General features: G+C 62.6%; 50 protein-coding genes and 2 pseudogenes (1 of these 52 running past the window's edge). 36 read left to right on the top strand and 16 right to left on the bottom strand.

The genetic code is table 11. From position 1 onward, the window contains the following. Both LJ655_RS14650 and LJ655_RS14645 read right to left on the bottom strand, forming a co-directional pair. Positions 1-369 carry the 5' end (the start) of an ABC transporter permease gene (locus LJ655_RS14650; RefSeq protein WP_230562235.1) on the bottom strand. Its footprint begins 495 nt before the window's first position, so the window shows 369 of its 864 coding nt (coding positions 1-369); it begins with the start codon at positions 367-369; its stop codon lies beyond the left edge, outside the window. Between the two features lie 28 nt (positions 370-397). Then, positions 398-1,471: an aliphatic sulfonate ABC transporter substrate-binding protein gene (locus tag LJ655_RS14645; protein WP_230561971.1), complete on the bottom strand. Its 1,074-nt coding sequence runs from the start codon at positions 1,469-1,471 to the stop codon at positions 398-400. Positions 1,472-1,739: 268 nt separating this feature from the next. Between LJ655_RS14645 and LJ655_RS14640 the strand changes: the two genes are divergently transcribed. From LJ655_RS14640 to LJ655_RS14595, 10 genes are all read left to right on the top strand, one after another. Then, positions 1,740-2,558 carry an ABC transporter substrate-binding protein gene (locus LJ655_RS14640; RefSeq protein WP_230561970.1) on the top strand — a complete coding sequence of 273 codons (819 nt, stop codon included), beginning with the start codon at positions 1,740-1,742 and terminating at the stop codon, positions 2,556-2,558. A 90-nt stretch (positions 2,559-2,648) separates the two neighbouring features. Further along, a complete protein-coding gene (locus LJ655_RS14635; RefSeq protein WP_230561969.1) occupies positions 2,649-3,380 on the top strand; it encodes an amino acid ABC transporter permease in 732 nt (243 codons plus the stop codon). Beyond that, positions 3,377-4,114, top strand: a complete 738-nt coding sequence (locus LJ655_RS14630; protein ID WP_230561968.1) for an amino acid ABC transporter permease — start codon at positions 3,377-3,379, stop codon at positions 4,112-4,114. Before LJ655_RS14635 ends, LJ655_RS14630 begins: the two co-directional genes overlap by 4 nt. Positions 4,115-4,279: 165 nt before the next feature. Beyond that, positions 4,280-5,167 carry a TauD/TfdA dioxygenase family protein gene (locus LJ655_RS14625; RefSeq protein WP_230561967.1) on the top strand — a complete coding sequence of 296 codons (888 nt, stop codon included), beginning with the start codon at positions 4,280-4,282 and terminating at the stop codon, positions 5,165-5,167. 58 nt (positions 5,168-5,225) lie between these two features. Then, positions 5,226-6,278 carry an ABC transporter substrate-binding protein gene (locus LJ655_RS14620; RefSeq protein WP_230561966.1) on the top strand — a complete coding sequence of 351 codons (1,053 nt, stop codon included), beginning with the start codon at positions 5,226-5,228 and terminating at the stop codon, positions 6,276-6,278. 34 nt (positions 6,279-6,312) lie between these two features. Then, a complete protein-coding gene (locus LJ655_RS14615; RefSeq protein ID WP_230561965.1) occupies positions 6,313-7,143 on the top strand; it encodes an ABC transporter ATP-binding protein in 831 nt (276 codons plus the stop codon). Continuing rightward, complete coding sequence (locus LJ655_RS14610) at positions 7,140-8,018, top strand: ABC transporter permease (RefSeq protein WP_230561964.1); 879 nt, start codon at positions 7,140-7,142, stop codon at positions 8,016-8,018. The genes LJ655_RS14615 and LJ655_RS14610 overlap by 4 nt, the downstream gene beginning before the upstream one ends. Before the next feature lie 125 nt (positions 8,019-8,143). Further along, positions 8,144-9,550 (top strand): selenium-binding family protein, encoded by a 1,407-nt coding sequence (locus tag LJ655_RS14605; protein WP_230561963.1) that lies wholly within the window; start codon positions 8,144-8,146, stop codon positions 9,548-9,550. Further along, a complete protein-coding gene (locus LJ655_RS14600) occupies positions 9,547-10,230 on the top strand; it encodes a hypothetical protein (protein WP_230561962.1) in 684 nt (227 codons plus the stop codon). The genes LJ655_RS14605 and LJ655_RS14600 overlap by 4 nt, the downstream gene beginning before the upstream one ends. Before the next feature lie 73 nt (positions 10,231-10,303). After that, the gene (locus tag LJ655_RS14595; RefSeq protein WP_230561961.1) at positions 10,304-10,456 is read left to right on the top strand and encodes a DUF6496 domain-containing protein; all 153 of its coding nucleotides are present in this window, start codon (positions 10,304-10,306) and stop codon (positions 10,454-10,456) included. A 42-nt stretch (positions 10,457-10,498) separates the two neighbouring features. On the opposite strand, the gene LJ655_RS14590 is transcribed toward LJ655_RS14595, so the two are convergent. The 3 genes from LJ655_RS14590 to LJ655_RS14580 all read right to left on the bottom strand — a co-directional run bounded on the left by LJ655_RS14590 (position 10,499) and on the right by LJ655_RS14580 (position 12,259). Beyond that, a complete protein-coding gene (locus LJ655_RS14590) occupies positions 10,499-11,383 on the bottom strand; it encodes a DUF72 domain-containing protein (RefSeq protein WP_230561960.1) in 885 nt (294 codons plus the stop codon). Positions 11,384-11,405: 22 nt separating this feature from the next. Then, positions 11,406-11,639: a DUF2795 domain-containing protein gene (locus LJ655_RS14585; protein ID WP_230561959.1), complete on the bottom strand. Its 234-nt coding sequence runs from the start codon at positions 11,637-11,639 to the stop codon at positions 11,406-11,408. A 119-nt stretch (positions 11,640-11,758) separates the two neighbouring features. Further along, the gene (locus LJ655_RS14580) at positions 11,759-12,259 is read right to left on the bottom strand and encodes a MarR family winged helix-turn-helix transcriptional regulator (protein ID WP_230561958.1); all 501 of its coding nucleotides are present in this window, start codon (positions 12,257-12,259) and stop codon (positions 11,759-11,761) included. A 183-nt stretch (positions 12,260-12,442) separates the two neighbouring features. Between LJ655_RS14580 and LJ655_RS14575 the strand changes: the two genes are divergently transcribed. From LJ655_RS14575 to LJ655_RS14560, 4 genes are all read left to right on the top strand, one after another. Then, positions 12,443-13,558 carry an aromatic ring-hydroxylating oxygenase subunit alpha gene (locus tag LJ655_RS14575; protein WP_230561957.1) on the top strand — a complete coding sequence of 372 codons (1,116 nt, stop codon included), beginning with the start codon at positions 12,443-12,445 and terminating at the stop codon, positions 13,556-13,558. Beyond that, the gene (locus LJ655_RS14570) at positions 13,555-14,520 is read left to right on the top strand and encodes a PDR/VanB family oxidoreductase (RefSeq protein ID WP_230561956.1); all 966 of its coding nucleotides are present in this window, start codon (positions 13,555-13,557) and stop codon (positions 14,518-14,520) included. Before LJ655_RS14575 ends, LJ655_RS14570 begins: the two co-directional genes overlap by 4 nt. Positions 14,521-14,818: 298 nt before the next feature. Further along, the gene (locus LJ655_RS14565; RefSeq protein ID WP_230561955.1) at positions 14,819-16,519 is read left to right on the top strand and encodes a Na/Pi cotransporter family protein; all 1,701 of its coding nucleotides are present in this window, start codon (positions 14,819-14,821) and stop codon (positions 16,517-16,519) included. A 328-nt stretch (positions 16,520-16,847) separates the two neighbouring features. Beyond that, positions 16,848-17,120, top strand: coding sequence for a hypothetical protein (locus LJ655_RS14560; protein ID WP_230561954.1), 273 nt, complete (start codon positions 16,848-16,850; stop codon positions 17,118-17,120). Positions 17,121-17,354: 234 nt separating this feature from the next. Here the strand turns inward: LJ655_RS14560 and LJ655_RS14555 are convergent, their stop codons facing one another. Further along, positions 17,355-17,756, bottom strand: a complete 402-nt coding sequence (locus tag LJ655_RS14555) for a DUF3597 domain-containing protein (protein ID WP_230561953.1) — start codon at positions 17,754-17,756, stop codon at positions 17,355-17,357. A 934-nt stretch (positions 17,757-18,690) separates the two neighbouring features. On the opposite strand from LJ655_RS14555, the gene LJ655_RS14550 reads away from it, so the two are divergent. From LJ655_RS14550 to LJ655_RS14535, 4 genes are all read left to right on the top strand, one after another. Then, entirely contained in the window at positions 18,691-20,049 is a 1,359-nt protein-coding gene (locus tag LJ655_RS14550) for an MFS transporter (protein ID WP_230561952.1), read from the top strand. 71 nt (positions 20,050-20,120) lie between these two features. Next, complete coding sequence (locus LJ655_RS14545; protein WP_230561951.1) at positions 20,121-21,146, top strand: amidohydrolase family protein; 1,026 nt, start codon at positions 20,121-20,123, stop codon at positions 21,144-21,146. A gap of 2 nt (positions 21,147-21,148) precedes the next feature. Next, a complete protein-coding gene (gene ligK, locus LJ655_RS14540; RefSeq protein ID WP_230561950.1) occupies positions 21,149-21,832 on the top strand; it encodes a 4-carboxy-4-hydroxy-2-oxoadipate aldolase/oxaloacetate decarboxylase in 684 nt (227 codons plus the stop codon). A 5-nt stretch (positions 21,833-21,837) separates the two neighbouring features. Beyond that, entirely contained in the window at positions 21,838-22,554 is a 717-nt protein-coding gene (locus LJ655_RS14535) for a substrate-binding domain-containing protein (RefSeq protein WP_230561949.1), read from the top strand. A 38-nt stretch (positions 22,555-22,592) separates the two neighbouring features. Here LJ655_RS14535 and LJ655_RS14530 read toward each other — a convergent pair whose 3' ends face one another. Next, a complete protein-coding gene (locus LJ655_RS14530; protein WP_230561948.1) occupies positions 22,593-23,609 on the bottom strand; it encodes an ATP-grasp fold amidoligase family protein in 1,017 nt (338 codons plus the stop codon). Positions 23,610-23,666: 57 nt separating this feature from the next. Further along, complete coding sequence (locus tag LJ655_RS14525) at positions 23,667-24,599, bottom strand: helix-turn-helix domain-containing protein (RefSeq protein WP_230561947.1); 933 nt, start codon at positions 24,597-24,599, stop codon at positions 23,667-23,669. 807 nt (positions 24,600-25,406) lie between these two features. Between LJ655_RS14525 and LJ655_RS14520 the strand changes: the two genes are divergently transcribed. The 6 genes from LJ655_RS14520 to LJ655_RS14495 all read left to right on the top strand — a co-directional run bounded on the left by LJ655_RS14520 (position 25,407) and on the right by LJ655_RS14495 (position 34,039). Next, a complete protein-coding gene (locus LJ655_RS14520; RefSeq protein WP_230561946.1) occupies positions 25,407-27,731 on the top strand; it encodes a polysaccharide biosynthesis tyrosine autokinase in 2,325 nt (774 codons plus the stop codon). Positions 27,732-27,790: 59 nt separating this feature from the next. Further along, complete coding sequence (locus tag LJ655_RS14515; RefSeq protein WP_230561945.1) at positions 27,791-28,906, top strand: glycosyltransferase family 4 protein; 1,116 nt, start codon at positions 27,791-27,793, stop codon at positions 28,904-28,906. A gap of 18 nt (positions 28,907-28,924) precedes the next feature. Beyond that, positions 28,925-30,382, top strand: a complete 1,458-nt coding sequence (locus tag LJ655_RS14510; RefSeq protein ID WP_230562234.1) for a hypothetical protein — start codon at positions 28,925-28,927, stop codon at positions 30,380-30,382. A gap of 70 nt (positions 30,383-30,452) precedes the next feature. Beyond that, positions 30,453-31,463: a glycosyltransferase family 2 protein gene (locus LJ655_RS14505; RefSeq protein ID WP_230561944.1), complete on the top strand. Its 1,011-nt coding sequence runs from the start codon at positions 30,453-30,455 to the stop codon at positions 31,461-31,463. Positions 31,464-31,480: 17 nt separating this feature from the next. Continuing rightward, positions 31,481-32,797 (top strand): lipopolysaccharide biosynthesis protein, encoded by a 1,317-nt coding sequence (locus LJ655_RS14500; protein WP_230561943.1) that lies wholly within the window; start codon positions 31,481-31,483, stop codon positions 32,795-32,797. Between the two features lie 51 nt (positions 32,798-32,848). Continuing rightward, positions 32,849-34,039: a glycosyltransferase family 4 protein gene (locus LJ655_RS14495; protein WP_230561942.1), complete on the top strand. Its 1,191-nt coding sequence runs from the start codon at positions 32,849-32,851 to the stop codon at positions 34,037-34,039. Here LJ655_RS14495 and LJ655_RS14490 read toward each other — a convergent pair. Next, positions 34,015-35,328: an O-antigen ligase family protein gene (locus tag LJ655_RS14490; protein ID WP_230561941.1), complete on the bottom strand. Its 1,314-nt coding sequence runs from the start codon at positions 35,326-35,328 to the stop codon at positions 34,015-34,017. The genes LJ655_RS14495 and LJ655_RS14490 overlap by 25 nt on opposite strands. Positions 35,329-35,964: 636 nt before the next feature. Here LJ655_RS14490 and LJ655_RS14485 point away from each other — a divergent pair. The 4 genes from LJ655_RS14485 to LJ655_RS14470 are packed head-to-tail and all read left to right on the top strand — an operon-like array spanning position 35,965 to position 40,358. Continuing rightward, entirely contained in the window at positions 35,965-37,485 is a 1,521-nt protein-coding gene (locus tag LJ655_RS14485) for a mannose-1-phosphate guanylyltransferase/mannose-6-phosphate isomerase (protein WP_230561940.1), read from the top strand. A 41-nt stretch (positions 37,486-37,526) separates the two neighbouring features. Beyond that, complete coding sequence (locus tag LJ655_RS14480; RefSeq protein WP_230561939.1) at positions 37,527-38,909, top strand: undecaprenyl-phosphate glucose phosphotransferase; 1,383 nt, start codon at positions 37,527-37,529, stop codon at positions 38,907-38,909. Positions 38,910-38,911: 2 nt separating this feature from the next. Continuing rightward, a complete protein-coding gene (locus tag LJ655_RS14475) occupies positions 38,912-39,970 on the top strand; it encodes a sugar-transfer associated ATP-grasp domain-containing protein (RefSeq protein ID WP_230561938.1) in 1,059 nt (352 codons plus the stop codon). Positions 39,971-40,019: 49 nt separating this feature from the next. Further along, the gene (locus tag LJ655_RS14470; protein WP_230561937.1) at positions 40,020-40,358 is read left to right on the top strand and encodes a hypothetical protein; all 339 of its coding nucleotides are present in this window, start codon (positions 40,020-40,022) and stop codon (positions 40,356-40,358) included. 177 nt (positions 40,359-40,535) lie between these two features. Here the strand turns inward: LJ655_RS14470 and LJ655_RS14465 are convergent, their stop codons facing one another. Further along, entirely contained in the window at positions 40,536-41,552 is a 1,017-nt protein-coding gene (locus LJ655_RS14465; protein WP_230561936.1) for a LacI family DNA-binding transcriptional regulator, read from the bottom strand. A gap of 206 nt (positions 41,553-41,758) precedes the next feature. On the opposite strand from LJ655_RS14465, the pseudogene LJ655_RS14460 reads away from it, so the two are divergent. The 6 genes and pseudogenes from LJ655_RS14460 to LJ655_RS14435 all read left to right on the top strand — a co-directional run bounded on the left by LJ655_RS14460 (position 41,759) and on the right by LJ655_RS14435 (position 49,475). Then, positions 41,759-42,897, top strand: a pseudogene (locus tag LJ655_RS14460) (ABC transporter ATP-binding protein). Positions 42,898-42,987: 90 nt separating this feature from the next. Then, positions 42,988-44,241, top strand: coding sequence for an ABC transporter substrate-binding protein (locus LJ655_RS14455; protein ID WP_230561935.1), 1,254 nt, complete (start codon positions 42,988-42,990; stop codon positions 44,239-44,241). Between the two features lie 78 nt (positions 44,242-44,319). Beyond that, positions 44,320-45,225: a carbohydrate ABC transporter permease gene (locus tag LJ655_RS14450; RefSeq protein ID WP_230561934.1), complete on the top strand. Its 906-nt coding sequence runs from the start codon at positions 44,320-44,322 to the stop codon at positions 45,223-45,225. Between the two features lie 28 nt (positions 45,226-45,253). Next, a complete protein-coding gene (locus tag LJ655_RS14445) occupies positions 45,254-46,105 on the top strand; it encodes a carbohydrate ABC transporter permease (protein ID WP_230561933.1) in 852 nt (283 codons plus the stop codon). Positions 46,106-46,165: 60 nt separating this feature from the next. Further along, positions 46,166-48,130: a beta-galactosidase gene (locus LJ655_RS14440; protein ID WP_230561932.1), complete on the top strand. Its 1,965-nt coding sequence runs from the start codon at positions 46,166-46,168 to the stop codon at positions 48,128-48,130. Between the two features lie 154 nt (positions 48,131-48,284). Beyond that, entirely contained in the window at positions 48,285-49,475 is a 1,191-nt protein-coding gene (locus tag LJ655_RS14435) for a glycoside hydrolase family 53 protein (protein WP_230561931.1), read from the top strand. A 37-nt stretch (positions 49,476-49,512) separates the two neighbouring features. Here the strand turns inward: LJ655_RS14435 and LJ655_RS14430 are convergent, their stop codons facing one another. Both LJ655_RS14430 and LJ655_RS14425 read right to left on the bottom strand, forming a co-directional pair. After that, positions 49,513-49,845, bottom strand: a complete 333-nt coding sequence (locus LJ655_RS14430; RefSeq protein ID WP_230561930.1) for a hypothetical protein — start codon at positions 49,843-49,845, stop codon at positions 49,513-49,515. Positions 49,846-50,010: 165 nt separating this feature from the next. Further along, a complete protein-coding gene (locus LJ655_RS14425; RefSeq protein WP_230561929.1) occupies positions 50,011-50,463 on the bottom strand; it encodes an Lrp/AsnC family transcriptional regulator in 453 nt (150 codons plus the stop codon). A 107-nt stretch (positions 50,464-50,570) separates the two neighbouring features. Between LJ655_RS14425 and LJ655_RS14420 the strand changes: the two genes are divergently transcribed. Beyond that, positions 50,571-51,203: a LysE family translocator gene (locus LJ655_RS14420; RefSeq protein WP_230562233.1), complete on the top strand. Its 633-nt coding sequence runs from the start codon at positions 50,571-50,573 to the stop codon at positions 51,201-51,203. Between the two features lie 120 nt (positions 51,204-51,323). On the opposite strand, the gene LJ655_RS14415 is transcribed toward LJ655_RS14420, so the two are convergent. The 4 genes from LJ655_RS14415 to prpR form a co-directional block, all read right to left on the bottom strand. After that, positions 51,324-52,682, bottom strand: coding sequence for an MFS transporter (locus LJ655_RS14415; RefSeq protein WP_230561928.1), 1,359 nt, complete (start codon positions 52,680-52,682; stop codon positions 51,324-51,326). 366 nt (positions 52,683-53,048) lie between these two features. Beyond that, positions 53,049-54,035: a M14 family metallopeptidase gene (locus LJ655_RS14410; RefSeq protein ID WP_230561927.1), complete on the bottom strand. Its 987-nt coding sequence runs from the start codon at positions 54,033-54,035 to the stop codon at positions 53,049-53,051. Between the two features lie 121 nt (positions 54,036-54,156). Further along, complete coding sequence (locus LJ655_RS14405; protein ID WP_230561926.1) at positions 54,157-55,239, bottom strand: tartrate dehydrogenase; 1,083 nt, start codon at positions 55,237-55,239, stop codon at positions 54,157-54,159. A gap of 75 nt (positions 55,240-55,314) precedes the next feature. Next, positions 55,315-57,273 carry a propionate catabolism operon regulatory protein PrpR gene (gene prpR / locus LJ655_RS14400; RefSeq protein WP_230561925.1) on the bottom strand — a complete coding sequence of 653 codons (1,959 nt, stop codon included), beginning with the start codon at positions 57,271-57,273 and terminating at the stop codon, positions 55,315-55,317. A gap of 236 nt (positions 57,274-57,509) precedes the next feature. Here prpR and LJ655_RS14395 point away from each other — a divergent pair. Beyond that, positions 57,510-57,671: pseudogene (locus LJ655_RS14395) on the top strand (2-methylcitrate synthase); the annotation flags it as partial.

Here is a 57,671-nt window from a genome sequence, read left to right as displayed (position 1 = left end):
GGGATCGAGCAATGCTTCGACGCGCCGGCTGACGCCCATCGCCGCGCCGATCAGCAGCGCGAGTGCGGCACCGATCGCGAAACCGCCGTACACGCGGATCACGCTCGCGCCGATATGCCGCGCGAGCCGTTCGGCGCCGAGATCCCAGAGCGTCTGCGCGATAGCGCTCGGCGCGGGGACGAGATGCATCGGCAGTAACGACGTGCGTACCAGCACCTCGACGACGGCCAGAAACAGGACAGGCAGGGCAAGACCGGCATTGCGCCACAACCGCAACGGATCGTGCGGGCGCGGCTGCGCGAGTTCGCTGCACGACGGGCGCGGCGAACCGCGCCGAGCGAGCGTGAGTAGGGCTTTCGCGGTACTTATCGGCGGACTCGCGTCGATTGTGCGGGGTTCATTTGACGCCATTGCTCGCAGTCGCAATCACCGGTTGAGCGACGCTGGCGTCGACCAGCGCGTTGATGACCGCGTTCAGATCGGTGCCGTTCCTGACGAGCTGCTCGTCGACCAGAATCGGCGCGGCGGCCTTGAGCGCGGCAATCTGCCGGGCGCCCGGCTGCGGCTGGCTGAAATCGTTGCGGCTCAACTGCAGCTTCGCGACCGGTAGCGAAACTTTGGATTCTTCCGCGACGATTTTCGCGGTGTCGTCCGGATGGGCGGCGATCCAGACACGCGCTTTTTCATAGACCTTCAGCACGCGCGCGAGCGCGTCCGGATGGTCGCGGATGAAGTCTTCGCGTGCGTTCAGGAAGCCCCACGTATTGAAGTCGACGTTGCGATACAGCAGCCGCGCGCCGTCGTCGATCTGCGCGGCGGCCATGTGCGGATCGAGCCCGGCCCACGCGTCTACCTGGCCGTTGACAAGCGCGGTGCGGCCATCGGGATGCTGCAGGTTGACGATCTCGACGTCGTCGCGCGAGAGGCCCGCCGTATGGAGCGCGCGCAACGTGAAAAGGAACGGATCGGTGCCTTTGGTGGCTGCGATCTTTTTGCCCTTCAGATCGGCGAGTGTTTTAATCGGCGAATCCTTGCGCACGACGAGCGCGGTCCACTCCGGGCGCGAATAGATATACACCGCGCGAATCGGATTGCCGTTCGCCTTGCCGAGCACGGCGGCGAGTCCTGCCGTCGAGCCGATATCGATCGCGCCGCTGTTCAGGTACTCGAGCGCGCGATTGCTGCCGAGGCTCAGTACCCACTTCACCTGCGTGCGGTCGGCGGCGAATTCCCGTTCGAGCCAGCCATTGCGCTTGATCACGAGACTTTCGGGCGAATAGTACGCATAGTCGAGCTTGAGTTCGTCGAGCGGCGCGGCGTGGGCGGTGTGGGCCACGCTGAATGCGCCGAACAGGCCGAATGCGAGTGCGATCGTCTTCAGCCATGCGCGTCTGCCGCGCCTGGGTTCGCCGTCTGTCGGGATTGTGTTGGGCGCTGCCGCAGAGAATGAAAAGCCCCGGTGCGGTGTCATCGATTGTCCTTGAGGTCGCTTGTGGTGATCGTCCAATGTAACCAGAGCGCCGGCGCAAGCGAACCAACAAATGCTCAGATTCAAAGCAGATTTGGCGCTATGGCAGGCAGTAAGCCCGTACCACATATCTGATTCGACGCTTAGCTCGTGACGATTTGTTGGTTCGCCATTGCGGTGCGCATTGCTACAGTCTGCGCCACGCGGTTGTGATGCCGTCGTGAATCACGCCGCCCGTAAAACATAAAACATCCAAAACAAAGGCCTAACCATGCAGATCAAATTCGTTGGCGCTGCAGTCATGGGGTTGCTGCTTGCATGCTCCGGCGTCGCGCACGCAGATCGTCTCGACGACATCAAGAAGGCCGGCGTATTGCGCGTCGCCGCGTTCGACAGCAACGCGCCGTTCGGTTTCGTCGATGCGAAGACCAATCAGATCGTCGGCCTCGACGTCGACTATGCGCAGGCAGTTGCGAACAAGCTCGGCGTGAAGCTCGAAATCCAGCCGACCAATCCGGCAAACCGCATCGCGTTCCTGAAGTCGGGCAAGGTTGACCTCGTGTTCGCGAACTTCACGATCACCGACGAGCGCAAGAAAGAAGTCGATTTCAGCACTCCGTACTTCGCGTCGGGTACGCAGTTCATCGCGAAGAAGGGCGTGCTGAAGTCCCCGCAGCAACTGAACAGCCTGCGCGTGGGAGCCGACAAAGGCACGACAAACGAACAGCAGGTGCGCGCGCAATTCCCCAACGCGACGATCGTCGCCTACGACGACACCCCGTTCGCATTCGCCGCGCTGCGCGCCGGCAACGTGCAGGCGATCACCCAGGACGGCCCGAAGCTGGTCGCGCTGCTCGCGAACGTGCCCGACAAGGCGAACTACGAGATTTCGCCGTTCACGATCTCGAACGACTATGAGGGCGTCGGCGTGCCGAAGGGCGAGACGCGTTTGCTGAACGTCGTCGACGATACGCTGAAGGGCCTTGAAGCGGATGGCAGCGCCGCGAAGATCTACGACCACTGGTTCGGGCCGCAGAGCCGCGCGCCGTTGCCGCGTCTGTTCAAGATCGGCGATCCGCAGAAGAGTTGACGCTCAAATAGTCCGGAGAGCCGGCCTGCCGCGTGAAAGCGGCGGGCCGCTTTTCATTGGGCAACGAAAGCGCTTGAGCAGAAAGGCAGAATGAACGGCTGGCTGGAACCGAAGTACCTCGGATGGATCGCGCATGGCTTTCTGATGACGCTGGTGTTGTCGGCCTGCGCGGGCGCGGCGGCGACGCTTGCCGGCTTCGGGCTCGCACTCGCTCGCAATTCACGCACGGCCATGCTCGCGCGTGCGGCCGCGCTATACGTGCTGGCGTTTCGTAACTCGCCGTTGCTCGTGCAACTGCTGTTCTGGTATTTCGGCGCGGCGGCGCTATTGCCTCAGGCGTGGATGGAATGGCTCAATGCATCGCATACGGTTTCGTTGGGAGGTTGGACACTCGCCTGGCCGTCGTTCGAATTCGTCGCGGGCTGGATCGGGCTTACGTGCTATACGACCGCTTTTATCGGCGAGGAATTTCGCGCGGGCATGCGCGGCGTGAAGGACGCGCAACGCCAGGCCGCCGCGGCGCTGGGGCTGACGCCGCTTGCCGCATTCCGTTATGTGATTTTGCCGCAGGCGATTCGTATTGCGACGCCGCCGCTTGCGGGGCAGTACATGAACCTCGTGAAGAACTCGTCGCTGGCGATGACGATTGGGCTCGCGGAACTGTCGTACGTATCGCGTCAGGTCGATACCGAAACGTTCAAGACGTTTCAGGCGTTCGGTGCGGCGACCGTGCTGTATATCGCGATCATCGCGTTCATCGAAGCGGCATTGCTGGTGTGGAGGCGCAGCGGCGCTCGGGCGTGGGAAGGAGGGCATGGATGAGTGCCGTCGAATGGCTGCCGTCGTTGCGCTATCTGCTGCTCGGCACGTTTCCAGATGGTCCGCTCGACGGCGCTGCGCTGACCGTGGTGATGTCCGTCGTATCCGCGTTGCTATCGGCTGTCGTTGGTCTCGCGGGCGGGATTGCACTGTCGCTGACGCGCGGCGTCGTGCATCTCGCGCTAACCGCGGTGGTCGGCTTCTTTCGCGCGATCCCAGTGCTGATGCTGATCTTCTGGACCTTCTTCCTGATGCCGATGCTGTTGCACATCGACGTGCCGGGCCTCGCAACCGTGATCTGCGCGCTCGCGCTGATCGGCGGCGCGTATCTGTCGCATTCGGTGCAAGCGGGCATTGCGGCCGTCGGGGCGGGGCAGGCGCAAGCGGCGGCGTCGCTCAGCATGAGCCGCTGGCAGGCGCTGCGCTATGTGCTATTGCCGCAGGCGATCCGGATCATGATGCCGTCGTTCGTCAACCAGTGGGTCACGCTGATCAAGGACACTTCGCTGGCTTATATCGTCGGCGTCCCCGAGTTCACGTTTCTCGCGAATCAGGTCAATAATCGGCTGATGGTGTACCCGGCGCAGATTTTCCTGTTCGTCGGCGTGGTCTATCTGTTGTTGTGTTCGACGCTGCAGTATGGCGCGACCCGGCTGCTGAAGCGCCGCTTTCGTGCCAGCCATTGCGCGACGGGGGGCGGCGCGAAGATCAAGCGGCAGTTCCCGTTCGGCGTTTAGCGGCAATGGCGCGCTGCCCGCGACACGTTGCAGCGTCGGGTTTATCACTCCAGCAGATAACCGTATCGGATTTGCTTCGTTGGCATCGCGCGCGCGGGCCGGTACATTCGTCGCACTGACCGCGCCGTTAGGCGCCCGCCGAATGGTTTCGACGACGAGACGCCTGTGACCACTACCGCTGCTGCATTTGCCCCATCTCATCGATCATTCGAGATCCGCGCGTTCGACGCGCCGCTCGGCGCCGAAGTGCTCGGCCTCGATCTAGGCCAGCCACTCAGCGACGACGATTTCGCGCGAATTCACCGCGCGCATCTGGACCACCATGTCCTCGTCTTTCGCGATCAGCGCATCACGCCGGACCAGCAAATCGCGTTCAGCCGCCGCTTCGGCCCGCTGCAGATTCACGTGCTGCATCAGTTTGGCTTGCCGGGTTATCCCGAGGTGCTGGTGGTCTCGAACATCATCGAAAACGGCAAGCCTATCGGCCTCGGTGACGCCGGTCACTACTGGCACTCCGATCTCTCGTACAAGGACAAGCCGAGCCTCGGCTCCCTGCTGCACGCCCGGGAGCTGCCTGCCGAGGGCGGCGATACGCTGTTCGCGAACATGCATCTGGCGTGGGATACCTTGCCCGCGCACTTGCGCAGCGCAGTGGAAGGACGCAGCGCAGAACACACGTACCTGGCCAAATACGCGGAGTTGCAGAAGCGCAGCCCGTGGCGGCCGAATCTGTCGGCCGAGCAGATCGCGCAGGTGAAGCCGGTCGTGCATCCGATCGTGCGCACGCATCCGGAGACGGGACGCAAGGCGCTGTTCGTCAGCGAGCATTTCACCACGCGCGTGATCGGTTTGCCGGAAGACGAGAGCCAGGCCTTACTCGACGAACTGTTCGCGCACAGCGTGCGGCCCGAGCATCTGTACCGGCATCGATGGGCCGCGCACGACATGGTGTTCTGGGACAACCGCTCGTTGATGCATCTCGCCGCCGGCACGCCCGATTATCTGCGCCGCAAGCTGTATCGCACGACGATCGAGGGCGACGCGCCGTTCTGAGCGCGACGTTTTCAACCACCCCGACACCCATTACATCCGCACGCTGACTGGAGTTTCAATGCTGAGCCGATTTCGTCCGACCGCCCCACAGGCGTTGTTCGTCCGCCGTTTCGCGGCATTACTGCTGAGTCTGTCGATGGGCGCCGCGGGCCTCGGCGTCTCCACTGCCGCCCATGCAGAGGGCCAGATTCGCGTCGCCGAGCAGTTCGGTATCGTGTATCTGCTGCTGAACGTGGCGCGCGATCAGCACTTCATCGAAAGCGAGGGGCGCAAAGAGGGGCTCGACATCAAGGTCGATTGGGTCAAGCTGTCGGGCGGCGCGGCGGTCAACGATGCGTTGCTGTCGGGCGCCGTCGATATCGCCGGCGCGGGTGTCGGCCCGCTGCTGACGATCTGGGATCGCACCCACGGCAAGCAGAACGTCAAGGGCGTCGCGTCGCTCGGCAATCTGCCGTACTACCTCGTCAGCAACAACCCCGACGTGAAGACGATCGCGGACTTCACGCCGAAAGACCGCATCGCGCTGCCGGCGGTCAACGTGTCGGTGCAGTCGCGCGTGTTGCAATACGCGGCGGCGAAGCGCTGGGGCGACAAGGAATACGACCGGCTCGACAAGCTCACGCAGGCGTTGCCGCATCCGGACGCGGCCGCGGCGATCATCGCGGGGCACACTGAAATCACCGGGCATTTCGGCAATCCGCCGTTCCAGGAGCAGGAACTGGCCGGCAATCCGAAAGCGCATATCGTGCTCAACTCGTACGACGTGCTCGGCGGACCAAGTTCTGCGACGGTCCTCTATGCGACGGAAAAATTCCGTCACGACAACCCGAAGACGTATCGCGCGTTCGTCGATGCGCTCGCCGATGCAGCGAAATTCATCAATGCGAATCCGCAGGGCGCGGCCGACATCTACATCCGCACCAATCAGTCGAAGATCGATCGCGACCTGCTCCTGAAGATCATCACGAACCCGCAGGTGCAGTTCAAGATCGTGCCGCAGAACACGTTCGGGCTCGCGCAGTTCATGTATCGCGTCGGTGCGATCAGGAACGAACCGTCGTCGTGGAAGGACTACTTCTTCGACGATCCGGCAACGGCGGCGGGGAGCTGAACATGACGCAAGCCGACTCACAGGGAGCGCTTTGATGGTGGCCAATCCCACGCTTCTGTTTCCGCATGACGCCGCACGAACCGCCCCGGCAACCAGCGGCAAACTGCTCGCGGTCGAAAACGTGAACCTCGAATACCACACGCGCGAGCGGATCGTGCGCGCGACCCACGACGTGAGCTTCGACGTCTACGGCGGCGACCGCTTCGTGTTGCTCGGGCCGTCCGGATGCGGCAAGTCGACGCTGCTCAAAGCGGTGGCTGGCTTCATCGAGCCGAGTGCGGGCAGCATTTCGCTCGACGGCCAGCGCGTGCGCGGACCCGGCGCCGACCGCATCGTCGTGTTTCAGGAGTTCGATCAGTTGCCGCCGTGGAAGACGGTCGTGCAGAACGTGGCGTTTCCGCTGCGCGTCGCGAAGAAGCTTTCGAAGTCGCAAGCTCACGAACGTGCGCTGCATTACCTCGAGAAGGTCGGGCTCACGGCGTTCGCGAATGCGTATCCTCACGCGCTGTCGGGCGGCATGAAGCAGCGCGTGGCGATTGCTCGCGCGCTCGCGATGCAGCCGCGCGTGCTGCTGATGGACGAACCGTTTGCGGCGCTCGACGCGCTGACGCGCCGCAAGATGCAGGAAGAGCTGCTGCGGCTGTGGGAAGAAGTGAAGTTCACGCTGCTGTTCGTCACGCATTCGATCGAGGAGGCGCTCGTGGTCGGCAACCGGATTCTGCTGCTTTCACCGCATCCGGGCCGCGTGCGCGCGGAGCTGAACAGTCATCAATATTCGCTGGACAGTTTGGGGCGGGCCGACTTTCAGCGCAGCGTCGCGCGGATTCATCGCCTGCTGTTCGAAGAAAAGGAGGCCGCGCAATGAGTGCCCCCGCCACGTTGCTGCCGCCGGTTCGCGACGAATACGAACGTCCGCTCGAAGCTCCCGGCGAACTCGCGAGCGCGGCCCCGTTGCCGACGGCGAGGCGCATCTTCGCGCACAGCTGGGTGAGCAAGACGCTGATCGCTTTCGCACTGATCGCCGCGTGGGAAATCGCCGCGCGCCTGATCAGCAACGATCTGCTGCTGCCGACCTTCGGCGCGACATTGAGCGCCTTCGTGCAAGGCGTGTGGTCCGGCGAATTGCTCGCGAAGACGGCGGTATCGATGTCCGTGCTGCTGCGCGGCTATCTGCTCGGCGCCGCGTTTGCGTTCGTGCTGACATCGCTCGCGGTGTCGACGCGTGTGGGCCGCGATCTGCTGTCGATGCTGACCGCTATGTTCAACCCGCTGCCGTCCATCGCCTTGCTGCCGCTCGCGTTGCTGTGGTTCGGGCTCGGCACCGGCAGCCTGTTGTTCGTGCTCGTGCATGCGGTGCTGTGGCCGCTCGCGCTCAATACCTATTCGGGTTTTCAGTCGGTGCCCGCGACGCTGAAAATGACCGGACGCAACTATGGTCTGAGCGGCCTGCGTCATGTGTTGTTGATCCTCGTGCCGGCGGCATTGCCGTCGATACTGGCCGGGCTGCGTGTGGGCTGGGCGTTTGCGTGGCGCACGCTGATCGCCGCGGAGCTCGTGTTCGGCGCGAGCTCGGGCAGCGGCGGACTCGGCTGGTACATCTTCCAGAACCGCAACGAGCTGTATACGGACCGCGTGTTCGCGGGGCTCGCCGCCGTGATCGTGATCGGTCTGCTGGTCGAGCATCTCGTGTTCGATACGCTCGAACGGGTCACGGTGCGGCGCTGGGGCGTGCAGCAGTAAGGGGCAAATCTCCGGTTGCTTCCGTCGCTGCCATAAACTACAAATTTAAGGTTAAGCCTCGGCTCGATCGTTGGCGGGCCGGGCTTCCATCTAGAACCGTTCAGAACGACACGGAGACTGCCGTCATGGGAATGCGCCCCGATCCTACCTTTCACGCATCGCCGAAACTCGCGATGGATGCGCCGGCGGAGGAATACGCGTACACGGTGCTGCTGAGTCCGGATTTCTCGCAGCCCGACGCGCTTGCCGTGATCGACGTGAAGCCCGGTTCGCCGACCTATAGCCAGGTGGTCCACACGGTGCCGGTGCCGAACAAGGGCGACGAATTCCATCATTTCGGCTGGAACGCGTGTTCGTCCGCGCTATCGCCGTTGACGGGCCATGCGTTTCTGGAGCGGCGCTATCTGATCATTCCCGGCATGCGGTCCTCGCGTATCTACATCGTCGATACGAAGCCGCATCCCACCCAGGCGAAGATTCACAAGATCATCGAGCCGGAGGAAATCTTCCGCAAGACCGGCTATTCGCGTCCGCACACCGTGCATTGCGGACCGGAAGGCATCTACGTGAGCACGCTCGGCGGCGGAGGCAAGGACGGCACCGATGGGCCTCCCGGCATTTTCATCATCGACTGCGAGACATTCGAGGTGCTGGGCCGCTGGGAGATCGAACGCGGCGCGCAGGAAAAGCATTACGACTTCTGGTGGAATCTGCCGCGCGATTACATGGTGTCGACAGAATGGGCGCTGCCGCCGCAATTCGAAAACGGCATTGTGCCCGAAGACCTGCTCGCGAACAAATATGGCCACCGCGTGCACTTCTGGGATCTGCGCGCAAGACGCAATGTGCAGACGCTCGACCTCGGCGCCAATCATCAGATGGCGCTCGAAGTGCGGCCGGCGCACGATCCGAGCCGGGAATACGGCTTTATCGGCGTGGTGGTCGATACGACCAATCTGGAAGGGTCGATCTGGACATGGTGGCGCGAAGACGGGCGGTTCCACATCGAAAAGACCGCGACCATCCCGCCGGAACCAGCGCCCGCCGACGAATTGCCGCCCCTGCTGCAAGGTTTCGGCGCAGTGCCGCCGCTCGTCACCGACATCGATCTGTCGATCGACGATAAATTCCTCTACGTCTCCTGCTGGGGCACCGGCGAGATGCGCCAGTACGACGTGACAGAGCCGCGCAAGCCGAAGCTGACGGGCTCGGTGCGTATCGGTGGTATCGAACGGTGCACGCCGCATCCAAACGGCAAGGCTTTCACCGGCGGTCCGCAGATGGTCGAGATCAGCCGCGACGGCAAGCGTGTCTACTGGACCAACTCGCTCTATTCGACGTGGGACGACCAGTTCTACCCGGATGGTGTGCCCGGCGTGCAAGTCATGGCGTACGCCGATCCGAACGGCGGCCTCAAGCTCGCCGAAGACTACTTCGTCGAGTTTCCCGCGGGCTATCGCGCGCACCAGATCCGCCTCGAGGGCGGCGACTGCTCGACCGATTCGTTCTGCTATCCCTCGGCGGGCGTTTGAGCGGCGCGGTGTCGCCGCAAGCGGTACTGTGGCTGGCCGTTCTCGCGAGCGGTGTGTATCACGGGCTCAATCCGGCAATGGGTTGGCCGCTCGCGGTGTCGAACGCGCTGATGCAGCGACGCGCGCAAGCGCTGCTCGTGGCGCTTCTGTATCTCGCGGCCGGGCACGCGCTCGCCATCCTGCTGATGATGCTGCCGTTCGCGATGCTCACGAGCGTGCTCGCATGGCAGCGTCAAATCCAGATCAGCGCGAGCCTGCTCGTGATCGGCTTCGGCCTGATGTTGCTGATGCGCCGGCGTCATCCGCGCGTGCTCGCGAGAATTCCGCCGTCGCGGCTCGCACTGTGGTCGTTTGCGGTGGCGATCGCGCACGGCGCCGGCCTGATGCTGGTGCCGATCTACCTCGGCCTGTGCCGCGCCGGCGCAGTGGACAGCGCCCACAAAGCCGCACAAACGCTGATCGAAACCAGTCTGCGCATGGCGCTATCGGTCTCCGCGGTGCACGCGGCTGCGATGACGATGGCCGGAGGCGTGCTCGCGTGGCTCGTTTATCGCTACCTGGGGCTCAGGTTCGTGTCGCGCAGCTGGTTCAATCTCGATACGGTATGGGCGTCGAGTCTGATTCTGGTGGGGGGCGTGTCGCTGGCCTTGAATGCGGCGGCAGCGGGTATTTCCGGGTGAGGCCGACAGGAGTGAAGATTGGCGGGCACGCCGTGTGCTGTCCATCTTCGGCACAGTAAACCAGGAGAAGATCATGCCGCTGAAGAAAGGTACCTCGCGCGAGACCGTGTCGCACAACATCAAGACCGAATCGAAGCATGGCAAGCCGCACAAGCAGGCCGTAGCTATCGCTCTGAATCGGGCGCGCAAGTCAGGCGCGAAGATTCCGAAGAAGAGCGAGAAATAGCGGTAAGCACTCAGGACAACGCCGCGCCGGCGCGTGGGGCACTCAAAGGTTGAGGTCTTTCATCAGTCTCTGCGCGTCGAAGGGCGCCCGCGCTTTCACATCGTTGTCGAAGTAACAGTAGACGTCTCGCGCGCCTCGTCGAGACGGGGCGAGTAGCGGCGCGATCAATCGCGCGTCGTCCGGCTGCGAGCCGTGGCGCCACGCATCGATTCGCTCGGCCCATCGCCGCAACGCCTCGTCCGGATACGAACCGGAATATTTGGCTTCGCTGCCGTGCAGGCGGATATAGACGAAGTCGGCCGTCAGATCTTCGGCGACGGGCCACGGCTCGGTGGAATCGGACACGACGAGCGCGACGCCGTATTGACGAAGCAAGCTCACGAACGCGGGATCGACAAAGCTCGCGTGGCGCACTTCGACCGCGTGCCGCAACTGCCGCTTACGATCGATCTCGACGTAAGGCGTCCTGACTCGCTCATCGTGTTGCTTCGCGAGCGCCAATGCGTCCGCAGTGTCGCGCGGCAACAGCTTCAGAAAACGCTCCATCGCCGTGGGCTCGAAGCGGAACGACGGCGGAAATTGCCACAGGATCGGACCGAGCTTTTCATTGAGGCCAAGGAGCCCTTGCGCGAAAAAGTTCGCGATGCCGACGCGCGCGCTTGCGTCGCGAAACCGCAGCATATGGGTCAGATAACGCGCGCCTTTGATGCCGAACACGAAGCCGTCAGGCGTTTGCGCGTGCCAACCGCGCCAGCTATCGAGGGATTGAAGGCTGTAATGCGTACCGTTGATTTCGATCGTGTCGAACAGCGCCGACGCGTACTGTAGTTCCGCCGCATGTTTGAGATCCGCGGGGTAAAAGTTGCCACGCCATCCTTGATAGCGCCAACCGGAAATGCCGATCAGTACGTTGCCGCTTTGTTTCATTCGCGCGTCGAGTCCCGCAGCGTCACTGAATACGCGCGACTTCCTTCGCGACCGCGGCCGGGCTGTCGAAATTGCGGTCCGGCAGACGGTCGACCAGATCGACGATGTCGGTGTTCGCGTGGTTCTTGCGCGCCTGCTCGACGAGCTTTTCGCGCGTGGTCGGGTAATTCACGCCACTGAGGGCTTTTTCGATGTCGGCAGGATTCGGTTGACCGGGGTGGCGATGATCCTGCGAATGGGCGGGATGCTGTGACATGGTTCCTCCTGGAATGAGGGCGTCAAGAGTGCGCGCCTACTGTCCGTGCCGCATATGTCGTGCCGCGGCCGGCGCAAATCCGGTCGACCTGAAGGGCGCGCTCGGACCGTCACGCCGCGCTAGTCCGGTTTCGCATCGTCGCTCGCACTGCGCAGCGGCGCGCGGCTCTGGTCGTTATTCAGATGAACGAACTTTCTTAGCAGCCTCAGTAGCTCGTGCGCATCTTCTTCTCCCATGCCGTCGAGCAGGCCGTGATTGAGCGCGTTGACGCCGGGGATCAATTCATCGAGCAACTGTTCTCCGGCCGGCGTCAGCAATAAACGACGCTGACGGCGCGGCAGAACTTCGCGCACGATCCAGCCTTTCGCTTCGAGCCGCACCGCGATATCGGCGGTGGTCGAAGTGTCGAGGCCGACCCGCTGCGCAAGCGTGACCTGGTCGAGGCCGGGCAATTCCTGCAGCATTCTGAGCACCGCATATTGCACCGGCGTCACCTCGCGTCCGACCAGATCATGAAACATGGATACGGAAATCTGATGCGCGCGTCGGATCAGATGACCAGGCTGGTCGTACAGATCGATGCCGATCGCGGAAATGCTGGTATCGGTTGAAGTGGCCATATATGTTCTGAAAGCAGCGCGCTTTTTCGCTGCGAATGGAAACGACGAAACGGCTTTCCTGTTATCTGATTGAAAGTAAGGCTAGGGGAAAACCTTCATTTAATCATTAAAGGCACATTGAGTACACTGAATCTCAATGAGTGCACGGAATGAAAAGCCCGAATAACAAGGAGTGAGACTGACATGTTCCCAAAGAATGCGTGGTACGTCGCATGTATGCCGGATGAAGTCGCGGACAAGCCGCTCGGCCGGCAGATCTGCGGCGAGCCGATGGTTTTCTATCGCAACGCGCAAGGCGCCGTGGTGGCGCTCGAAGACTTCTGCCCGCATCGCGGCGCGCCGTTGTCTCTCGGTTTCGTGCGCGACGGCACGCTCGTGTGCGGCTATCACGGCCTCGAAATGGGCTGTCAGGGCAAGGCGACCGGCATGCCGGGCCAACGCGTCAACGGCTTTCCGTCGATTCGCAGCTACCCGGTCATCGAGCGCTACGGTTTCGTCTGGGTGTGGCCCGGCGATGCGGCGCAGGCCGATGCCGCCAAACTGCATCATCTGGAGTGGGCGGAGAGTGCCGAGTGGGCTTATGGCGGGGGGCTTTATCACATCCGCTGCGATTACCGGCTGATGATCGACAACCTGATGGATCTGACGCACGAGACCTACGTGCACGCGAACAGCATCGGGCAAAAGGAAATCGACGAAGCTGCGCCGAAAACCGTGAGCGAGGGCGATACCGTGCGCACGAGCCGTTTCATGGAAAATGTCGCCGCGCCACCGTTCTGGAAAATGGCCTTGGGCGGTAATGGCCTCGCCGACGACGTGCCCGTCGACCGTTGGCAGATCTGTCACTTCACGCCGCCGAGTCATGTGCTGATCGAGGTCGGCGTCGCGCATGCCGGGCACGGCGGTTATCACGCGCCGGCGGACAGGAAGGCGTCGTCGATCGTGGTGGACTTCATCACGCCGGAAACGGAAACGTCGATCTGGTATTTCTGGGGCATGGCACGCAATTTCCGTCCCGACGATGCCGCGCTGACCGCCAGCATCCGCGAAGGACAGGGCAAGATCTTCAGCGAAGATCTGGAGATGCTCGAACGTCAGCAGCAGAACCTGTTGCGCTGGCCCGAGCGCAATCTGCTGAAGCTCAATATTGATGCGGGTGGGGTGATGTCGCGTCGCGTGATCGATCGGCTCGTCGCGCAGGAACGCGCGCAGACCGGTGCGCCCGGGGCTGACGCGCCCCGGGCTGACGCGCCCCGGGCGGAAGTGACGCGCGTCATTCCTGTGCGGACGGCGCCATGAATCATCGCGTGCTGAATGTGGTGGTTGCGCGCCGGCGCGACGAAGCGCTGGGTATCGCGAGCCTCGAGCTCGCAAGCGAAAACGGTCAACCGTTGCCCGCCTTCGATGCCGGTTCGCATGTCGAGGTGCACTTGCCCAATGGGCTCGTGCGGCAGTACTCCTTGTGCAATGATCCGCGCGAAACGCATCGCTATCTGATCGCGGTGCTGCGCGAGGAAGCGGGACGCGGCGGATCGAAAGCGGTGCATGATCTGGTCCGCGAAGGCGACCGTCTGCAGATCAGCGCGCCGCGCAATCATTTCGCGCTCGCTGAAGATGCAGCACATCATCTGCTGCTTGCTGGCGGTATCGGCGTTACGCCGATTCTTTGCATGGCCGAGCGGCTTGCCGCCACGGGCGCGTCGTTCGACATGCACTATTGCACGCGTTCGAAGGAACGCACGGCGTTCGTCGAGCGTCTTGCGCAGGCTGGTTTTGCGAAGTCGGTCCAGCTTCATCACGATGACGATTCGGGCGCCTCGACGTTCGATATCGAGCAGGCGCTGAGCCAGGCGCCGGCCGGTACGCATCTCTATGTATGCGGTCCGCGCGGCTTCATGGACTTCGTGCTCGGAACCGCCCGCGCGAGGGGCTGGCCCGAAGACAGGCTGCACTACGAGTTCTTCGGCGCCCCCGCGAATCAGGCGGCGACGGGCGGCAGCTTCCAGGTGCGCATCGCGACGAGCGGCGCAACGATCGACGTGCCGCCGGAATGCACTGTCGTACAGGCGCTGGCCGCGCATGGCGTCGAGGTCATCACGTCGTGCGAGCAGGGCGTGTGCGGCACCTGTCTGACGCGGGTGCTGTCCGGCGAGCCGGATCACCGGGATTCGTATCTGACCGAGGAGGAGCGCGCGGCGAACGATCAGTTCCTCCCGTGCTGCTCGCGCGCGAAATCGCCGCTCCTGGTGCTCGATCTGTAATTTTGTGTGGTACGACGGGCGCGCGGCGCATCGATCGCGATGCCGGCGTTGACCGCAATCAACTCCTGCACCGGTGCCGCCGCGAGTTGCTGATCGCCGGGGCGAAGCGCACCCGCTGCGGCCGTCCGATTCACCCCCAGTCCCTTGCCTGAGAGTCATCTTCCTCTTACCCTAGCGTTAGCTTCAGGTATCTGTCCAGGACGCAGTGCAACCGGCTGCCGGTCCCGTCATCGATCCGGGGCGCGGGGACGTCCTTAGTTCCTGCGTCCGTTTGCGCGATCATCAAAGGCACATCAAGATGACTGATTATCTGGCTGACGCCGATTCCGTGCGGTTGAACCTCGTGGGGATCTTCGCACTGTTGATCGGCGGCCTCGCGCTGTTTCTTCTCGGGCTGGAGTTCTTGACCGGCGGCCTGAAGGCGATCGCGGGATCGAGACTTCAGTCACTGATCGGCGTCCTGACCGCGAACCGGTTTCGCGGCGTGATGGCGGGTGCCGTCGTGACCGCGCTCCTCAACTCGTCGACCATCACGACTGTGCTGATGGTCGGCTTCGTGTCCGCCGGCCTGATGACGCTGACCCAGGCGGTGCCGATGGTCATGGGCGCGAACATCGGCTCGACGATCACCGCACAGATCATCGCGTTCGACGTGTCGCGTCTGACGCCATACATGCTGGCCGTCGGCTTCGTGCTGCACGCCTTCGGCCCGCGCGAGCGGCTGCAACAGATCGGCCGCGTCGTGTTGGGGCTCGGGCTGCTGTTCATGGGCATCCAGCTGATGGGCGAGTCCACGCATCCGCTGCGCACGTACCGGCCGTTCATCGACGCGATGCAGGACATGCGCAATCCGTTCTTCGGCATCATCGTTGGGGCCGTCTTCACCGCGATCGTGCAAAGCTCGGCGGCGACGCTCGCGGTCGTGATCGCGTTGAGCGGACAGGGCTTGATGCCGCTCGAAGCCGCCATCACGCTGATTCTCGGTGCGAATGTCGGCACCGTCGGCACGGCATTGCTTGCCTCGATCGGCAAGACACCGGAGGCCGTGCAGGTCGGCGTCGTGCATCTGATATTCAATGTGCTCGGCGTCGCGATTGCGCTCTTCCTCATTCCGCAGATGGCGCAGTTCGTGCGCTGGATATCGCCGTCGCATCCGGAACTCGAAGGCCTCGCGCGGCTCGCGGCCGAGGCGCCGCGCCAGGTCGCGAATGTGCATACGCTCTTCAGCGTCGCGAACACGCTCTTGCTGATCTGGTTTACCGGTCCAATCGCGCGACTCGCGCAACTGGTCGTGCCAAAGCGCGCGAAGGCCGCCAAACCCGCGGGCGATCCGCGGTATCTCGACGAGTCGTCGTTGACGGTGCCCTCGCTTGCGCTGCAACGCGTGCGCATCGAGCTGACCCGGCTCGGCGCACAGGTGCTGCACGTCGTGCAACGCGGCTCGCAGATAATGGCGACCGGCACCATGGAAGAGATCAATCACCTGCTCGATCAGGACAAGGAAACCGACCGCCTCGCCTTCGAGATTCTTCAATATATCGGTCGCTTGTCGCTCGTGGAGCACTCGGCCGACGAAGGTCGGCAGATGGTCGGCTACACGCAGGTCACGAGCCATCTGGAGAGCATCAGCGGCATTGTCGGCACGACATTGATGATGGTCGGGCAGCAGCGAATGACGCAGCCGATCAATTTGCTGCGCCTGCGCGATGTGGCGACCACGGAGTTTTCGGAGGCCGTGATCCGCAATCTCGAGCAGGCAATCCGTACGATCGAGGCGCCCGATCCGGGAATGGTCGCGAAGGTCGTCGACGCGAAACCCAGCATCGACAGGCTCGCCGCGACCACGCGTCAGGTCGTGCTTGCGAAGCTTCAGCTCGCGGACAAGACTGACGTAGTCACATTCCGGATCGCCATGGATCTGATCGAGCAGGGGCGGCAGATCGCTCACTTTGCGCGAGCCATTGCGAAAATCGGGGCAGCGCTTCAAGAAGGTCAATAGCGCGCGACCGCCGATTGCCGGTCGATCTATTCGCGCGGAACTGAGCGCCAGCACACGGACGTTCATATCCCACGAGCGATAAGCTTCTCATGTGTCATCGTCATGACACGCTTACGAAGAGTGGGATTTGCCCGCTTTTGCTGCGCGGGCTTTTTTCGTTTCGCGCGAGTTGTGGTATCAGTAACAAAGCAGTCGTGGAAAGTTGATCGTGTGGTGCCCCACAGTGGCTTGCACAACAAGTAACGCCGGAGACGTTTTCACACACGTCGTGTCCGGAATTTGATAGCCTGTGTCGTAGCAGAGCCTTGAACTCAAGGAGGGCTTCACCATGATGAGGTGGCTTGCCAACTGGGCTTCACAACATGCTCCCACCCCCGAGAAACAGGCCGAGCGTGCGCTGAACAACTTGCGCATGGAACTGTTTCAGGCCGAACAACTCGTGCTCGACGCACAGTCGCGTGCCGACTACTACCGGGCTCGCCTGACCTTTCTCGAAGAAGTCACGAGAAAAGGAATCGAACAGGTATCGGACGAGCGCAAGGATCCGCAAGGGTCTCCCCAGCCGCTTCGGCCGGGACTCAAGCTCACCGCGGCGCAATAGCCGCGCTACTCCCTTGCAATGTGTGCCGTTACCCGCATTCGATATGCGGGTTGGCTTCGATCGTCCTGGCGTGCCCGCGTGCAATGCGCGTTCTTGCCGGTCGATTGCGCGTGCAATGTTTGCCGCGCGTAGAACGTGGAAGGTTCGGGGCGCCCGGTTGGTCGTACCGACCGGGCAACCGCGTCCGGATCACGGACTCTTATCGCGTATTGCGAAATGCGTAATTCGTGCTGCTTAACTTGCCAGATCGGGCGGCAGCTTGCCGCCGTTCGCCGCGAGCGCCTGCATGACCTGCTTGTGCAGCCAGACGTTCATGCTCGCGGAGTCGTTCATGTCCCCGCTGTATTTCAATTCCTGCGCAAGTTGCTTGCGGTGTTCGAGACTGCTGTCGACGCCGAGCGCTTTCATCGTGTCGACGATCGACGTGCGCCAGTTCAGCTTCTGTCCGCTTTCGCTGACGAGTTGATCCATCACGGCGGCAACGTCGACGTCGGTCAGCGGTGCGGGCGCGGCGGGAGCGTTAGGTGTCGCGGCTTGGGCGGCGGCCGGGTCAGGGGTCGGTTCCGCCGTGGGGGGAGGTTGGTCCGGCTTCGCTTTGCCGAACAGCTTGTGCACGATGTCACCGAAAATACTCATTTGCAAAATCTCCGCGGTTCAATGACGAATGCGAGCAGGGCGCTCGCAGGACTTGCCTTCGTTATGCTACCCGTCTGACGCGGTGAAAACGTAATAATTTGTCAGCGCGTGGTCATTCGGGGTGCTCACGGTCGAATGACACACTGTGACTTGCCGAATCAGAAGTGGGTCTGCAATCCGATCCAAAACGATTGCGGGTAGCGTCGGGTTCACGCCACGACATTGCAGCGGCCGCGATTGACGTCCCTTTCTTCTCCATGCAAGGCAGCGAACGGATGGCGCAATTCTCTGTGCAATGGGAATAGAAGCAGTACTTTGCGCAGGTTCTCCTCAACATCACTTCACGACGTGGTCCAGGAATCGTCATTACCTCACGGTGCATTTCAATCTCTTTCTCTTCGCATCCAAATAATTTATCGCGTCCTTGTGGGAAAAAGACACGCGTCACTCAACGTGGCCGCGTAATGCACACCACAAGCGCACGCACGGGTCGCCCAATCGAGCGCGAAACCGAAGTCATTCCGCTTTTTCGTTTGGCCCCTTCATTCGCGGGAGAAATAGCAAAGGTAGCGCGGTGCATCCCCGCCGATCGGCAAAAGCGGAGGGCCTCTCGGCCGTTCTATGCGACTTCGTTCCCGAGACATCTGTTTCGTTTATGACGGTGTACAAAAGGCAGCATTCTGGAAGCCCGGTTTCAGAGGCGACAGGCGGGGGCCGAGTACTTATCCGGCAAGGCTTTGGGCGAAACGCCCGACTTCGCCGGCGCTATGCGGGAACGGCGAAAACCCAGATACGCGCGACGACCCTATGGTTAACCCGCGCTTTGGCGCGCGAATCGCAAAACGTACCGTCACGCCAGTTGTTTGAGGCAGGCGTGTGGGGGCATCGCCATGATGCGCGCGATGAGACCAGTGAAGGAGACAGGAGAGTTTTGATGACGGGCACGACCAGCGGTAACAGGATTGATATCAAGGCGTTCATCGACGAACGGCCGATTTCGCTCTACCAGTGGTTACTGGTAGCGCTATGTTTTCTGATCGTGACGGCCGACGGCATGGACGTCGCGATCATGGGTTTCGTCGCGCCGTCGATCATTCACGATTGGGCGATCTCGCGTCCCGCTTTCGGCCTCGTGATGAGCGCGGCGCCGATCGGCCTCGTGATCGGTGCATTGTTCGCGGGCCCGGCGTCGGACCGCATCGGCCGCAAGTGGGTGCTGATTACGTCGGTGTTTCTGTTCGGCGTGTTCACGATCGCGACCGCGTTCACGCAATCCCCGATGCAGATGGCAACGCTGCGTCTGCTGACCGGTATCGGCCTTGGCGCCGCGATGCCGAACACGACGACGCTGCTCTCCGAGTACGCACCGCAACGCAAGCGCGCATTGCTGATTACGGTGATGTTCACCGGCTTCAATCTCGGCTCGGCATTGATCGGCTTCGCGGCTGGCTGGCTGATTCCGGTTCATGGCTGGCGCGCCGTGCTGATTTTCGGCGGCGCGCTGCCGCTCGTGCTGATCCCGTTCCAGATCTGGCTGCTGCCTGAGTCGGCCCGCCTGCTCGCGGTGCGTGGCGCGCCGTCGCAGCGTATCGGCAAGGTCCTTGGCCGGGCGTGCGGCGCGCGCTTTGCGGGCAATGAAACGTTCGTGTCGAACGAACCGCCGCTGCCGACCCGCAAGCCGATCGGCGTACTGTTCTCGCAAGGTTATGGCTCGATGACGATTGCGCTGTGGGTCACGTATTTCATGGGCCTGCTCGTGATCTATCTGCTGACCGGCTGGCTGCCGACGCTGATGAAGGATGCCGGTCTGTCGGTCTCGACCGCGGCCAACGTCACGGCAATGTTCCAGATCGGCGGCACGATCGGCGCGATCCTGGTCGGCTGGATCATGGACAAGTCGCGGCCCGCGCCGGTCATCAGCGCCGCATATGTCGGTGGCGCGCTGTGCGTGCTCGCGCTCGGCTATATCGGGGCGCTGTCGTCGTCGCTCGCCTTGCTCGTGTTTGCCGCCGGCTTCTGCATGAGCGGTGCGCAAACCGGTCTGAACGCATTTGCACCCGGTCGTTACCCGACCGTTGCGCGTGCGACCGGTGTGAGCTGGATGCTCGGCATGGGGCGCTTCGGCAGCATCTTCGGCTCGGCGATCGGCGGCGCGCTGCTGGGTCTCGGCTGGCAATTCGGCGCGATCCTGGCGATGCTCGCGATCCCCGCTACCTTGGCGGCGATCGCCATCCTGGCGAGCCAACGCGTCGGCGGCGGCGAACCGGCAGCGCAGCCGAATACCGCGCATTGACACTTGCGGGAGTGCGGCACGCGAGCATTGCGCCCGCGCCGCTGGTCAAATTCATCTACTGAGGAATCACGGTGATCATCGACATTCACGGCCACTACACCACCGCCCCCAAAGCGTTGGAGACGTGGCGCAACCGCCAGATCGCGGGCATCACGAATCCGACCGGGATGCCGAAGGTGTCGGAATTGCAGATCAGCGACGACGAGTTGCGCGAGTCGATCGAAAGCAACCAGTTGCGACTGATGCGCGAGCGCGGCCTCGATCTGACGATCTTCAGCCCGCGCGCGAGTTTTATGGCGCACCACATCGGCGACTTCGAAATCTCGAGCACGTGGGCCGCGATCTGCAACGAACTGTGCTTTCGCGTGAGCCGGCTCTTTCCCGAGAACTTCGTGCCGGCCGCGATGCTGCCGCAAAGCCCGGGTGTCGATACGGCCACCTGTATTCCTGAACTCGTCAAATGCGTCGAGCAGTACGGTAACGTCGCGATCAACCTGAATCCCGATCCGTCGGGCGGCTACTGGACCAGCCCGCCACTGTCCGACCGCTACTGGTACCCGATCTACGAGAAGATGGTCGAGTACGACATTCCCGCAATGATTCACGTGAGCACGAGCTGCAATGCGTGCTTTCACACCACCGGTTCGCACTACCTGAACGCGGACACCACCGCGTTCATGCAATGCCTGACCTCGGACCTGTTCCGCGATTTCCCGACGCTGCGGTTCGTGATCCCGCACGGCGGCGGCGCGGTGCCGTATCACTGGGGACGCTTCCGCGGTCTCGCGCAGGAGCTGAAAAAGCCCTTGCTGAAGGACCATCTGCTGAACAACGTGTTCTTCGACACCTGTGTCTATCATCAGCCGGGTATCGATCTGCTCACGCGCGTGATTCCCGTGGATAACATCCTGTTCGCGAGCGAGATGATCGGCGCGGTGCGCGGCATCGATCCGGAGACCGGGCACTATTTCGACGACACGAAGCGCTATGTCGAGGCGGCGCACGTCGACGCAGACGAGCGTCACAAGATCTATGAAGGCAACGCGCGGCGCGTTTATCCGCGTCTCGATGCGTTGCTGAAAGCGAAGGGGCTGTAATCATGTATGAAATTGGAGTGGTCTACCGCAACATCCAGCGCGCGGATGCGGACGTGGCCGCCAAACTCGGCGCGTTCGGCTCGGCCACCGCGCATGAGGCCATGGGCCGCACAGGGCTGCTGCAACCTTATATGCGCCCGATCTACACCGGTGCGCGCGCGAGCGGCACGGCCGTCACGGTGCTGCTGCAGCCGGGCGACAACTGGATGCTGCACGTCGCGGCCGAACAGATCCGGCCCGGCGATGTCGTCGTCGCGGGCGTCACCGCGCCGAGCACCGACGGTTATTTCGGCGATCTGCTGGCCACCAGCTTCAAGGCGCGCGGCGCGCATGCGTTGATCATCGACGCGGGCGTGCGCGACGTCAGCGTGCTGACCGAAATGAACTTCCCTGTCTGGAGCAAGGCGATTTCCGCGAAGGGCTGTGTCAAGGCGACGCTCGGCTCGGTGAACATTCCGGTCGTGTGCGCGGGCGCGCTGGTCACGCCGGGCGACGTCGTGGTCGCCGATGACGATGGCGTGGTCGTCGTGCCGGCGGCCGCCGCGCAAGCGATCCTCGACAAGGCCGCGGCGCGCGAGGCCCACGAAGCCGAGAAGCGCGCGAAACTCGCCTCCGGCGTGCTCGGTCTCGACATGTACAACATGCGCGGGCCGCTCGAGCAGGCCGGCCTGCGTTACAAGGACTGACCCGCGTGACCGCAATGATCAACGGTCAAACCACGCGTGCGCCAATCGCCGGCATTTCCTCGATGGCCACGCGCCAGGTGCTGGCCGAACTCGCCGCATCGTTCGAGCGCCGCACAGGACAGTCGGTCGCGATCGAATCGGTCGGCGGCGTCGATGCGGCCCGCCGGGTCGAGGATGGCGAAGTATTCGATACCGTCATCCTCGCCGCCGACGCGATCGAGCGGCTCGTGGCGGCAGGCTGCGCCGATGCGGCGAGCCGCGTCGCGCTGGCGCGCTCGGGCATCGCGGTTGCGGTCGCGGCCGGAGCAACTCACCCTGACATCGCAACCGAAGCGGCGCTGCGCAACGCAGTACTCGGCGCGCGCAGCATCGGTTACTCGACGGGACCGAGCGGCACGTATCTGCTGAAGCTGTTCGAACGCTGGGGCATTGCCGGTCAGATCGCTTCGCGTATCGTGAAGGCGCCGCCAGGTGTGCCGGTTGGCACGCTCGTTGCACGTGGAGAAGTCGCGCTGGGTTTCCAGCAGATGAGTGAGTTGATTCATGTGCCGGGTATCGACCTGCTCGGCGAGCTTCCGGGCCCCGTCCAATTCACCACGACTTTCACTGCTGCGATCTGTACGCTGGCGCGCCAGCGCGAAGCGGCGCAGGCGTGGCTGGCATTTCTGGCCTCGCGCGAGGCCGACGGCGCAAAGCTGCAAAACGGCATGTCGCCGGCCTGAAGGCCGGCCGCATCCAACCGCCAGGAACGCGAGCGCGTTCAAGCCATGAGCTTGCCCCACTCGAAATCGATACTGTCCGGCGTGAAGGGCAGCACGCCCGCGCCGGGCGTAAATGTCAGTTCGCCGAAATAAACGAGATTGTCTGGCGCATACAGGTCGACCCGCACGTAGTCAAAGTCTTCGCATAGCCGGGCCGCGACATCCAGCACGGCCTGCAGATGCCGCGGGCGCGGAGCAGGCGCTGGGCTGCGCTTGTAGTCGCCGATCTCGATGTCGAGGTGATTCCAGTCGATGTCGTACACGTCACCGTGCGTCGCGTCACCGAACCGATCCGAGATCACGAGGATGTAGATGATCGGCCGCCCGGGCCGGCCGCCGAAGCAGTGCAGCTTGAAATCCGCCGGAATCCGGCCGCGTTGGTCCAACAGTAGTTGCTCGAAAAAAATGCGCGGCTCGATCATCTCATAGTGCCGCTCGCGGGCAACGCAATAGAAGTCGGTGTGCAGCCATCGGTCGGCGAGCTTCTTGAGCTTTTCGAACGAGGTTTCCGACTTGTTCGTCACCACTTCGACGAAGCTGCTGCCATGATTGGCTTTCATCACGAAAGCATCGGGCAATGCATCGAACACATCGGGCGTGAACGAATCGGGCGCTGCGATCAGCGGTATCAAATGCTTGTCGCCGATTTTCCGCGCGATATATTCGCGCACCAGCAGCTTGTCGCTCAGGCGGATATAGCGAGGATCGGGGTGAAGATTGCGTTGCAGGATCTTCTCGTTGAACGTCACAGGATGAATCAGACGCGGATAGCGGCCAATGCATTTGTGATGTAACAGGCTTAGGAAAAGGGCGTCAGGCAATAGCGTCTTCGCCGCTTCCTTGATCTTTCTTACGGTAGTCGGCGATTGCGCGGGCGACGAATGTGCGCCCGTGTGAAGCGCGGGCCGCTCCGCGAGCGAAGCCACCGCGGTGTCGCCGGTATGTACGGAAGTCTCGCTTTCCGGGGCGAGAGCCGCGTTCCGCGCATTCATTCCGGCGGATTTGATGATCGGCATGTTCTGATCCCGTGACGGTCGAGTCGATAGTCGTCTTCCGAGTAAGGGGAATCGGAATCAAAGCGACAGCGGCGCCTGCCGCAACATCTCCGTCGCGGCGCTCCAGCTTTCCTCCGGTGTCAGCCAGCGTTCATCCACGTCCGCGTGCTGTTGCGCGCGGAATTGCGTCGGGGACATCCCATAGCGTTCCTTGAATAGCCGCCCAAGCCGGTTGCCGTCGCCCATTCCGCAGCGGCGCGCAATCTTGTCGACCGGTAAATCGGTGTTCTTCAGCATCGAACGGACGATCTCGAAGCGCGTGCGCAGCAGATATTCGAGCGGCGTCATGCCGAACTCGCACTTGAAGCGGCGCTGGAAATTGCGCTTGCTCATGGCCACCGATTCGGCGGCCTGCGCAACCGAAATGGCCTTGCTGTAGTTTTCCTTGATCCAGCGCGCCGATTCTCGAATCTTCTCGGTCGTCGTCGTGATGTTGACGTCATCGAGCTCCGAGTGCTTTTTCTCGGCGTAGCCGGTCTGCAGTATGCGGCCGATCTTGCGGGCCGTGTCGGTATTGATATCGCGCTCGATCTGCGCGAGCGCGAGATCAATGGGCGTCACGTTGCTGTGCGTACGCGCGGCATCGCCGCTGTCATCGAACAGGAACATCGGCACGATCGATTGCAGCGGGTCGTTGCAGACGACGGCGAGGTTCGCCCCCTGCTGCATGCCGAACGACGCGATCGATCCTTGCAGCGAGATCCACGACAGGAAATGGTCATTCGATTCCGCTACTTCGGTGACGTCGCGGCAGGCAACGAAGAACGCGTGGAAATCGGCGAGACAGTATCGTTCGAGGCCTTGGGTCCAGATCGATATGCCGGAGGAGCTGGTCACGAGACCACCGCCGTCGGATACGACGGTAAACCGGTATTGCGCCTCCTCGCCAGCCGCTCTCTTGAACTCATTGGCAAGCCGGAACGCGTCGCCTATCGCGCCGGTGCTTGCCATCGAACAATCCTGAAAAACGAATAGACCAATGTGCTTCATCACGCGAGTTTCTCCAGACGGGAAAATCCACGAATTGAGATTAGCGCATCGAATTGGGAGAGACGAGCTTGGCTGGCATGCGCGGGTGTTTTGGCGTAATTATCCGGATCGCAGAAATTCTTACCGTGCTATTCGTTAGGATGCCTGTTATTAATTAATCTTCCACGGAATTTTTTTCCCGCTCAATTAGCGCGATTCTTGCAAGCGAATCGTCGGACGATCTGCAGGATGCGCCGCGCGGTGCGGCCGCGGCGCGATATGAGGAATAACCATGGCATTCTTCGCACGTAAACCATGCAATTCCGGTTCTGTCGCGATGTACCGCGCCCGCCGTATAGTTCTGTTACAGCAATTGCAGATGGCAACAAGCCTTTCCAGCGTGTGTTTCATTTGTAAAAGGCTCCACATTATCGGCCAATAGCACGCTACTTTGGGCCGTGCGCGAATGCCTCGATCCTTTGCGGACTATGCTTCAGCGCAACATCGAGAGAGAAATTGTCAATCGCGGATTCGTGAATGGCGGGCTACGCATTCCCTGATTCGTGAGAAGAACAATCGGCATTGCCGCGGCGGATAAGCAATAAGTTTGTAACCTCCCGTAGTTCGGGAGGTCCCGAAAACGGCTCCCCGACCTAACCCGACACAGCACGTCGCTTCGCCGTGCTGCCAGCCAATTCAGGGCTCATCCGGCCGGCGGCATTGATGACGATATGGCGACGCAAAGCGATCTTCGATCGTTTTGTTCATCAACCTGCAAGGATCAGACCGGTGGACCACTATCCGCAAAACTCGCTCTATCCCGCTATTGATTCCGAGCGCAGACAGCTTAGCGCCAGCGGGATGCTGACGCTGATGCGTGACCACATCTGGGAGATCGTGGTGACGACGGTCGTCGTCCTCACGCTGGCTGTCGCGTATCTGTTGATCGCCACCCCGATCTATTCCGCCGACGTAGTCGTTCGCGTGGATCCGCCCGAGCCGAATGCGCTCGGCCTCGCGTTGCAGAACCAGGAACTGATGTCGCCGCCAGCGCCGTCGCCGGTCACCGAAATGGCGGTCATGGAGAGCCGTGCGGTCTTGCAGCCGGTCATCGATCAATTCCGTTTCGACATATCGGTCAAGCCGCACAAGCTTCCCGTGCTCGGCGACATCGCCGAAAAATTCGCGACGCCGGGTGAGCCCGCCGCGCCGTGGCTGGGGCTGAAATCGTTTGCATGGGGTGGCGAGCGTCTGCAGATCGCCGCGCTCGACGTGCCGCGCGAACTCGAGGAGGAGAAGCTGACGTTGACCGCGCTCGAGAACGGCGCCTACGAATTGCACGGTCCGTCCGGCGAGTTGCTCGTGAGTGGCGTGGTGGGCACGCCGGTCAATCAGAACGGGGTAGCGATGCTCGTCAAGGAACTCGATGCGCGGCCGGGCACGAAATTCGAGGTGATTCGCTGGAACGAGCTGGATGCGATCAAGCGCTTCTCCGGTCTCGTCAAGATCGGCGACAAGGTGAAGGACTCCGGGCTCCTGCAAATCCAGTATCGCGACAAGAGCCCGGATAAAGCCGCAGCCGTCGCCAACGCATTGGGGCAGCAATACCTCGCATCGGCGGTGGCAAGCCGGCAAGCGAACGATACGCAGACGCTCGCATTCATCAACGGCGAGCTGCCGCGCCTACTCGCCGATCTGCGAAAAGCCGAGGAAGCGCTGAAGAATTTCCGTTCGAACTCGCAGTCGATGCAGCCGACCAACGAGGCGCAAGCCTATTTGCAGGGCGGCCTCGATCTCGACAAGCAGATCGCGACGCTGCAATTGCAGCGCACGCAGTTGCTCGAGCGCTATACCGAACAGAGCCGCTGGGTGCAGAACGTCGACGAGCAACTGACACAGTTGAAAGAAGCGAAGGCGAAATTCTCGGACCATTTCGGCGATATGCCCGCGTCGGAGCGCGCGAGCGTCGATCTGATCCGCGCTCAAAAGGTAGCGGAAACGGTCTATCTCGGCATGGTGCAGAAGGCCGAGCAATTGCAGGTGCGCCGTGCCAGCACAACTGGCGGAGCGCACATTCTCGATAAGGCAATCAGACCGCACACGCCGGTCGCGCCCAAGCCGATTCTCGTGCTCGGAGGCGGATTGGTACTCGGTATCGTATCCGGAGTCGTGTTGGTATTCATGCGCCGCCACGTGATGACCGGCGTGACGGACCCACGCTACGTCGAGCGTCAGATGAGCGTGCCGGTGTTCGGCGAGGTTCTGTTCAGCCATCAGCAACTGCTGCTTGATCGCGATGCGATCAGCGCGGGGCGCAAGTCGCTGCCGGCAGTGGCGGGGCGTGCCCATCCCCCGATGCAAAAGAGCCTGCACGACATTCAATTCGAGCGCCGCGACCAGAACAGGATTCTCGCCGCGCGCTTTCCGCACGACACCTCGGTTGAAGCGCTGCGCAGCGTGCGGACCGCCGTCACGCGCGATCTCGCGCATGCGCGCAACAACATCGTGATGATCATCGGGCCCACGCCGTCCGCCGGCAAGAGCTTCGTCGCCGCGAATCTGGCGATCCTGCACGCGGAGATCGGTTCGCGCGTGGTACTGATCGATGCCGACATGCGGCGCGGTCATCTCGCGTCGCTATTCAACGAGAGCAATCGCGGCGGTCTTTCGGAAGTACTGTCGGAACGGTTGCCGCTGCGCAATGCCTTGCGCTCGACCGGTATCGAAGGATTGACTTTCCTGTCGTGCGGCGTGCGCCCCGAGAACCCCGCAGCGCTACTCATGAAGCCGCGCCTCAAAGAGGTGCTCGATCGGCTATCGGACCAGTTCGATCTGGTGATCATCGATACGCCGCCGTTCCTCGCCGTCACCGACGCGTCGATCATCGCGAACGAGGCGGGGGCGTCCCTGCTCGTATTGCGCTCGGGCATGCAAAGCGAGGATGAAATCGCCGACGCGATCAGAAAGATGGAGCGGGCGGAAGGGCGCATCGCAGGTGCGGTGTTCAACGGCATTCCGCTGCGCCGAAGCACGAAGAATTACGGCTACGAAACGAACTATGCGAGCGACTTCGGCGAGACCGACGTTGCGCCGCGCGCGCCGCATGGTGCCTGAGCGCGCAGATATTTCGACGGGGTGACGCATGGTCGCGATGGCGTAAAACGGAGAACCAGATGGCCTTTGCAATCAACGGAAAGTTCACTTCGCAGCCCATCACGGGGGTCCAGCGCGTCGCCTACGAACTGACGAGGGCCATGCAGATGCGCGCCGTGCCGGGCGATGAACCCGAAGTGTTCGTGCCGCCAAACGTGGTCGAACCCGGCTCGCTGCTCAAACGGCAGCGCCGCTTTCGCTGGCTGCGCGGCACATTGTGGGAGCAGATCACGCTGCCGATCGCCGCGCGCGGCGTCACCTTGCTGAATCTGTGCAACACGAATCCGCTGTTCAAGCACGGTCAGATCGTCATGGTTCACGACATGGCCGTCTATGACGTGCCGCAAGGCTTCTCGAGAAGATTCCGCCTCTGGTATCGCGTCTGTTTCACGCTATTGCCGCGCACGCATCCCATTGTTCTGACGGTGTCGACGTTCTCGAAGACGCGCATCTGCCATCACCTGAAGATCGACGAATCGCGGGTGAAAGTGGTCGCACCCGGTGCGGATCATCTCGACCGGATCGTCGCCGACCCTTCGGTGCTGCAACGGCTCGAATTGCGAAAGGACGCCTATTGCGTGATCGTCGGTAGTCTCGACCCGCGCAAGAATCTGCAAGGCGTGCTCGATGCGATCGAGCGGCTCGGGCATCTGAGTGAGGTCAAGTTCGTCATCGTGGGCAGGAAGAATCCGCGCATTTTCAGTAGCGCGGAGCCGGAACATCCGGTGCATTCGCGCCAGGTCGTGTGGGCCGGTTTCGTGTCGGACGAGGAATTGAAGGCGCTGTATCAGAGCGCCGGCTGTCTCGTGTTTCCGTCGCTATACGAAGGATTCGGCTTGCCGCCCCTCGAAGCGATGTATTGCGGCTGCCCGGTGATCGCGTCGGCTTGCGCGTCGATACCGGAAGCTTGTGGCGACGCCGCGATGTATTGCGATCCGACCTCGGCGGACGATATCGCCGCGAAGGTCACGCAGATGATGAGCGACGCCGTTCTGCGCCAACGTTACCGAATCGCGGGCCTGCTGCATGCGCGCGAGTTTCGCTGGGAGCGTGCGGCGCAAAAAGTGCTCGAAATTCTCTATATCCAGACCGGTGAACGGCTGGCCGAACTGACGCCGCGCGCGTCGGCGAGCTAGCGACGAGTGGGCATGAACATGGATCGCGTGAAGACCCGTGCTGACAGAAGACGTGCATTGCGGAAACTTGCCGCGCTGGCGGCGGGAGCGGCCGCGCCGTTGTCATCCATCAGGCCTGCTGTTGCTCTGATACCGGATTCAGCGCCCGCGAGCGCGCGCGCCCGCAGGATTACCGATCTGATCGGCACGAACGGCTGGGCGGGTTCGGCGGCCGATATCCAGATGTGGCGGGCGATGGGTATCAGTTGGGGGCGCGGCGAGGTCGGCCCGGGCCAGCCTGACAGGCCCGGCGAGATGATGCGCATCGACAAGACCGGCCCGGCGTTTAATAGCGATTTGCAGCCGGTACTGATGCGAAACGAGCGCAATGGCATCGGTTCGTTGTTGCTGCTCGGCTATACGCCGGGATGGAATGCGACTGTGCCGGGCGACAGCAAGTCGGCGCCCGTCGATGTGCAAGCGTGGCAGCAGTATGTGAGCGCCGTGGTTCGCAAGTACTCGGCGCCACCTTATAACCTGCGCTATTTCCAGATCTGGAACGAGGCCGCGGGCAAATTGTCCGGGGGATCGCCGCAGGCCACGTTCTGGCACGGGCCGGACTTCAGCACGGATCAAAAGCGCGCGAAGCCCTATGAGCGCGCGATGCAGGACTATGTCGAGCGGATTCACATTCCGGCCGCACGCATCATTCGCAGCCATCACGCGTACGTAGTTTATGGAGGCTGGCCGGACCAGGGTGGACTGGAGAACTTCCAGCGCTGGCTCGAATACCGAAGCCCGGTATTGAATGAGCGCATGCTCGATTGGGTGGACTACATCGACACGCATTATTTGCCGGTGGCGGATCTCGAATCGCTGTATCAGCTATACGTGAGGAACGGTCCCGCGCGCGGCATCTGGCAAACGGAGATCGGCAACGAGTACATGAGGGATCCGCACTATCTCCCGCGTTATTACTTCGATTTCGCGGTGTGGGCGCTGCGCAGGAACTGGGACGATCCGGACAAGTACCTTTCGATGATCTATCACTGGGACGGCTATGAACCGTTTCGTCTCACGCATCGTGGTCCCCCTGAACGAACCTACAACGTTTCTGGTCGAGCCTTGATCGTGCTGCGTCGAACCGCGGGAGGGCATCTGGCGAGTTTTTCAAAACCGCTGCAAGGCAGTCCTGGCGTTGCTGCAAACGCTCTGCTTTCGGGCAACGACCTCGTGATCCAGGTGAGCAGCAGCGCGGGCTGGCGGAGCGTCGCCATCGGCGGGCTACAGGCGCTGCGCTCTCGCACGGTCAAGGCCGATTTCATCGATGCGCTCAGTGGCGAGGTGAGCGCGCCAGACAATGTCGCATTGAGCTGGGAGAGCGATCAGATGCAGGTGCGGTTCAAGGTACCCGACCAGGTGAACGGCGCTGGCAATAATCCGCCCAGGCATCTGGCTTATCTCGTGGTGCGCCGCGTGACGCAGGGAGCGACATAGCGATATTTCGTGAGCCTGGCGGTCGCCGGGAGCCCGGCGGAACGAACCTGACGGATAGCGTTGACACATCATGAAACAGCTCACCATTGCGATTTGCAACTACAACTACGAGCGCTATCTGACCGCGGCGATCGACTCCGCGCTCGCGCAGGACTATCCAGCTACCAAGGTGATGGTCGTCGACGATGGTTCGACCGACGGTTCGCGCGAGATCATTGAAGGCTATGGTAAGCGGGTGCTGTTTCTCGGCAAGCGAAATGGCGGGCAGGTGTCCGCCTACAATCATGCGATCGCGTCGCTCGACACCGAATATGTGATTTTTCTCGATTCCGACGACGTGCTGTATCCATCCGCGGTCTCCGAAGTCATGCGTTTTTTCGAGCACGGCACGTGGGCCAAGGTGCAATTCCGGCTCGACGTGATGGACAACGAAGGTGTGTTGACTGGCGCCTACGTGCCGCATAGCGAGCCGCCCCAGGAATGCGGAGAGCTGCTGCGCAGCGGTTGGCTCTATCCGTCGCCACCCGCGTCGGGCAACGCATACCGGGTGAGTGCGCTCAAACAGATCTTTCCGGTTCCAGAAGAGGGCGTGAATCGCTATGGTGCCGACTTTTACGCAATCTACGGCGTCGCGCTCACAGGCCCCATCGCGACCGTGCCGAAGTCGCTGGGCGGTTATCGCGTGCATAACGCGGGCAGTGGAACGGTATCGTTCGCGAACTCGGAACAGCTGACCAAAGCGCCACGCGCATTCAGCATGCGCTGGGCCATCCTGCGCAATATTGTTAAAGTCCGGCTCGGCATAGAACTGCCGGGGACCTTTCTCGACTTTTCTCACGAGAAAGCGACGTTCTGTTCTTCCATTTATCGCGCGACGCTTTTCAGGCGCTGGCACTGGATGCTGCTCGATTCGGGCAACTATCTGCATACGATTGTCGCGAATCCATTCTGGAGCCTGAAGAAAAAGCTCGGCACGCTCGTATTGTCGAGTCTGTGTCTCGTACCTTACTCGCCGTTATCGGATTTCGCGGTGCGTTACATCGCGAACCCGCTCGCGCGCCGTCGCGTCTCGCGACGGTGAGAGAAAAGGAGTAAGGCATGGATAGACGAGCGAGCGCCAATGTAATCGCCTTTGTATACGGCGGCTATTTGATGAGGTACGTGTACCTCGTCATCGTGGTGCCGTTCTATGGAAGAGTGCTGGGTGTGGCCGAGTACGGCCGGGTACTTGCGTCGATGTCGCTGATGAACGTGATATGGATGCTCGTTACTTTTGGGCTCACGTTCGTCGGCATGCGTGAGGTGTCGAAAGCGCAGTCGGTGGACGAATGCAATGCGATCTACTCGCTGCAAGTCAGCGCGCGGCTGGTGCTCGCCTTGATCGGGGCGGGCATCGGCGTCGTTGCGACCTTGAGCTCGCCGGTATTGTCGGAGCGGCCTCTCATTGGCCTGCTCGCGACCTTGCTCGGCATCGTGTCCGCACTGAATCTCGGCTGGCTGTTTCAGGGGCGGCATTACTTTCGCACGCCGATCATGATCGAAGTGTTCGGCTTCGCGTTGAGTCTCGTGCTGGTGCTGACCCTCGTCAAAGGACCGGAAGACGCAGTGTGGGTGCTGGCGAGTCTGCTGATTGCGGGCATCGCGTCGTCGATCATTTCGTACGGGTTGACGACATGGCAGATCGGGCTGCCGCGTCTTACGTTTTCCGGCGTCGTGCCGCTCGTGCGCAGTTCGGCGATGCTGTTCTGCTATTCGTCCGGCTCCGTCGTGCTCACGGCGTCGTCGACGTATTTGCTCACCTTGTTGTCGACGCCCGCACAGGTCGGCTATTTCGGTGCGGCGGAGCGTTTCGCGACGATCGGAATCAGCCTGATGGGCCCCGCGGGGCAGGTCTTTATTCCGACGATAACGCGACAACTCGCACAGGGGGACAAGGAAGGCGCGCATGTCACGACGCGGCGCGGCGCCGTCCTGCTGCTCGGCTACAGTGTACTGCTGCTGTGCGGTGCATTGACGCTTTCGCCTTTCCTTTTGCCTCTGATTCTCGGGGCAGCGTTCGAGCCGAGTGCGCATGTGCTGCAGGTCTTTGCATGGATGTTTCCATTTGTCGCTTTCAACGAATTCGTCGCGTTCTACGTATTCGTGCCACGCAGAAGGGACAGGATGCTCGCGATTGCCGGCGTAGTTTCAGGCCTGGTCAATCTCGCGATTGCGCTCGTTCTCGCGCCGCGCTTCGGCGCGATGGGCATGGCGTGTGCTCGGGTGATCGGCGAGGCGACGCTGTCGGCGACGCTGCTCGGCGTGATGATTCGCCACGAGCTGGTTAGCCTGTTGCCTGGCGCCGGGCGGGCGCTCGAGCGGGTGCGGGTGGTGTGCGGGCTTCGTGCGCAGACGGGTGGCGCAAAGGACGACTGAAGGGGTAGGTGAGTGAACGGGGGTTTGGTTGGATCGTCACAGGAGGTCGAAGTGAAAGTCGCTATTGTTCACGATTGGCTGGTGGTGTCCGGCGGCGCCGAGAAAGTATTGAAGAACATCATCGAGTGCTTCCCGGATGCGGACGTCTTTTCGATTGTCGATTTTCTCGAAGACCGCGAATGCGTGAAAGGGAAGTCGGTCAACACGTCGTTCATCCAGAAGATGCCATTCGCGCGAAGACGTTACCGCGCCTATCTACCGTTGATGCCGATTGCGATCGAACAGGTCGATCTATCCGGCTACGATCTCGTCATTTCGAGCTCGCACGCGGTCGCGAAAGGCGTATTGACCGGGCCCAACCAGGTGCACATCAGCTACGTTCATTCGCCGATCCGCTATGCGTGGGATCTGCAACATCAGTACCTGCGCGAATCTCATCTGGACACGGGACTGCGTTCGGCGTTGGCGCGCGTGCTGCTTCATTACATTCGCGGCTGGGATTCGCGTTCCGCGAACGGCGTCGATCATCTGGTCGCGAATTCGCAGTTCATTGCACGGCGCATCAGAAAGGCCTATCAGCGAGAATCGACGGTGATCTATCCGCCGGTCGATATGGCGAATATGTCCATTGGCACAGAGAAAGAGGATTTCTACGTGACGGCGTCGCGGATGGTGCCTTACAAGCGTATCGATCTGATCGTCCGGGCCTTTTCGCAAACACCCGAACGCAAGCTCGTCGTGATCGGCGACGGTCCCGAGATGAAAAAGATCCGTTCGGTGGCCGGCAAGAACGTCGAGATTCTCGGGCATCAGCCGTCCGACGTGCTGATCGATCATTTGCGTCGCGCGCGCGCCTTCGTGTTCGCGGCGGAAGAAGACTTCGGCATTTCCGTGGTCGAAGCGCAGGCCTGCGGCACACCGGTGATAGCGTTCGGCCGCGGCGGCGTGCTTGAATCGGTGGTGGGTTTGCCGCTCGAACCGGCCACCGGGATTTTCTTCGGCGAGCAGACGACCGCGTCGTTGCTCGAAGCCGTCAGCCGGTTCGAGAGCAATGCCGGCTTATTCGACGCGCGGGCGTGCCGCAAGAATGCCGAGCGCTTCTCGTCGGAAAACTTCAAGAAGGCGCTGATGAGCTTCGTCGATACGCGGCTTCCTTATGCGTGCGTCGAACAATTCCTTCCGTATGCACAGAGTCCGTCGCAGCCGGTCAAGGAACGTCATCTTGCCGACGTTACGCCCTGAGTAGGGCGCGGGGAAAGAGGCTGTGAGGCCCGCTGACCCACCACGCCTGCCTTGCGCGATCCGTGCGGGTCAGGCTCAGGCCTGAATGCGGTAACCGCCAGAGGACGCGCGGCGAGCAGCAGCGAGACGACCAGAGTAAGAATCAGCACGTTCGACGGTGTGACGAGCCGATGCTCGGTTGCCGACATCACCAGCAGGCAGACCGACGAAATCTCCACGAAGCGGAACGCCGCGAAATGGCGCCCCCCTGCGACCAACGCTGCGTAAGCCGCGCCCTGCTTGCTCCATTCGACGAGTTTCCAGAAAAACGCCAGGATCAGCGCCAGGCCCACCACGCCGAGCTCGGCAAGGATATTCAGGTACGAGTTGTGAGCATGCGAATCGCTGTGCTCGATCACGACGTCGGACGGCACGCCGAACAGATGGAAGTACGAAGCGATGCTGCCGATATGGTCGTCGAAGGAGCCAAAGCCCAGACCGACGAGCGGGCTCTGTTCGAAGTATGCGAGCGCTCGCGGCCACAGCCACTCATAGCGGATGTTGAGGTTGGCGACCTTGGCGTCCTCATTATGAATCGAGAACGTATAGCCCATGTAGTCGACGGTCGGGTCGGTATGAAAAATCGCCACCGCGAACGACGCGACCAGCATCACGCCGATCAGCGATGCGAGCATCCAGCGCTTGCGGCCAAAGTACAGATACGGCAGCACGGCGGCGGCGCCAAGCAGCGAGCCGCGACTATAGGTCGAAAACAGCATCAGAAGATTACAGGCGAGCAGCGCGGTCAGCAGCTTGCTGCGCTTTTGCAGGTGGCAGGCCACGCCGAGACAGAACAGCATCGCCAGGAAGCCACCGGCCGCATTGCGGGCAATGAAGTAGCTGCCGAAGCTGTCGTCCGGGTTGGTGAAGATGCTGAGCAGACCGTTCTCGACGATGTAGTACACGTACATCGGCAGGTTAATCAGGACCGCGAACATGAAAAACGCGCGCAGCACCTTGTTCATATCCCAGCGGTGCGCATACAGGCAACCGGCAAAAACGGGCGCATAGGAGACGAAAAAATTGCCGTCGCGCCGGTAGAAATCGAATTCGAGGAACGACTGCGGATCGTAGAGCAGCGTCGAGACGATCGCGAGCGCCGTGAAAGCCGTAAGCGGCGCCATGAACGCGGGATAACTGCGGCCATAGAAGCGCCACGCGCATAGCAGCAACGGAACAAAGCCGATCGCACTGATGGGCACCAGATTCGTGACCGTCAGAAACAGTGCGAGCAGCGAAATATAGGCCATTGCAACTCCAGGAAGACGGCTAGCGCGCCGGTTGGGGTTGTGCACATGCGCCGGATGATGGCGAGACGGAAAAAGCGGAGCTGCACGTTGGGCCGTGCGGGATCACATCGTACAACTTTGACATGAATGCCACGATACGTTCATTAAACGGTAGCACGTGTCACCGCTTATGTTCAACCGCGCGTGTCCCCTGCAATAGAAGTGCAAGCTCGTTCGCAAGCGTGCGAAAACAGGTCCCCGAGCCCCGCCAAAACTTCCTCGCTTCGCGCCAGATGCGCTGCGGGACAATTCGGCCTCACTATGATTGAACTCACCGGGGCACGACCTCGACCAGTTCCGATGCAAGTCTTTGCCGTGTTCGTTCTTTCATTTCAATCGTTTTCCCGGTCGTCGTTGCCGAGTAGACCACTGTGATCCGGCCAATCAGTTTCCGCAGTTACCGATCGAGCCGGATCCGGCGTCGTCGCATGCGTCTTTATAGCGCGAACTGAACGACTGGTCTGATCCGTCCGGCGCAGACGTCCCTGTCAATAAATCATATGAGACGGTATTTGTGCGAACCGCGGCGCACCGCGTTATGCGATGTCGTTCAAGGAGAGGCGTTTCCGAGCCGGTTTCAGTGCCAAGGAGTCAGCGATGGGCAAGGTTACAGCGGCCGCAGCCGCGACGGATGTCGAAACGATACGGCAAGGCTCTGCCGAGGCGGAGTATCCGCTGCTCGTGCAGGTGATTCTCGCTGGTGGTTCCGGCACCCGCCTGTGGCCGGTGTCGCGCGAACAGTTTCCCAAGCAACTGATCGACGTGATCGGCAAGCAGACCTTGTTGCAGGCGACGATGGGGCGCATGGCGGGTTTTGAAGGCGCGTGGCGCGTCGCGGCCGATCCGCTGATTGTGTGTGGCACCGAGCATTATTTCGCCACTTACGAGCAGGCCCGCGAAATCGGCATGAACGCGCGGATCGTGGTCGAGCCCGCACGTCGTGATACTGCGCCGGCGCTGACGCTTGCCGCGCTGATGGCGTGCGCGCAAGACGAGGACGCGATTTTGGTGGCGATGCCCGCGGACCACGCGATCGCGAATCTCGAGGGACTTCATCACGCAATCGACATTGCAGCGACGCATGCGCGCGACGGCGCGATCGTCACGCTAGGCGTTCCGCCAGAGCGGCCCGACACGGGCTTCGGTTATATCCGCCTCGGCGATGCGTTATCCGATGGTGCGCACCTGATCGAGCGCTTCGTCGAGAAGCCCCCGGCGGAGCTCGCGGCCCAGTACGTCGCATCGGGCAATTACTGGTGGAATAGCGGCATCTTCGTCGTGCGTGCGTCGGTGTGGTTATCCATCATCGAGCAGTTTCAGCCGGAGATGCATACGGCTTGCGTGGGTGCGTGGCGCGACGCGAAGAAGGCCGAAGAATGCGTCATGCCGGACGCCGACGCGTTTCTGCGTTCTCCAGCCGACTCGATCGACTATGCCGTGATGGAACAACTCGGCAAGCCGGACTCGGCGTTGTGCGGCGTGGTGGTGCCGCTCGAAGCGGGCTGGTCCGATCTCGGTTCGTGGGATGCGGTATGGCAGGCGATGGAGAAGGACGAGTGCGGTAATGCCTCGAGCGGCCGCGTGCTGTTCGAAGGCGCCACCGCGACGTACGCGCGCTCGCAAGGAGGCAGGCTTCTCGCCTGCGTCGGCACCAGCAACATGATCGTGATCGAGACCGACGACGCGGTGCTCGTGGCGGATCGCTCGCATGTGCAGGACGTCAAGGAACTCGTGTCGCGGATCAGGCGCGAGAAGTCGCCGGAGGCCGATGCGCACAGAAAAGTCCGCCGCCCGTGGGGCTTTTACGACTCGATCGATCACGGCGATCGCTTCCAGGTGAAGCGCATCGTCGTGATGCCGGGCGGCCGCCTGTCGTTGCAGATGCATCATCATCGCGCCGAGCACTGGGTGGTCGTATGCGGAACGGCGCTCGTCACGCGCGGAGAAGAGCAGTTTCTTCTCGCCGAAAACGAATCGACGTATATCCCGCTGGGGGTTCGGCATCGGCTCGAAAATCCGGGCCACGTGCCGCTGCAGATCATCGAAGTGCAGTCTGGCGCGTATCTCGGCGAAGACGACATCGTTCGTTTCGACGACAAGTACGGGCGATGCGGCTGATGCGACGGAGTCGACCTGATACCAGCTATGAGGGGGCTGTGATGCGACTGCTGACTGGTCTAATGGCGAGAGCGTTCGATGTCACGATGATCGTGGCGGGGGCTTTCGCGGCTTCGCAGATCCGCTTCGACGGCGGCTCGCAGAGGAGCTTCTACTTCGCGTTCGTCGCGTTCGCCGCGGCATTTGCTCTCGCCGTTTTTCCGGTGCTCGGTGTGTACGAATCGTGGCGCGGCCGCTCGAAAAGAGCGCTCGCGGGCCATGTGGCGTTCGGTTGGCTCGTCGTGCAGACCTGCGCGATGGTGCTGATGTTCTCGTTGCACCAGATCGACTTCGTGTCGCGCCTCTGGTTCGTGTATTGGACGGGGATCTCGGGCGCCGCGATGATGGCAGGCCGGATGGTCACGCATGCGCTGCTTGGGCGCATGCGCCATGCGGGGATGAACTTGCAGCAGGTCGCGGTGGCGGCGTGCGGCGACCATTGCGATGAGATCATCCGCAAGATCGAGATGTCGCCTGCCGCCGGTTTCCGCGCGAACGCGCTGTATAACCTGAATCCGGGCTGCAGTATTCCGTCGCATCCCTCGGTACAGGTTTTCGAAGAACAGGGCGCGTTCGCTCGCTACGTGCGGGAACAGCAGATCGGCGAAGTATGGCTGGCATTGCCGCTCACCGAGGAGCGCGCGATTCTCAAACTGGCCGCTGAGTTTCGCAACGACCTGATCAACGTGCGCTTCATGCCCGATGTGCGCACGCTTGCGCTATTCGAAGGCAGCATGACCGAGTTGCTCGGCTTGCCGACGATCAATCTCGCCGCGTCGCCGCTGCCGCCGAATGCGTTGGTGCAGAAAGAACTGTTCGACCGTCTGTTCGCGCTGGTCACGTTGATTGCAATCTCGCCGATTCTGCTGGGCTGTGCGATTGCCGTGAAACTGAGTTCGCCCGGCCCGGTGCTGTTCAGGCAGCGCCGCAAAGGGGCCGACGGCCGCGTATTTACGATCTACAAGTTCCGCACGATGCGGCTGCACGAACAGAAACCGGGTATTCTCGAACAGGCCACGCGCAACGATCCCCGCATCACGACGGTGGGCGCCTTCCTGCGCCGCACGAGTCTCGACGAACTGCCGCAGTTCTTCAACGTGCTGCGCGGTGATATGTCGGTGGTGGGGCCGCGTCCTCATGCGCTCGAACATGACGATCTTTATCAGAACATCGTGTCGGGCTATATCCACCGCTATCGGATCAAACCTGGTATTACCGGCTGGGCGCAGATCAACGGATATCGCGGCGAGACCGATCGCCTCGAAAAGATGGAAGGCCGCGTCGCGCACGATCTGTATTACCTGCGCAACTGGTCGTTCTGGCTCGACGTGAGGATCATTCTGGCGACGATTTTCAAGGGGCTTCATCATCCGAACGCTTACTGAGCATGATGTTATCCGGCGCTGAAGAGTTCGTGAGGCGGTCCGCGAAGCGAGTCTCGCTGTACCGGTTTCACCTTGACCACTGCGCGCAGGCGAAAAAGATACTGCAGGTGCTCGAAGACAGACACGGAAAGGCCAACCCGGCGAATATGCGGCTCGCGGACGAATATGCGCGCGATGTATTCGGTGACCCTGTCTATGCGCCGTGGCTGCGCGTGTACGCCGCGTTTTGCGACACGTTCAAGGAAGGATGGATCCCTGACAACTACTACGCCGTTGTCGTCGTGCCGCAGTTGAAAGGCCTGTACGGGAAGATCGCAGACCTCAAGCCGATCTCGCAACAGCTTTTCGACGGCGACGCCTTGCCCGATGTCGCGTACTTCGCCAATGGGTTGTTCTTCACCGACAAAAGCGTCGCAGTGCCCGATCGCGAATTGAAAGAGGTCGTGTTCGAGCATGCCGAGCGCGTGGTTTTCAAGCTCGATGGCTCGAGCCAGGGCAAAGGCGTCCACTTTTTCGACAAGGCGAGTTTCGATCCAGAACGCGTCCGGTCGCTTGGCAATGGTGTGATTCAGAGATTCATCGTTCAGCATCCCATGTTCAGCGCATTTGCTTCGAAGCCCGTTGCAACGCTGCGCTTCACGACCGTGGTGGACGACAGCGGCCGCATTTCCCTTCGGGCCTGTTATCTGAGGCTCGGCAGAGCCGACGATACGCACATCATGAGCCGCCGGCAAATCTGCGTGGCGGTCAAACTCGAAAATGGCGAACTGTACGACGAAGGTTATTCGAACTGGGGGGCTATCACGGCGCATCCGGATTCGGGCGTGCGCTTTGCTGGCGTCAGGATTCCGCAGTTCGAGCAATGTGTCGCGCTGGTGCTGAGGCTGCACCGGAAGATTCCATTCGCGCGCTGTGTCGGCTGGGACGTCACGGTCGACGCGAACGAGCGCGTGCAGGTAATGGAGTGGAACGGTGGGCACAATGACGTGAAGTTCAGCGAGGCAACGCAGGGCCCGTGCTTTTCGGATCTGAAATGGGAGCGGCTCAGGGCCGTGCATTGAGTTTTTCTCGGCAGTTGAAGCGGCTGAAACAGACAGCGGGAGACGCGACGTGAGCGAACAGTTATGGTGCGTCCACATCGAAGGACTCGATGACTTCATTGCCGTCGATTCCGAGGAGTCGGCGCGGCACGAGGCGTCGCAGATCAATGCGTATATCGATCGTGCCGACAGAAGCTCGCGCGCCGCGCGCTTGCGCGCGCTGGTGGTCGAATGGCCGTTCAGCGCTGAGGGTCACGCGAGGGCGCTCGATATCGATTGGTACGATTTGCAGCGTATGCCGCACCGGCAGCAGGCCGGGACTCGATCACCGGGCGGTGTGCTGTCGAAGCTCGCGCGCCGTGTCAGAGAGTTGCTGAGCGTCGTGCGCGCGGGTAAGGACGAAGTATGAACCGCGGCCGTGGCAAGCCGCGTCATGCGGGCAGCGGCTCGTGTTCTATCAGGTCAGCGCGTAATGGTTGCGGGCTATTTCAGTTGCAAAGCCGACGCTGCATGTTCGCGTGGTGCTGATGGCGTTTTGGCATGAATGGCTCCTGAATCCCGGAAAGGGAGCCAGCGTCAGCCAGCGTCAGCGCTTCTTGCGCGTCCCCGTCGATGCGCGCACCACAAGCTCGGGTGGCGGACCGAGCACCATCGACGGCTGCCGCTCCGGCGTCTGGATCAAACGGATCAGACTCTTGATGGATAGCTCGGCGACAGCCGCGGTTTGAATCGCGACCGTCGTCAACGCGGGATGCACTTGATGCGCGAGTTGAATGTCGGTGATGCCGATTACCGAGACATCGTCGGGCACCGAGCGGCCGAGCGTGACCAATGCCTGAATCGCTCCGATCGCGAGCAGATCGTTGGTCGCGAAGATCGCGCTCAGTTGCGGGCGATTCGCCATCAGCTCCATGCAGGCCGCGAAGCCGGCGTCGATCGAGTCGCGAATCTGCAGTACCGCAGCCGCGTCGGCTTCGATGCCGGCCTCGCGCATCGCCGCGCGAAAACCGTTCGAGCGCGCGTCCTGCAAACCGCCACAGCCATCGCCGATCAGCAATCCGATCTCGTGATGGCCGAGTCCTAGCAGGTGCCGCGCGGCCAGCTCGCCCGCGCGCGCGAAATCGACCGCGATGCACGGCAGCGCGGGCGGCGACTCCGGATGCTCCCACATGGCGAGCAGAATCGGCGCGCTATGTGTCGCCGATGCGCACAGGTCGTTGATCGTGATGTCCGTGTTCATCACCAGCACCCCGTCGGCAAGCGTGCCGGCTATCTGGTTCAGATACGCGCGGCCGATCTCGGCATCGTCGTCAGTATTGCAAACCATCAGGAAGTGGCCAGCTTTGCGCGCCGCGCGCTCGGCGGCGAGCACGAACTCCGGGTAGAACGGGTTCGAAATGTTCGACAGCATCAGCGCGAGCGTCGATGAGCGGCCCTCGGCCAGCGCGCGCGCATTCAGGTTCGGCCGATAGCCGAGTTCGGCGATCGCCTGCAACACGCGCTCGGCCGTTTCAGGGCGGACTTTCTCGCGATTGCGCAGCACGTTGGAGACGGTGGCGGCAGTAACCTGCGCGCGCTTCGCGACTTCGGACAACGTAACCATGTTCGATTTATCCCATATTTAGGGAGGGGCATTCATATGTTGCAAACCGCTCCCGACATTGCTAACTTTCTCGAAAACGTACCGGAGACACCCCGCCATGACTTCTTCCGTCGAACTGGAATTTAAGCGATTAAATGCCTGCGGCACAAGCCCCAGGCGATTTTTTTGAGCGCAAATTTAAGCGGTTAAATCGAACTGGAGACAGCATGGCAACGATTCGTTTGAGCGATGTGCAAAAAGCCTATGGCGACCATCCGCCGGTGATCCGGCGCGTGAATCTGGAGATCGCGCAACACGAGTTCTGCGTGTTCCTGGGTCCGTCGGGTTGCGGCAAGTCGACCTTGCTGCGGATGATCGCCGGTCTCGAAGACCTCAGTGAAGGCACATTGCATATTGGCGGGCGACTCGTCAACGACGTGCCAGCCGCCGAGCGTGGCGTCGCGATGGTGTTCCAGAGCTACGCGCTGTTTCCGCACATGACCGTGTTCGACAACATGGCGTTCGGTCTCAAGCTCGCGAAGCAGCCGAAGGACGTGATCGAGCGCAAGGTCCGCGAAGCCGCTCGAATTCTGCAACTGGAGAGCCTGCTCGAGCGTCACCCGAAAGCGCTGTCGGGCGGGCAGCGGCAGCGCGTCGCGATCGGCCGTGCGATCGTGCGCGAGCCCGGCGTGTTTCTGTTCGACGAACCGCTCTCGAATCTTGATGCCGCGCTGCGTGGCCAGACGCGCGTCGAGATCGCGCGACTGCATCAGCGCTTCGCCAATGCGAGCGTCGTCTACGTGACGCACGATCAGGTCGAGGCGATGACACTCTCCGATCGCATCGTGCTGCTGCACGCGGGCGCGGATGCCGAGCGCTTCGGCAGTATCGCGCAGAGCGGTGCGCCGCTGGAGCTGTATCACCACCCGAAATCGCGCTTCGTCGCGGGCTTTATCGGCTCGCCGCGCATGAACTTCATCGATGCGACCGTCGAGGCGATCGAGCCGGGCCGTGTCACGGTTGCGCTGGGGGCCGGCGCGGAAAAACTGCTCGCGCACGTCGACGGCGAACGTCTGCAACGGGGCCAGCGCGTCACGCTCGGCGTGCGCCCCGAGCATCTGCGGCTGACCGGCGACGAGCAGTTATTCAATGCGCGACCGTGTTGTCGGAGCGGCTCGGCGAGCACAGCTATATCCACGCGGACCACGCCGGCGGCACGCTGATCGCGAAGGCGCCCGGCGATACGCCGCTCGGCTCGGGCGAGCGCATCCGCGTGCACGTGCCGCCGGCCGCGTGTCATCTGTTCGACGAGCAGGGACTCGCGCTGCGGCGTAGCACGTTCGAACCGGAACGCGCGGCGGCCTGAACGGTCCGTCGTACTCAATTCCGCCATAGAGCGGGTTATATCGCCGGCGACGCTGCGTAGCCGGTCAACAAGGTAGACAAGGAGACATAGATGATCGCTTTTCGCCTTCGCCGTCTTGCACAGGTGTCGATTACCGCCGCCGTGGTGGCCGGCGCGTTCGGCAGTGCCGTGGCCGACGCGGCCACGCTGAACGTCAACGTATCGGCGCGCGGTAATCAACGCTCGACCTGGCAGGACGCATTCGACCAGTTCAAGAAAGCCAATCCCGACATCGATCTGAAAATCACCTACGTGACCGAGGAGGCGTACAAGGTGCAGATGGGCGGCTGGCTCGCCACCGATCCGCCCGACGTCGTCTCGTGGCACGACGGCGAACGCATGGCCTATTACGCGCAGCGCGGTTTGCTCGAAGATCTGAGCTCCGACTGGGCGAAGAACGGCTGGTCGCAGCAGTACGCGTCGGTCAAGGACGCGTCGACGTACAAGGGCAAGCAGTACGCGGCGCCGCTCGGTTATGACGCGTACGGATTTTTCTACCGCAAGGATCTCTTCGAGAAGGCGGGCATCAAGAGCGAGCCGAAGACGTGGGACGAACTGCTCGACGCAAACAGGAAGCTGAGGGCGATCGGCGTCGCACCGATCGCGGTGGCCGCGCGCGATAGCTGGACGCTCGCGGCCTGGTTCGACTATCTCGATCTGCGCATCAACGGCAACGAGTTCCACCAGAAACTGATGGCCGGCGAGATTCCATACACCGATCCGCGCGTGAAGAAGGTCTACACGACGTGGAAGACGCTGCTCGACAATCACGACTTTATCGACAACGCGCTTTCGTACGACGTCGATTCGATCGCACCGATCCTCAATAACGGCAAGGCCGCGATGATGCTGATGGGCACGTTCTTCTCGGCGAGCTTCCCGCCGTCGGTCAAGGATCAGGTCGGCTTTTTCCGCTTTCCGGTGATCGACGCGAACGTGCCGATGGCTGAAGACGGTCCCGTCAACGTGCTGCTGATTCCGGCGAAGGCGAAGAACAAGGCCGACGCGCGCAAGCTGCTCGCGTTCATGGAGACGCCGAAGATCAACTCCGAACTCGCGAAGGGCTGGGGACAGTTGCCGTCGAACAGCCAGGCGGTGCCGCCTGAAGATGCGATCTCGAAGGTCGGCTTCCAGACGCTCGCGAACACGAAGGGCGGCATCGCGCAGTTCTACGATCGCGACATGCAGAAGGAAATGGCCGACGAAGGCATGAAGGCCATGCAGCAGTTCTACAGCGATCCGTCGCAACTCGACAGCGTGCTCGCTCATCTCGAAGCGACGCGCAGGCGCATCTACCAGAAGTAAGTCCCACCGCGCCGGCCGCCTGATCGCGGCCGGCTCCCGGGTTCCCGTTCCGCCTTCGATTTTCGACGAGGTCGTTCCATGTCTCATACCGCAGCGCGCCGCCTGCCCGCGGCGCGGCACCGTCGCGTCTCGACGACACGACATCATCAGCATCGCGCCGCGTTTTTCTTTCTGCTGCCGGGGTGCGCGTTATTTACGCTGTGCGTGATCTATCCGATCGTCAGCAGCATCTCGCTGAGCTTCTACAACTGGGACGGCATGACGCCGAAGACCTTCGCGGGTCTCGCCAATTACGTCGAGCTGTTTCAGTCCGATACGTTTTATACGGCGCTGAAGAACAACCTGATCTGGCTCGGGCTGTTTTTGCTTGCGCCGCCGCTGGGTCTGCTGTTCGCGTTGTATCTGAACCAGCACTTGCGCGGCATGCGCGTCGTGAAGTCGCTGTTTTTCGCGCCGTTCGTGCTGTCGGGCGTCGTGGTCGGCCTCGTGTTCAGCTGGTTCTACGATCCGACGTTCGGGCTGCTGCGCTTGATCGTCGGTCGTGGCATTCCGGTACTCGGCGATCCGCATACGGTCACGTTCGGCATCATCTTCGCCGCGCTTTGGCCGCAGACGCCGTTCTGCATGATCCTGTATCTGACGGGACTCACCGGCATCAATCCCGAAGTGGTCGAGGCGGCGCGCATGGAAGGCGCGAAGGGCTTGCGACTGCTGTGGCACGTGATCCTGCCGCAATTGCGGCCCGCCACCTTCATGGCAGTTGTGCTGACCGTGATCGGCGCACTGCGCAGCTTCGATCTGATCGCGGTGATGAGCGGCGGCGGTCCGTTCGACAGCTCCACCGTGCTCGCCTATTTCATGTACGACCAGGCGATCAAGTACTACCGCGAAGGCTATTCCGCGGCGATCGCCGTGGTGCTGTTCGCGATCATGCTCGTCTATATCGTGTTCCATCTGCGCCGCATGCTGCGCGAGGAACGCTGATCCCTCTGAACGTCAGGAGTACCCGGTCATGTATCCGCTTCCCGTCGAACGCTGGAAACCGCTGAATCGCGGTCTTTACAAGGCATCGCTGCCGCTTGCGCTGTTTATCTGGCTGCTGCCGATGCTCGCCGTGCTGCTGACGTCGATCCGCTCGTCGGATGAACTCTCGCAGGGCGACTACTGGACATGGCCGAAACACTTTGCGCTACTGGAAAACTATGGCGCCGCGCTCACGCAAACGCCGATGCTCCATTACTTCGCCAACAGCGTGCTGATCACGGTGCCGTCGGTGATCGGCGCGATCGTGCTCGCGTCGATGGCGGGCTTCGCATTGGCGACGTATCGCTTTCGAGGCAACACGGCGGTGCTGTTCGCGTTCGTTGCCGGCAATTTCGTGCCGATCCAGATCCTGATGATTCCGGTGCGCGACATGGCGCTGAAGTTCGGCCTGTTCAACACCGTGTGGGCGCTGGTGATCTTTCATGTGTCGTTCCAGACCGGCTTTTGCACCTTGTTTTTGCGCAACTTCATCAAGCAGTTGCCGTTCGAGATGATCGAGGCCGCGCGCGTCGAAGGGGCGAGCGAGTGGGCGATCTATCTGCGCATCGTGCTGCCGCTGATCCGCCCCGCGCTCGCCGCGCTCGCGATCCTCGTGTTCACGTTCGTGTGGAACGACTACTTCTGGGCGCTGTGCCTCACGCAAGGCGACGACGCGGCGCCGATCACGGTCGGCGTGGCCGCGCTGAAGGGGCAATGGACGACCGCGTGGAACCTGGTCGCGGCCGGCTCGGTGCTGGCCGCTTTGCCTTCGGTGCTGATGTTCTTCGCCATGCAACGGCATTTCGTCGCCGGACTGACCTTCGGGGCAAGCAAGGGATAAACGGCGCCTGAAACACGATTGAAACGACGGCTCGACGTCAACTCACCACGAGACTTTCACATGCAACTCGGTGTCTGCTACTACCCGGAACAATGGCCACGCGCGATGTGGGCCGATGACGCGCAACGTATGGTCGAACTCGGCATCACGCATGTGCGGATCGCCGAATTCGCGTGGAGCCGCATGGAGCCGCGCGCCGGTGAATTCGACTGGCAATGGCTCGACGAGGCCGTCGAAACGCTCGCCAAAGCGGGCCTGAAACTCGTGCTCGGCACGCCGAGCGCGTCGCCGCCGAAGTGGCTCGTCGACGCGTATCCGGACGTGTTGCCGGTGCGCGCGGACGGCACGCGCTGGAATTTCGGCTCGCGCCGTCACTACGATGTTTCGAGCGACACCTACCGGTGCGAATGCGTGCGCATCGTCACCGCGATGGCGAAGCGCTACGGGCGGCATCCGTCGATCGTCGCATGGCAGACCGATAACGAACTCGGCTGCCACGATACGGTGCCGAGCTATTCGGCTGCGGCGTTGCGGCGTTTTCATGCGTGGCTGGAGCGCCGCTACGAAACGATCGGGGCGTTGAACGACGCGTGGGGCAACGTGTTCTGGAGCATGGAGTATCCGTCGTTCGAGGCGATTGGCTTGCCGACGCTGACGCCCACCGACGCGAACCCGATCCATCTGCTCGACTTCCGCCGCTTCATGTCCGACGAGGTGGCGAGCTTTCATCGCGAGCAGATCGACGTGTTGCGCGAGCATGCGCCGAACGCGGATCTGCTGCACAACTTCATGGGCTTCTTCACGACCTTCGATCATTATCGCTTCGCCGCTGACAACGCGATCGACGTCGCCGCATGGGACAGCTATCCGATCGCGCGCACCGAATCGATCGCCTTGCCGGAGGAGCAGAAGGCGCGTTTCGCTCGTACCGGGCATCCGGACGTGTCCGCGTTCGATCACGATCGTTATCGTGGCGTTGGCGGCGGCCGCTTCTGGGTGATGGAGCAGCAGGCCGGCCCGGTGAACTGGGCGCCGTGGAATCCGGCGCCCGCACCGGGCATGGTGCGTCTATGGGCGTACGAGGCGTTCGCGCACGGCGCGGAGCTGGTGTCGTATTTCCGGTGGCGCCAGTGTCCGTATGCGCAGGAGCAGATGCATTCCGGGCTCAACCTGCCGAACAACGAATTGTCGCCGGGCGGTCTCGAAGTGCAACGGGCCGCGCGTGAAATTGCCGGCAGTACGGTGCTGTCGACACTCGCCGCGCCCGCGCGAGCGGCCACCGCGCTCGTCTTCGACTATGAGACCCAGTGGATGTTCGAAATCCAGCGTCACGGCAAGGGCTTCGATTATCAGGCGCTCGCGTTCGATTACTACGAGTCGCTGCGCGAACTCGGACTCGATGTCGATATCGTGTCGAGCCGTGCCGATCTTGCCGCGTACCCGCTAGTCGTCGTGCCGAGTCTGGCGGTGATCGACGGCGCGTTCGTCGAACAGATCGAGCGCTCGCGTGCGCAATGGGTGTTCGGCCCGCGCAGCGGCTCGAAAACCGGCGCGTTCGCGATTCCGGACAATCTGCCGCCCGGCGCGTTGCAGCGCGTGCTGCCTATCCAGGTACTCGAAGTCGAAACGCTGCGGCCGACGCTGGCGCCCGCGCTGTCGATCGACGGCGCGCGGGGCCACGCGCTGCACTGGCGCGAGCATGTGCGCGCCAATGGCGAGACACGTACTGCCGCGCGCTTCGACGACGCGTGGCCCGCGCTGCTGACGCACGGCAACGTGCGCTACGTCGCCGGCTGGCTCTCGCATGAACTGCATCGCACGGTGTTGCGGCAGGCGGCGCACGATGCGGGCCTCGAGACGCAGGCGCTAGCCGACGGGTTGCGGCTGCGTCGCCGCGGCGGCCTGACCTTCGCATTCAATTTCGGTGCGCAACCGGTACAGGCGCCGGCGCCGCGCAATGCGACGTTCGTGCTGGGCGAGCCGCGCCTGAATACCGGCGATGTTTGCGCGTGGAAAGACGCGTGACGCCGTGCGGTCCATAAGTCGACAGACCTTGGGGCAGGGGCGGTAAAAGCAGTCTGAAACGCGAAGTTCGAAACTCGAAGTGTGCAACACCGACGCATCAAAGCGGACCAGGCGGCCCGCGAGGAGCCGCCATTCAATCGATGGAGGATGACGGATGAACCGAAGAGAAATGCTGGGATGGCTCGCGGGCGCCGCCGCAGCGGCCGGTGTCGGCGCGACCCTTGGCGCGCCCGCTGTTGCGGCGGAGCGCGGCGGCCAAGTAGCAGATGCCGCGCAGCAGCCCGCCGCCGCGCACGCAAACCGCTTTGCGATGGGCGCGGACGTCTCGACCTTGCTCGAACTCGAAGCGAACGGCGCGAAGTACTACGAGCACGGCGAGGCGCACGACTGCCTGCACATTCTGAAGCGTCACGGCGTCGATTCGATCCGTATCAAGGTGTGGAACGATCCTGGCAATCCCGACTTCTTTCCGGCCAATCAGAGCCCCGCGGCCGGCTGGAACAATGCGGAGCACGTACGCATCCTCGCGCGCCGCGCGGCTGCGCTCGGCCTGCGCGTGCTGATCGACTTCCATTACAGCGACTGGTGGGCCGATCCGGGCAAGCAGTACCCGCCGCACGATTGGGCCGGCAAGGATATCGCCGAGACCTGCGCACTTCTGTCGGCGTATACGTCGAACGTCTTGCGGATGCTCGAGCGCGACGGCGTGCATCCCGAGTGGGTGCAGATCGGCAACGAGATCACCGGCGGCATGCTGTGGCCGCTCGGCAAGTACGATCAGCTCGATAACCTCGCCGCGCTGCTGAAGGCCGGGCGCGACGCGGTCAAATCCGTGGACCAACGCATCAAGGTGATGCTGCATATCGACAGCGGCGGCAACAACGCGACGAGCCGCTGGTGGTTCGACGCCATGACGCAGCGCGGCGTCACGTTCGACGTGATCGGACTGTCGTACTACCCGCAGTGGCAGGGCTCGTTCAGCGACCTGCAGGGCAACGTGAACGATCTCGCGACGCGCTACGACAAGGACGTGATCGTCGTCGAAACCGCGTATCCGTGGACCACGAGTGATGGCGATTCCGAACCGGACTCGATGACCAGCGTCGGCACCTCGCCTTACCCGCAGACGCCCGCCGGCCAGGCGCAATTCCTTGGCGCGGTGACCGACATCGTGAAGGCGATCCCCGACGGGCACGGTAAGGGCGTGTTCTGGTGGGAGCCCGAGTGGATTCCGACGCCGAATGTCGGCTGGAAAGTCGGCGCGGGTGATCAGTGGGACAACAACACGCTGTTCGATTTCCACGGCAATGCGTTGTCGTCACTGGATGCGTTTCGCCAGCGTTAACGCGCGCCGCTGAACGCGGGCAGGGCAATCGCAGGCATCACTGCGCAGGCGATGCCTGCCCCTTGTGCCGGTTCACGCAGTCCGACGTGATCGCCATGCTTGCCTGATCGGGCGTCATGTGCGGCGCGTCGGGGCTGTAGATCTTTTCGATGATCGCGTCGACGGCCGAGCGATCGGAAGGGTCCTGGTAGTAGCGAGCGGCCTGCTCGAGCGCCTGGGCTTTGGTCTTCTTGTGCGCGCGCCACGACGCGACCTGGCTGGCGATATCGCCGAGAGCAAAACATTGATCGCTGACGGTCTGCGCGACGGCCTGAGCGGCCGGCTGCACGATGCACAGTGCGACGAGCGCGGATACGACTACGCGTTTCATTACCGGAATCCTGAGATGAGACGGCGGCGGCGCGGCCGCGGCGGTCGTCGCCGTGCCGGGCTGCGCGCACGTGAATAGCTGCGTAGTGTATCGGGAAGTGGTGCGCGATGCTTTTGACTACGCTGGATCACAATGCCGCAGGCGCATGGAAGTCGCGCCGATGCGTCACAACGGCAGCGGCCTGTCTTCGAAAATGCTCTTCATCACCAACGTTGACGACAGCCGCAGCACGCACGGCAGGGTCAACAGATAGCGGTCGTAAAGGAGCTGGAACGCCTTGAGGTCGCGCGTGACCACGTGCAGCATGTAGTCGGGATCGCCAAACAGGCGCTCCGCCCGCGTGATCTCAGGGATGTCCGCGAGCGCGCGTTCGAAGGACTGGATGTTCTTGCTGCTGCCTTCCCGTAACGTTGCGAAGACGATCGCCGAGAAGTTCAGGCCGATCGTGGCCGGATCGATGATCGCTCGATAGCCGCTGATGACCCCAGCTTTTTCCAAAGCTCTGAGGCGCCGCTGGCACGGCGAGAGGCTCAGGCCAATGCGTTCACTGAGTTCGGTGACGGTGAGTCTGCCATCTTGCTGCAATTCAGCAAGAATCTTGCGATCGATATTGTCCATTTGAAAAATTCTAGCGCGGGCCGCTCGGCTGCGGCAAGAAAGAGGGAGCATCTTCGAGCGCCAAAACCGTAACATTCCTTCCATTCGAATCATGCCTTCGGCGAGGAATCCGGGCTGTGGAAGTGAGTTTGTTGACGGCATTCTGGCTTGTATCGTTTTCATTGGTCATGGTGCCCGGCGCGGACTGGGCATACGCGATCTCGGCTGGATTGCGCGACCGGGCGATCGCGCCCGCCATTACGGGAATGTTGTTCGGCTATCTCGCGATCACCGTGGTGGTGGCGGCGGGCGTCGGCGCGCTAGTCGCCAGGGTACCGGCGGTGATGACCGTCCTGACTTTCGTCGGCGCGGGCTATCTGCTGTGGGTCGGCGGCAATATTCTTGCGCGCCCCGCAGTGCCGGCGGTAGCGGCCGAGCGCGCGCCCGACGCGGCGTTGGACTGGTCCGTCCGGGGCTTCGCGGTGAGCGGTCTCAATCCCAAGGCGCTGCTGCTGTTTCTCGCGTTGCTGCCGCAATTCACGCGTGCCACCGATGCATGGCCGATTCCGGTGCAGATCGGCGCGTTGGGCCTGCTGCACATGATCAATTGCGCGGTGGTGTATTCGATGGTCGGTCTCGGATCGAAGGTGGTGCTGCGCACGCGTCCGAGCGTCGCGCGCAGGGTCAGCCAGGTGTCAGGCGCGGCGATGGTTCTGATTGCCGTGCTTCTGTGTGTCGAGCAGCTTCTAGCGTTGCGCTGAGCGCGGGACTCCACGCGCCCGGCCAAAGAAAAAGCCGCTCTGCGAATCGCAGGGCGGCTTCTGAATCACTACCTGGTCGAATTGTTATTGGTCTATTAGCGGGCACGCCTCATCGCGCACTCAATGCCCGAACGACTCCGCCTTCGAGGCACCCGCTTCAATCTTCTGCGGCCGTGCCGCCTGCTTGATCAGCAGCGCGACGCACGACAGTACACCGGCGATCGCGATGGTCGCGAAGATGCCGCCGAACGAGAAGTGACGGCGCGTCAATTCGGCCACGAGGAACGAGCCCGCGATGCCGCCGAAGCGGCCCACGCCGAGCATCCACGCGACGCCCGTGCCGCGGCCTACGGTCGGATAGAACGCGGCGGCGAGCGCCGGCATCGACGATTGTGCGGTGTTCATCAGCACACCGGCGATGAACACGATCAGCACGAGCGCGCCGACGTTGCCGGCCGCCTGACCGATGAAATACACGCTGACCGCGGTCAGTGCATAGCAGACGGCGATGACGCGGTTCGCGTTGAAACGGTCCATCAGCACGCCGGCCAGCACCGCGCCGACACCGCCGAGCGGGAACAGCGCGGAGATCAGCGTCGCGCGTTGCGGCGTGAGGCCGGCGTCCTTCAGCAGGATCGGCATCCAGTTGATCGACGCGTAGAAGATCACGAGGCCCATGAAGTACGCGAGCCACAGCATCACCGAGCCGATGATGTACGAACGCGACAGCACGACGCCGAGACCCTTGCCGCCGGTTTGCGGCGCGGTTTCGGTCATCGTGAAGCCACCGGCCTGCACCGCATCGCCGGAAATGCGCGCGAGCGCCGCGCGAATCCGATCTGCCGGCTTGTTATTCGCGACCATGTAGCGGACCGACTCCGGCATCGTGGCGACCAACAGCAGCAACAGCAGCAGCGGGGTGACGCCGCCGAGTACCAGCACGCTGCGCCAGCCGAGGTGCGGAATCATCCACGCGGCGAGGAAACCGCCGAACGCGGCGCCAAGCGGAAAGCCGCAGAACATCAGGTTGATCACGGTGGCGCGGCGGTTGTCCGGGCAGTACTCGCCCATCATCGTCACCGCGTTCGGCATCGCGGCGCCGAGGCCGACGCCGGTGATGAAGCGCAGCACGGTCAGTTGGTCGATGCCGGTCGCGAACGCCGACGCGAGGCAGGCGACGCCGAACAGCAGCACCGAGCCGATCAGCATCGAGCGACGCCCGAGACGGTCGGACAGCGGACCCGAGCCGAGCGCGCCGCAGGCGAGGCCGAACAGCGCGGCGCTGAGCACCGGCGCGAGCGCGGGCTTGTCGATACCCCATTCGGTGATCAGCGAAGGCGCGATGAAGCCGATCGCAGCAGTGTCAAAACCGTCCAGCAGGACGATGATGAAGCACATGAAAAAGATCAGCCACTGGAACGGCGAAAACGGATGCTCGTTGATGAAGGTTTGAACGTTCACAGCGGGGCTGCGGTTCATGTTGGTCTCCTGACGGCGAAAGGCCCGCTACGACGAGCCATTCTTCTTAAAACTGTACGCCGCCTGGCAGCGGCGCACGACGCCTGCGCCCAAGCCAGATGGCCGTGCTAAGGCAGTGAATCAGATGCGGACGGATCGGCTTGACTGAGCCGCGCCGGGCGAGGGAATGTGTTCGCATATAGAACGGTGATTCTTCACGCGAACGCGCGCCACTGTAAGCAATGAAATGAATCGGGTCAACGGGGGAATACCCCAGATGCGCGAAAGCGGGCGCGGGCCCGCTTTGGCACAGGATGGCGGCGCGCTGAACGCGAGCTCCGCGCGCCAGGTCATGCGCCGAAACAAACGGCCAACGGCTTCGTGCCGTCAGCCCGTCACCGCCGGATTGGTCACTGTCCGCTCGATGCGCCCCAGCCGCACGACGGTCACACCGGGACGCAACTGCCGCAGCGAAGGCATCACGAGAATGCAGTTGTCGTAGGGCGTGCGCACCGGCTCGCCGTTCGACCAGCCGATCACCGTGCCCGCCTCGGCGAAAACCTCGAGGCCGGTGTATGCCGCGGCGAAGCTGAAGTCCATGCTGGTGGCGACGACCGGCTGCGTCACGCGCACGATCTGCTGCGCGGGCGGCAACGGCGCGAGCCACCCCGGCGGCAGATCCGTTGCGTCGATCACGCCGGACAGCAGCAGGAAGCGCGCGGTCGTATCGCGCGCGACCGCCACCGCGCCGCGCTCCCAATGCTGACCGCATTCGATCAGGAGCGCGTTCTTCGGGCTCGCGGCCTCGCCAAAACCTTCGTAGTCGCGCATACGGCGGCCTTCGGGATGGCCTTCGTCGCAGATCACCGTGGCGGGCGTGCCGAGCCGTAGCGCGAGGTCGATGCCTTTTTGCAGCGGTCCCGCGACGATCAGCGGCTTGCAGCGCTCATGCATCGAATGCAGGTCGAGCAACGAGTCGACCGTGTCGACCACGGGGCGCATTGCCCGCGCGCGCTGCAGTTCGCTCGATGTGCGCGACGTGTCGTCGAGCATTGCGGCAGTCCACACGCGGTTGAAGTCCTGATCGACGAAGCGCGCGGCATCGGGATTGGCCGGATCGAAGCGCTGGTACGCCGCGACATTCGCGAACGACAGCGTGAGGCGCCCGCGGCGCGGCCGCAGTGCGCGGCGCAGAAGTTCATCGACGACGATCGCGCCGCACACTTCGTTGCCGTGCGTGAGCGCGTTGATCATCACGTGCGGGCCGGGCACGCCGGAATCGAACGTGTGGACGTATGCAATACCCGACGACGATTGCTCGTGCTGCGCGAGATCGGGGAATTCGACTTCGATCGGATAGGCTTCCCTGCTCATGGCGGTGTCCCTCGTGAACGGCCTGGACAAAAGTTTTCGTCTTCAGCGTGTGCGGTCGCGCATCGCCCAATACCGGTTGCCGAGAAAGCCGACCATCGCGTAGACGGGAATGCTGTTCATGTCACGCGAGCTTGGCCGCAATGGCCTTGCCGACCTCGCTCGTGCTCGCGTGACCGCCGAGATCGGCGGTATGCGGACCATCGATCAGCGTCGCCTCGATCGCCTTCAGGATCGCGTCGTGAGCTTCGCGTTCCTTGCCGCTCGAATGGCCGAGGAAGTCGAGCATCATCGCGGCCGACCAGATCATCGCGATCGGATTCGCGATGTGCTTGCCCGCGATGTCGGGTGCCGAGCCGTGCACCGGCTCGAACAGCGACGGAAACTTGCGGTCCGGATTCAGGTTGCCCGAAGGCGCGAGGCCGATCGTGCCCGTGCACGCCGGCCCCAGATCGGAGAGGATATCGCCGAACAGATTGGTCGCGACGACCACGTCGAAACGGTCGGGGTTCAGCACGAAACGCGCGCACAGGATGTCGATGTGCTGCTTGTTCCATGTGACGTCGGGATACTGCGCGGCGATACCGGCCGCGCATTTGTCCCACCAGGGCATGCTGATCGCGATGCCGTTGCTTTTCGTCGCGACGGTGATTTTCTTGCGCGCGCGGCGCTGCGCCAGATCGAACGCGAACTTCAGCACACGCTCGCTACCGTGCCGCGTGAATACCGACTCCTGCAGCACGAATTCGCGCTCGGTGCCTTCGAACATCACGCCGCCCACCGACGAGTACTCGCCCTCGGTGTTTTCGCGCACGATCCAGAAATCGATGTCGCCGGCCTTGCGTCCCGCGAGCGGCGACGGCACGCCCGCGAAAAGCCGCGCGGGCCGCAGATTCACGTACTGGTCGAACTCGCGGCGAAACTTGAGCAGCGACCCCCACAGCGAGATGTGATCGGGTACGGTGTCAGGCCAGCCGACCGCGCCGAACAGGATCGCGTCGGCCGATTGCAGTTGCGCTTTCCAGTCGTCCGGCATCATCTTGCCGTGCTTCGCGTAGTAATCGCAGCTCGCCCACTCGATGTGCTGATACTCGAGTTCGATGCCGAAGCGTTCGGTCGCGACCTCGAGTACGCGCAGCGCTTCGGGCATCACCTCGACGCCGATGCCGTCGCCGGGGATGACGGCAATCCGGTATTTGTTCGACATGCTGGGCTTCTCCTTGGGCAATGGGTTGGGGACGCGGTGGCGGTTATTCTATTCGTGGCGTTCCGGTTCGTGGTCTTAACGCCCCGCATTCAGCTTGCGCCACAACGTCGTCTTGCTGATGCCCAACGCGGCGCACGCCGCATCGCGATCGCCTTCGTGAGCCGCGAGCACCGCGCGAATTTCATCGGCTTCGACATGACGGCTGCGCTCGCGCAGCGTCAGCGGGGCCGGTCTCGCGCGCGCGATCGGCTCGACGATTTCCGGCGCGATCGCGCGCAGCAGGTCGCGCGTGACGAGCGCCGCGCTCGCATCCGTGTCCGCATCGCTATCCGCGAGTTCAACCACGATCCGCTCGATCACGTTCTGCAACTCGCGCACATTGCCCGGCCACGCATAGCGCCGCAATGCCGCGCCCAGCCCTTCGAGCATGTGCGCGGCGGTGCGTGCGTCGGGCACGCGCGCCGCCAGCCTCGGCTCGCGCGCGGCCGCCTGGCGCAACAGCTCGGCGGCGAGCGACAGCAGGTCGTTCGGCCGCTCGCGCAGCGGCGGCAGGGCGATGCTGAGAATATTGAGCCGGTAGTACAGATCGGCGCGGAAACTGCCGGCCGCGACGCTGTCGGTCAGCGCGCGATGCGTCGCCGCGACGACGCGGATGTCGACGCGCGTCGGCTCGGTCGAACCGAGCCGCACCACCTCGCGCTCCTGCAATACGCGCAGCAGGCGGCTCTGTAACGGCAAGGGCATCTCGCCGATCTCATCGAGAAACAGCGTGCCGCGATGCGCGACCTCGATCAGCCCTGCCTTGCCGCCCTTGCGCGCACCGGTGAACGCGCCCTCTTCGTAGCCGAACAGCTCGCTTTCGAGCAGCGCCTCGGGGAACGCGCCGCAATTGATCGCGACGAACGCGAAGTCGCGCCGCGCGCTCAGCTGATGCATGCTCTGCGCGACCATCTCCTTGCCGGTGCCGCTCTCGCCGAGAATCAGCACGGTCGCATCCGATCTCGCATAACGCGCGACGAGCGCGCGCACCCGTTCGATCGACTCCGAGGCGCCGACGATATCGTCGAGCCGGTAGCGTGCGGTGAACTGCTGCACGCGTTGACGCGCGCGCAGCGTGCGATCGAGCCGCTCGACCGCGCGCGATTCCTGAAACGTCAGCACGGTGCCCGGCGCCGCGCCGCCACTCGCGAGCGGCCCGCGATGCACGACATAGCTCGCGCCGCGCATCGTGCAGAAACTGTCGCCGTCCGCATCGGGCAGACTGCCCGCGAGGTCCGGCGCGAGATCGTGCAGCGTGCGGCCGACCGCCTTCGCCGCATCGATGCCGAGCACGCTCGCGAGACGCTGGTTCATCACTTCGACGCGGCCTAGTGCGTCGAGCGCGACCACGCCGTCGCGCAGATGCTGCAGCAGCGTGTCGAGCCGCTGACGCCGCACGGTTTCGCGGCGCGTCGCCTGGGCGACTTCGAGCGCGGTGTCGAAGCCGGCGCGCACCGACGCGCGCGAGTAGAGAAACACCGCGCCCATGCCCGCGCTGGCGGCGAGATCGGTGACCATCCCCGGGCCGACCACGACGTCGATGCCGCGATCGCTGAGATCGAGCACGACGCTCTCGGCGTCCTGCGCCGACTGATACGACGCGAACGTGACGTCGAGCGCGTAAGCGGCGGTGAAGCGGCGCAGTTCGTCGGGCGTGTCGCCGTGCGTGACGAGCGCGACGCGCGCGCCGTCGCGACGCGCGCGCGCGAGCGCATGCATGACGTCGTAGCCGGTCGGGCTGATCCGGACGACCGGCACCGACACGCGCGTTTTCAGATACGCGCCGTTCGATCCGCCCGCGAGCACGACGTCGGGCCGCCCGGCGCCCGCGCCTTCGATCTCGCGGACCGCGTCTTCGAAGGCGTGCGACACGATGCGAATGTCCGCGCGTTGCGCATACTCGCCGGCGATGTCGAAGAACAGATCGCGCAGGCGGCTGATACTGAGCGCCCAGACGCGCGGACGCTGCGGCGGTTCGTACAAAGGTGTGCTCAAGGTCGGCGGCTCGTGGCGGGGCGGGTTGGAATCTCCATTATGCAGGTATTCGTTGCCAATTTGAAATTCCCGGTTTCATTAATGAAATCAAGGGTGGGCTGCGTTGCCGAATCGTTTTGCGAGATGTGCGTCGAATCAGGCACTTAGCCGGACGCGCAGCGCTTGGCCCGTTCTTTGCGTACAAGGTCGCCCAGTCGAAGCAGAGACCCAAATTTCCACTCTTTTCTGGAGACAAAATGAGCGAAGCAGATAACAGCACGCCGAACACAGGCGCGTTCAAGCCGAAAAAATCCGTCGCGCTGTCGGGCGTGACCGCGGGCAACACGGCCCTGTGCACGGTCGGCAAGACCGGCAACGATCTGCACTATCGCGGCTACGACATTCTCGACATCGCCAGC

The sequence above is a fragment of the Paraburkholderia translucens genome, from assembly GCF_020881035.1.
In the GTDB taxonomy this organism is placed as follows: Bacteria; Pseudomonadota; Gammaproteobacteria; order Burkholderiales; family Burkholderiaceae; genus Paraburkholderia; species Paraburkholderia translucens.
Note: the sequence above shows the minus strand (reverse complement) of the source record. Positions and strands in the feature narration are given on the sequence as shown.

Coding starts and splice junctions, on each gene's coding strand:
- LJ655_RS14645 (WP_230561971.1), bottom strand. CDS start 1,471: ATGACACCGCACCGGGGCTTTTCATTCTCTGCGGCAGCGCCCAACACA.
- LJ655_RS14640 (WP_230561970.1), top strand. CDS start 1,740: ATGCAGATCAAATTCGTTGGCGCTGCAGTCATGGGGTTGCTGCTTGCA.
- LJ655_RS14635 (WP_230561969.1), top strand. CDS start 2,649: ATGAACGGCTGGCTGGAACCGAAGTACCTCGGATGGATCGCGCATGGC.
- LJ655_RS14630 (WP_230561968.1), top strand. CDS start 3,377: ATGAGTGCCGTCGAATGGCTGCCGTCGTTGCGCTATCTGCTGCTCGGC.
- LJ655_RS14620 (WP_230561966.1), top strand. CDS start 5,226: ATGCTGAGCCGATTTCGTCCGACCGCCCCACAGGCGTTGTTCGTCCGC.
- LJ655_RS14615 (WP_230561965.1), top strand. CDS start 6,313: ATGGTGGCCAATCCCACGCTTCTGTTTCCGCATGACGCCGCACGAACC.
- LJ655_RS14610 (WP_230561964.1), top strand. CDS start 7,140: ATGAGTGCCCCCGCCACGTTGCTGCCGCCGGTTCGCGACGAATACGAA.
- LJ655_RS14605 (WP_230561963.1), top strand. CDS start 8,144: ATGGGAATGCGCCCCGATCCTACCTTTCACGCATCGCCGAAACTCGCG.
- LJ655_RS14595 (WP_230561961.1), top strand. CDS start 10,304: ATGCCGCTGAAGAAAGGTACCTCGCGCGAGACCGTGTCGCACAACATC.
- LJ655_RS14590 (WP_230561960.1), bottom strand. CDS start 11,383: ATGAAACAAAGCGGCAACGTACTGATCGGCATTTCCGGTTGGCGCTAT.
- LJ655_RS14585 (WP_230561959.1), bottom strand. CDS start 11,639: ATGTCACAGCATCCCGCCCATTCGCAGGATCATCGCCACCCCGGTCAA.
- LJ655_RS14580 (WP_230561958.1), bottom strand. CDS start 12,259: ATGGCCACTTCAACCGATACCAGCATTTCCGCGATCGGCATCGATCTG.
- LJ655_RS14575 (WP_230561957.1), top strand. CDS start 12,443: ATGTTCCCAAAGAATGCGTGGTACGTCGCATGTATGCCGGATGAAGTC.
- LJ655_RS14570 (WP_230561956.1), top strand. CDS start 13,555: ATGAATCATCGCGTGCTGAATGTGGTGGTTGCGCGCCGGCGCGACGAA.
- LJ655_RS14565 (WP_230561955.1), top strand. CDS start 14,819: ATGACTGATTATCTGGCTGACGCCGATTCCGTGCGGTTGAACCTCGTG.
- LJ655_RS14560 (WP_230561954.1), top strand. CDS start 16,848: ATGATGAGGTGGCTTGCCAACTGGGCTTCACAACATGCTCCCACCCCC.
- LJ655_RS14555 (WP_230561953.1), bottom strand. CDS start 17,756: ATGAGTATTTTCGGTGACATCGTGCACAAGCTGTTCGGCAAAGCGAAG.
- LJ655_RS14550 (WP_230561952.1), top strand. CDS start 18,691: ATGACGGGCACGACCAGCGGTAACAGGATTGATATCAAGGCGTTCATC.
- ligK (WP_230561950.1), top strand. CDS start 21,149: ATGTATGAAATTGGAGTGGTCTACCGCAACATCCAGCGCGCGGATGCG.
- LJ655_RS14530 (WP_230561948.1), bottom strand. CDS start 23,609: ATGCCGATCATCAAATCCGCCGGAATGAATGCGCGGAACGCGGCTCTC.
- LJ655_RS14525 (WP_230561947.1), bottom strand. CDS start 24,599: ATGGCAAGCACCGGCGCGATAGGCGACGCGTTCCGGCTTGCCAATGAG.
- LJ655_RS14515 (WP_230561945.1), top strand. CDS start 27,791: ATGGCCTTTGCAATCAACGGAAAGTTCACTTCGCAGCCCATCACGGGG.
- LJ655_RS14510 (WP_230562234.1), top strand. CDS start 28,925: ATGGATCGCGTGAAGACCCGTGCTGACAGAAGACGTGCATTGCGGAAA.
- LJ655_RS14505 (WP_230561944.1), top strand. CDS start 30,453: ATGAAACAGCTCACCATTGCGATTTGCAACTACAACTACGAGCGCTAT.
- LJ655_RS14500 (WP_230561943.1), top strand. CDS start 31,481: ATGGATAGACGAGCGAGCGCCAATGTAATCGCCTTTGTATACGGCGGC.
- LJ655_RS14490 (WP_230561941.1), bottom strand. CDS start 35,328: ATGGCCTATATTTCGCTGCTCGCACTGTTTCTGACGGTCACGAATCTG.
- LJ655_RS14485 (WP_230561940.1), top strand. CDS start 35,965: ATGGGCAAGGTTACAGCGGCCGCAGCCGCGACGGATGTCGAAACGATA.
- LJ655_RS14480 (WP_230561939.1), top strand. CDS start 37,527: ATGCGACTGCTGACTGGTCTAATGGCGAGAGCGTTCGATGTCACGATG.
- LJ655_RS14475 (WP_230561938.1), top strand. CDS start 38,912: ATGATGTTATCCGGCGCTGAAGAGTTCGTGAGGCGGTCCGCGAAGCGA.
- LJ655_RS14465 (WP_230561936.1), bottom strand. CDS start 41,552: ATGGTTACGTTGTCCGAAGTCGCGAAGCGCGCGCAGGTTACTGCCGCC.
- LJ655_RS14455 (WP_230561935.1), top strand. CDS start 42,988: ATGATCGCTTTTCGCCTTCGCCGTCTTGCACAGGTGTCGATTACCGCC.
- LJ655_RS14450 (WP_230561934.1), top strand. CDS start 44,320: ATGTCTCATACCGCAGCGCGCCGCCTGCCCGCGGCGCGGCACCGTCGC.
- LJ655_RS14445 (WP_230561933.1), top strand. CDS start 45,254: ATGTATCCGCTTCCCGTCGAACGCTGGAAACCGCTGAATCGCGGTCTT.
- LJ655_RS14440 (WP_230561932.1), top strand. CDS start 46,166: ATGCAACTCGGTGTCTGCTACTACCCGGAACAATGGCCACGCGCGATG.
- LJ655_RS14435 (WP_230561931.1), top strand. CDS start 48,285: ATGAACCGAAGAGAAATGCTGGGATGGCTCGCGGGCGCCGCCGCAGCG.
- LJ655_RS14430 (WP_230561930.1), bottom strand. CDS start 49,845: ATGAAACGCGTAGTCGTATCCGCGCTCGTCGCACTGTGCATCGTGCAG.
- LJ655_RS14425 (WP_230561929.1), bottom strand. CDS start 50,463: ATGGACAATATCGATCGCAAGATTCTTGCTGAATTGCAGCAAGATGGC.
- LJ655_RS14415 (WP_230561928.1), bottom strand. CDS start 52,682: ATGAACCGCAGCCCCGCTGTGAACGTTCAAACCTTCATCAACGAGCAT.
- LJ655_RS14410 (WP_230561927.1), bottom strand. CDS start 54,035: ATGAGCAGGGAAGCCTATCCGATCGAAGTCGAATTCCCCGATCTCGCG.
- LJ655_RS14405 (WP_230561926.1), bottom strand. CDS start 55,239: ATGTCGAACAAATACCGGATTGCCGTCATCCCCGGCGACGGCATCGGC.